The sequence below is a fragment of the Bacillus sp. 22-7 genome (assembly GCF_010628845.1).
Classification (GTDB): Bacteria; Bacillota; Bacilli; order Bacillales; family Cytobacillaceae; genus Cytobacillus; species Cytobacillus firmus_B.
This window is the reverse complement of sequence record NZ_NJQY01000006.1, coordinates 230,687-274,330: the sequence shown is the minus strand read 5'-3', so window position 1 is coordinate 274,330 and position 43,644 is coordinate 230,687. Positions and strand designations below refer to the sequence as shown.

At 43.8% G+C, this 43,644-nt stretch carries 34 protein-coding genes and 1 pseudogene (1 of these 35 running past the window's edge); 30 read left to right on the top strand and 5 right to left on the bottom strand.

The genetic code is table 11. The features are described from left to right. Positions 1–12 precede the first annotated feature (12 nt). Together CE058_RS05165 and CE058_RS05160 are read right to left on the bottom strand one after the other, a co-directional pair. A complete protein-coding gene (locus CE058_RS05165; RefSeq protein ID WP_163140746.1) occupies positions 13–171 on the bottom strand; it encodes a DUF1682 domain-containing protein in 159 nt (52 codons plus the stop codon). Positions 172–281: 110 nt separating this feature from the next. Further along, positions 282–1,073 carry a DeoR/GlpR family DNA-binding transcription regulator gene (locus tag CE058_RS05160; protein WP_163140743.1) on the bottom strand — a complete coding sequence of 264 codons (792 nt, stop codon included), beginning with the start codon at positions 1,071–1,073 and terminating at the stop codon, positions 282–284. A gap of 315 nt (positions 1,074–1,388) precedes the next feature. Here CE058_RS05160 and CE058_RS05155 point away from each other — a divergent pair, with 315 nt between their 5' ends. From CE058_RS05155 to CE058_RS05090, 14 genes and pseudogenes are all read left to right on the top strand, one after another. Continuing rightward, on the top strand, positions 1,389–2,591 hold the full coding sequence (locus CE058_RS05155; RefSeq protein WP_163140740.1) for a metallophosphoesterase: 1,203 nt from the start codon (positions 1,389–1,391) through the stop codon (positions 2,589–2,591). Between the two features lie 63 nt (positions 2,592–2,654). Continuing rightward, positions 2,655–4,058 (top strand): metallophosphoesterase, encoded by a 1,404-nt coding sequence (locus tag CE058_RS05150; RefSeq protein ID WP_163140737.1) that lies wholly within the window; start codon positions 2,655–2,657, stop codon positions 4,056–4,058. 1 nt (position 4,059) lies between these two features. Continuing rightward, positions 4,060–4,233 (top strand): annotated as a pseudogene (locus CE058_RS05145) (phosphonate ABC transporter permease); the annotation flags it as partial. 351 nt (positions 4,234–4,584) lie between these two features. Continuing rightward, the gene (locus CE058_RS05140) at positions 4,585–6,165 is read left to right on the top strand and encodes a glutathione ABC transporter substrate-binding protein (protein ID WP_163140735.1); all 1,581 of its coding nucleotides are present in this window, start codon (positions 4,585–4,587) and stop codon (positions 6,163–6,165) included. Between the two features lie 73 nt (positions 6,166–6,238). After that, positions 6,239–7,162 carry a glutathione ABC transporter permease GsiC gene (gene gsiC, locus CE058_RS05135; RefSeq protein WP_163140733.1) on the top strand — a complete coding sequence of 308 codons (924 nt, stop codon included), beginning with the start codon at positions 6,239–6,241 and terminating at the stop codon, positions 7,160–7,162. 12 nt (positions 7,163–7,174) lie between these two features. Further along, positions 7,175–8,071 carry an ABC transporter permease gene (locus CE058_RS05130; protein ID WP_019382316.1) on the top strand — a complete coding sequence of 299 codons (897 nt, stop codon included), beginning with the start codon at positions 7,175–7,177 and terminating at the stop codon, positions 8,069–8,071. 15 nt (positions 8,072–8,086) lie between these two features. Further along, positions 8,087–9,076, top strand: a complete 990-nt coding sequence (locus CE058_RS05125; RefSeq protein ID WP_048007854.1) for an ABC transporter ATP-binding protein — start codon at positions 8,087–8,089, stop codon at positions 9,074–9,076. Continuing rightward, a complete protein-coding gene (locus tag CE058_RS05120) occupies positions 9,069–10,037 on the top strand; it encodes an ABC transporter ATP-binding protein (protein WP_163140731.1) in 969 nt (322 codons plus the stop codon). The genes CE058_RS05125 and CE058_RS05120 overlap by 8 nt, the downstream gene beginning before the upstream one ends. 192 nt (positions 10,038–10,229) lie before the next feature. Beyond that, the gene (locus tag CE058_RS05115) at positions 10,230–11,138 is read left to right on the top strand and encodes a sugar phosphate isomerase/epimerase family protein (protein ID WP_163140729.1); all 909 of its coding nucleotides are present in this window, start codon (positions 10,230–10,232) and stop codon (positions 11,136–11,138) included. A 5-nt stretch (positions 11,139–11,143) separates the two neighbouring features. After that, positions 11,144–12,205 carry a Gfo/Idh/MocA family protein gene (locus CE058_RS05110; RefSeq protein WP_163140727.1) on the top strand — a complete coding sequence of 354 codons (1,062 nt, stop codon included), beginning with the start codon at positions 11,144–11,146 and terminating at the stop codon, positions 12,203–12,205. 1 nt (position 12,206) lies between these two features. After that, on the top strand, positions 12,207–13,094 hold the full coding sequence (locus tag CE058_RS05105; protein ID WP_163140725.1) for a sugar phosphate isomerase/epimerase family protein: 888 nt from the start codon (positions 12,207–12,209) through the stop codon (positions 13,092–13,094). Between the two features lie 230 nt (positions 13,095–13,324). Further along, a complete protein-coding gene (locus CE058_RS05100; protein WP_163140723.1) occupies positions 13,325–14,479 on the top strand; it encodes an ROK family transcriptional regulator in 1,155 nt (384 codons plus the stop codon). Between the two features lie 28 nt (positions 14,480–14,507). Beyond that, on the top strand, positions 14,508–15,524 hold the full coding sequence (locus CE058_RS05095) for an asparaginase (RefSeq protein ID WP_163140721.1): 1,017 nt from the start codon (positions 14,508–14,510) through the stop codon (positions 15,522–15,524). Between the two features lie 33 nt (positions 15,525–15,557). Continuing rightward, the gene (locus tag CE058_RS05090; protein WP_163140719.1) at positions 15,558–16,244 is read left to right on the top strand and encodes a copper homeostasis protein CutC; all 687 of its coding nucleotides are present in this window, start codon (positions 15,558–15,560) and stop codon (positions 16,242–16,244) included. A gap of 149 nt (positions 16,245–16,393) precedes the next feature. Here the strand turns inward: CE058_RS05090 and CE058_RS05085 are convergent, their stop codons facing one another. Next, entirely contained in the window at positions 16,394–17,182 is a 789-nt protein-coding gene (locus CE058_RS05085) for an HAD family hydrolase (protein ID WP_163140717.1), read from the bottom strand. Positions 17,183–17,505: 323 nt separating this feature from the next. Here CE058_RS05085 and CE058_RS05080 point away from each other — a divergent pair, with 323 nt between their 5' ends. Both CE058_RS05080 and CE058_RS05075 read left to right on the top strand, forming a co-directional pair. Then, complete coding sequence (locus CE058_RS05080; RefSeq protein WP_250800688.1) at positions 17,506–17,679, top strand: hypothetical protein; 174 nt, start codon at positions 17,506–17,508, stop codon at positions 17,677–17,679. A gap of 434 nt (positions 17,680–18,113) precedes the next feature. Further along, the gene (locus CE058_RS05075) at positions 18,114–20,018 is read left to right on the top strand and encodes an endonuclease MutS2 (RefSeq protein ID WP_163140713.1); all 1,905 of its coding nucleotides are present in this window, start codon (positions 18,114–18,116) and stop codon (positions 20,016–20,018) included. A gap of 780 nt (positions 20,019–20,798) precedes the next feature. On the opposite strand, the gene CE058_RS05070 is transcribed toward CE058_RS05075, so the two are convergent. After that, positions 20,799–22,223, bottom strand: a complete 1,425-nt coding sequence (locus CE058_RS05070) for a Na+/H+ antiporter NhaC family protein (RefSeq protein ID WP_163140711.1) — start codon at positions 22,221–22,223, stop codon at positions 20,799–20,801. 293 nt (positions 22,224–22,516) lie between these two features. Here CE058_RS05070 and CE058_RS05065 point away from each other — a divergent pair, with 293 nt between their 5' ends. The 13 genes from CE058_RS05065 to CE058_RS05005 all read left to right on the top strand — a co-directional run bounded on the left by CE058_RS05065 (position 22,517) and on the right by CE058_RS05005 (position 41,095). Continuing rightward, entirely contained in the window at positions 22,517–22,792 is a 276-nt protein-coding gene (locus tag CE058_RS05065; protein ID WP_309486290.1) for a heterocycloanthracin/sonorensin family bacteriocin, read from the top strand. A gap of 147 nt (positions 22,793–22,939) precedes the next feature. Then, a complete protein-coding gene (locus tag CE058_RS05060) occupies positions 22,940–24,874 on the top strand; it encodes a putative thiazole-containing bacteriocin maturation protein (RefSeq protein WP_163140709.1) in 1,935 nt (644 codons plus the stop codon). After that, positions 24,871–26,814, top strand: coding sequence for a TOMM precursor leader peptide-binding protein (locus CE058_RS05055; RefSeq protein WP_163140707.1), 1,944 nt, complete (start codon positions 24,871–24,873; stop codon positions 26,812–26,814). The genes CE058_RS05060 and CE058_RS05055 overlap by 4 nt, the downstream gene beginning before the upstream one ends. A gap of 23 nt (positions 26,815–26,837) precedes the next feature. Next, positions 26,838–28,409: a SagB family peptide dehydrogenase gene (locus CE058_RS05050; protein ID WP_163140705.1), complete on the top strand. Its 1,572-nt coding sequence runs from the start codon at positions 26,838–26,840 to the stop codon at positions 28,407–28,409. 506 nt (positions 28,410–28,915) lie between these two features. Then, positions 28,916–29,932 (top strand): hydroxyectoine utilization dehydratase EutB, encoded by a 1,017-nt coding sequence (gene eutB, locus CE058_RS05045; RefSeq protein ID WP_163140703.1) that lies wholly within the window; start codon positions 28,916–28,918, stop codon positions 29,930–29,932. 181 nt (positions 29,933–30,113) lie between these two features. Further along, positions 30,114–31,826: a PucR family transcriptional regulator gene (locus tag CE058_RS05040; RefSeq protein WP_163140701.1), complete on the top strand. Its 1,713-nt coding sequence runs from the start codon at positions 30,114–30,116 to the stop codon at positions 31,824–31,826. Positions 31,827–32,089: 263 nt separating this feature from the next. After that, positions 32,090–33,277: a M24 family metallopeptidase gene (locus tag CE058_RS05035; RefSeq protein ID WP_163140699.1), complete on the top strand. Its 1,188-nt coding sequence runs from the start codon at positions 32,090–32,092 to the stop codon at positions 33,275–33,277. A gap of 16 nt (positions 33,278–33,293) precedes the next feature. Next, positions 33,294–34,298 carry a cyclodeaminase gene (locus tag CE058_RS05030; RefSeq protein ID WP_163140697.1) on the top strand — a complete coding sequence of 335 codons (1,005 nt, stop codon included), beginning with the start codon at positions 33,294–33,296 and terminating at the stop codon, positions 34,296–34,298. A gap of 14 nt (positions 34,299–34,312) precedes the next feature. Beyond that, positions 34,313–35,515 (top strand): cystathionine gamma-synthase family protein, encoded by a 1,203-nt coding sequence (locus tag CE058_RS05025; protein ID WP_163140695.1) that lies wholly within the window; start codon positions 34,313–34,315, stop codon positions 35,513–35,515. Between the two features lie 29 nt (positions 35,516–35,544). After that, on the top strand, positions 35,545–36,792 hold the full coding sequence (locus CE058_RS05020) for a M20 metallopeptidase family protein (protein ID WP_163140693.1): 1,248 nt from the start codon (positions 35,545–35,547) through the stop codon (positions 36,790–36,792). After that, positions 36,782–37,837: a homoserine dehydrogenase gene (locus CE058_RS05015; protein ID WP_163140691.1), complete on the top strand. Its 1,056-nt coding sequence runs from the start codon at positions 36,782–36,784 to the stop codon at positions 37,835–37,837. The genes CE058_RS05020 and CE058_RS05015 overlap by 11 nt, the downstream gene beginning before the upstream one ends. Positions 37,838–37,858: 21 nt before the next feature. Beyond that, positions 37,859–39,319 carry an aldehyde dehydrogenase family protein gene (locus CE058_RS05010; RefSeq protein WP_163140689.1) on the top strand — a complete coding sequence of 487 codons (1,461 nt, stop codon included), beginning with the start codon at positions 37,859–37,861 and terminating at the stop codon, positions 39,317–39,319. A gap of 231 nt (positions 39,320–39,550) precedes the next feature. Further along, positions 39,551–41,095 (top strand): BCCT family transporter, encoded by a 1,545-nt coding sequence (locus CE058_RS05005; RefSeq protein ID WP_135149393.1) that lies wholly within the window; start codon positions 39,551–39,553, stop codon positions 41,093–41,095. A 131-nt stretch (positions 41,096–41,226) separates the two neighbouring features. Here the strand turns inward: CE058_RS05005 and shc are convergent, their stop codons facing one another. Continuing rightward, positions 41,227–43,089 (bottom strand): squalene--hopene cyclase, encoded by a 1,863-nt coding sequence (shc, locus tag CE058_RS05000; protein WP_163140687.1) that lies wholly within the window; start codon positions 43,087–43,089, stop codon positions 41,227–41,229. 109 nt (positions 43,090–43,198) lie between these two features. Between shc and CE058_RS04995 the strand changes: the two genes are divergently transcribed. Next, positions 43,199–43,644, top strand: the start of a protein-coding gene (locus CE058_RS04995) for a DUF2515 family protein (protein WP_163140685.1). The gene runs 637 nt beyond the window's last position; the window shows 446 of its 1,083 coding nt (coding positions 1–446); it begins with the start codon at positions 43,199–43,201; the stop codon falls past the right edge of the window.

Genomic DNA, 43,644 nt, shown 5'->3' with positions numbered 1-43,644 from the left:
TGAAGTTTCACTTTATCGCTTATTCTGTTCTTTTTCTTTTTCGTACTGCCGCTGAGGAGTCATTTTGGAAATGGCATCATCCACGACTTCCTGGGCTTTCTTCGCTTCGCGGTCCTGTTTTTGTGCTTCCTCCTGAATGCGGTTTACATCCTGTGGGGTATTTTCACTCATATTATTGGCCTCCCTCAATCATATATGTTTTTAATGTTTCCTCTTTAAAAAGAAATAAACAATCCGGATAGAGATAAAGCCAAAATGCAGGCTGATGATAAAGTTTCATTTTATGTATATACCTTCACCCATTTTAGCCCATTGAACTTGATTTCCTCTTCCGGCCAATTCTGCGGCAAATCTGCATCAGTAATAACAAAATCAATAGCTGAAAAAGGACTGATATGGAAAAATGCCATTTGATTCAGTTTTGAGGAATCGGCTGCCACATAAACCTGTTTAGATCTTTTTATCATAATGGACGAGGCAGCAGCTTCATCCATATTATAATCGCATATTCCTTCGCGGCTCATTCCTCCACATGAGATAAAGGCCTTGTCAAAGTAAAAGTGTTCCAGCATCTGGTTAGTTAGTGAACCTGAGGTTGAGCGCTGCAGGGGATTCACAGTCCCGCCAATGAGAATGACCTTGCCATTGAACAGTTTATTTTCCATTCTCGTATTTAATATGTCTGCGGCAGCCAGGGAATTTGTTACGATCGTAACGTTCTCAACATTTTCAATCGAACCGGCAATATGAAGAGTTGTGGAGCCGACATCCAAAACGATTGTTTCTCCATCGGAAATAAAGCTTGCGGCAGCTTCACCAATTTTCTTTTTGATGGGAAGGCCTATACCAATCCGTTTATTTAACTGCTGCTCCTTCTCTAAGCCAAAATAGTATATCGCTCCTCCATGGATTCTTCGCAATTTGTTTCTCTTCTCAAGCCCTCTCAAGTCACTCCGGATTGTCTCAGGCGTTACACTTAATTTTCTGGAGAGATCCGCTACACTCACTTTATTATTTATTTCTAATTCCCTGATAATTCTTTTGTGCCTTTCCGCAACAATCTCTTTATTCATTAATAGCAACCCCCGCTTTCATGTTATGGATAAGTATAGGGATGAAGTTTTAAAAATTGAGGTTAAAAATATTAATTTATTTAAAAGTTTTAAAACAGAAAGGAAAACAAAAGAATACAAAGAGAGGAAAGTCCCGAATTCCATTCTTCCTTCCTAATAATCTCAGATGAAAATAGAAAATAACATTTTTGTTTATCTTTTTGCCTTTGTTTTCTTTACTAAACAATCTATTGATATTAATACTTCTTTAATAGATTTACTCTAGGATTTTAACCGTAGGGAAAAATTATTGAGCAATTCATGGAGGTAAGGCTGATGAAGAAAGAAAATGAAAGCAAAGGAATGGACAGAAGGACATTTATTAAAGCGGGAGGAGCAGGGACTCTGGCTTTAACCATGGCAGCCGCTGGTTTACCAGGAGACTTATTCGAAAGCAGGGTCCAGGCGGAAGAGATAAGTGAAAAGCTGGAAGGGCCGAGACTTTCCTTCAACTCAAATGGGAAATTTAAAATTGTACAATTTAATGATACGCAGGATGATGAACGGATCGACAGACGGACTATACAGCTGATGGAAAAGGTGCTGGATTCCGAGAAGCCTGATTTTGTCGTTTTAAATGGTGACAATATAACAGGCGGGTGTGACACAGAATTAGAAATGATGCAAGCGATGAATAATGTTGTCCAGCCAATGGAACAAAGAAAGATCCGCTGGGCGGCTACGTTTGGAAATCATGATGAGGACTCAACTCCAAAGAGCGGCATGGATGAGAGCGGTATGCTTAAGTTCTATATGAAATACAAGCATAATATGAACACACCTGGACAAAAAGGCCTTACGGGAACAGGTAATATGAATCTATTAATCAAAAAATCCAAAGGGAATAAGGCAGCATTTAATCTCTGGCTTTTAGACAGCGGCAGATATGCCCCTCAAACAATCGCCGGCCAGGATTTCAAGGGCTATCCAACATGGGATTGGCTGCGATTTAATCAGGTCAATTGGTATTATGAAAGATCCAAAGCAATAGAAAAGCGATATGGCAATAAAGTGCCTTCTCTTGTATTCATACATATTCCCCTATGGGAGCACCGTTTTATGTGGTGGGGCAGTGTGGATGGCCGTACACAGGCAGGGCACGATTTAGCTGCTGCAAGGCATCAAATTAATGGAGAGCGGAATGAAGATGAGTGCCCCGGCCCAATCAACAGCGGCTTGTTTACAGCCATGCTCGACAGGGGGGATGTGAAAGGAGTATTCTGCGGCCATGACCATATTAATACATATTGCGGAAACTACTATGGAATTCTGCTTGGATATGCCGGAAATACGGGTTTTGGCACTTACGGTCTTTCAGGCCCCGACAGAAACAGACTTCGTGGAGCGAGAGTATTTAATTTAGATGAAAATCATGATGGTGTTTTGGCCGATACACATATGGTTTTTGCCAAAGACTACGGAATTGATTTAACTGCCAACGACCAGAGCATGGATCCTCTGCCGCTGGAGAAAAAATAGGCTAAACAGAACCTGCAGTGTTTTATAGAAATCTTGAAAAATTGATGAAGGAGCTTATAAATCATGAAAGAAATTCGGAATGCAGACAAAGATGGTAATATTTTTTCAAGAGAAATGGACCGCCGCGCTTTTTTGCAGAAAACGACCTTAGCTGCAAGTGCAACTATCGGAATATCTTTTGCTAACTCTCTTAATGTAATTACAGCAAGCGCAGCCTCTTCTGCTTCGATAATGAATTCTGCTGGTAAACCTGACTTAGTTTTCCCGGTTATCAGTGACATTCATATCCATAACAGCAGCAATAAAACACTTGAAAAGTTTATAACTACCCTGGAGCAATTAAATAAGGCTGTACCGAAGCAGGATGCTTTTGTGGTTGTGGGAGATTTAACAGATTATGGATATGAATCGGAATTCGATAAGTTTATGTCAGCTTATAATGTCCACAAACAGCCAGGTGCCGTTCCGATGTTTGCCATAGGGAACCATGACTATTGGAATGGCTTATCAGTATCTGAAGCACAAAAGCGATTCCTATCAAAAACAGGCATGGAATCTATCCGCTTTCACAAAGTAATTAAAGGCTACCATTTTATCATTCTCGGAACAGAAGATGGATTAACAGAGGGCACCTTTTCCGCTGAACAGATTAATTGGCTGGGAGAGCAGCTGAAGATTGCGCATGAAGATGATTGGAAGAAGCCAATTTTTGTCTTCCATCATCAGCCGATTAAAGGGACGATCTATGGAAGCGAATGGGGCTTTAATCAGAATAGAGATCTTTTTTACAACACTTTAAAGGAATATCCGCAAGTTATCTCATTTTCCGGTCATACCCACTATCCTCTTGATGACCCGAGAATCATTCACCAGAAGGATTTTACTTCAATTGGAACTTCAACCGGCGCCTATTTGTGGCTGGATGCCGGCAGAATTCAAGGGGAAGTGCCTGAGGGTGCAGATGTTCTGAATCAGGCATTAGTTGTAGAGGTGCATAATAATAAGGTGCTGATTAAGCGCCGTGATATTCATCATAATGACTGGACTGGAGATCCGTTTGAAATCAGCTATCCGGCAAATAAGCAGAAATTTGTTTACACAGAAGACAGAGATAAGAAAGCGCCATTTTTTACAAAAGATGCGATGCTATCCATTTATCATGAAATGACATCAGCCACTGGCATGGCCATTATGTTTACGCAAGCCAAGGATGATCTGCTGGTTCATGACTACAGGGTAGTGGTAAGGCATGCAAATACAGAGGCAGTTGTGAAGGAATTTCTTGCTTTCTCGGAATTCTATAAAGATCCTGTGCCAAATCCGTTAACGTTAACCATTGAAGGATTACAGGCCAATACAGCCTATCAAATTGAAGTGCATGCAATGGATGCTTATGGGAATGTATGTAAAAGACCTTTAAGAGCTTTAGCGAAGACGAAAACATTGGCTGCCGCAGAAACCGTTTAATCTAGCCATGGGGGCAGCAGCAGGGGCGGGAGGAATAGGATTTGATATGTTCATGGCAAGCAGCTTTTACCTGGATATGAGGGAAATCGGGGCTATTACTTATTTTATTCTGACCGTTGCGATTATCCTTGAAGTCTTTGCTGCGAAGATAAAGAAAAAGCTGAAAACAGCATAGTGAATCATTATTTGACCAGGTCCTGTTGTGCCTGGTTTTTTATTATTTAAATGTGATTTTTGCAGTTATAACAATTATTCATGTTTTAAAAATGAATAGTTGTAATTAAAGATTAAAATTAAAAATATAAAATTTTCAGAATTTACTATTGAAATTACAAGATTATCAATCTATAATGAATTTAATTATTTTCATCAGTGGAGAAATTAATATGTAAATATCCATAATTAGGCGAAAATACATATCTTTTTTACGTAATTAATAACATGGTGAAAATAATTGTTCTATTCTGACAGATTTCACTTCTGAGAAAAGCAAAAAAACACAAAATTGTTCGAGGGGGAAAGTAATTTGAGAAGGGTAAACGTGTGGAAAATGCTATTTGTTGTTTTTGTTTCCTTGGTGCTGATGGCTGGCTGCTCCAGCAAAGAAAGCGGAACGGATGAGAAGGAAAGCTCCGGAAGCTCTTCAAGCTCGAAAGAAGAGGAACTAGTGATTGCGGTGAATGAAAACTTTATATCCATGGACCCGCATAATACGGGTGATACAAATTCGAATTCCGTCCAGACGGCTATGTTAGAGGGATTGCTGGGATCGGATGAAGAAGGGCAAATCATTCCGCAGCTGGCTGAGGAATACAGTGTCAGTGATAATGCACTGGAATATACTTTCAAGCTTCGTCAGGGTGTTACCTTCCATGATGGGGAACCGTTCAATGCAGAGGCGGTAAAAACCAGCTTTGAAAGGATTATGAAGGATGAAAGCCTCCGTTTAAACAGCCGCGGATTTAATCTTATTACCAGTATTGACGTGATGGATGAGTATCAAATTAAAGTCACTTTAAAAGAACCATATGCAGGGATGCTGACAAGATTTGTTTCCGCTAAGATCCTAAGCCCGAAGCTGATCAATGACTCTTCGAGCGATATCGGCAAAACACCGGTCGGCACCGGTCCATTCAAGTTTGTGGAATGGGTTCAGGGAGACCACTTAACAGTTGAAAGATTTGATGATTATTGGAATAAGGCAGATCGTGTGAAAAAAATTACGTACAAACCTGTTCCGGAAAATGGCTCTCGTGTAGCTATGCTGAAAACAGGCGAAGCACATGTGATTTATCCGGCACCCGTACAAAACTTGAAGGAATTGGAGAGCAATTCAGACGTTGAAATTCATAAAATTCCTTCCACGATTGCCCGGTATGTATCCATCAATACGATGAAAGAACCATATGATGACGTTCGAATTCGCCAGGCCATTAACTATGCTGTGAATAAAGAGGCGTTTATAAGTGTTGTCAATTCCGGCTACGGCTTGCCGCTGGACTCGATTATTCCGAGTAAAACCCAGTTTTACTCCAAACAGGAAGCTTATGATCACAACATTGATAAAGCAAAAGAATTGATGAAAGAGGCTGGATTTGAAAATGGCTTCAAAGCTGAAATATGGGGCAACACCAATTCCGACACATTGAAGGGAATGCAGTTTATCCAGCAGCAATTAAAAGAAATTGGGATTACAGTTGAGATTAAGTCAATGGAAGAAGGCACGTTGTCAGATGAGATATATGGAGCTCAGACACCGGAAGAGGCAAAGGTGCAAATGTGGTATGTCAGCTGGTCTGCGTATCCATCCGACACCACCAATGCAACGAAGCCATTGTTTAGCAGCAGCTCATTCCCGCCGGATGGAGCAAATACGGCATACTACAAAAATGATGATGTAGATAAGTGGATTACAGAGGTGAATCAAACTGCAGATCCTGACAAGCAGGCAGAAATCTACAATAATATTCAGTCTACTATATACAAAGATGCACCTTGGATCTTCCTTGGGGTAGATGAGATTCTTGCAGGTTCAAGATCAAATGTCGAGGGTGTCTTCATTTCTCCAACAGGCGGAATTAATGTGACAGACGCCAATCTTAAGTAAAAGCAAGGCAAGCAGAAGAGGCATAGGCTGACAATAACCAATGCCTCTTCCTTCTAAGAAAGGGGTTTTCATTTTGCTTCAATATATCTTGAAGAGAATCCTGGAAATGATCCCGATCCTATTTATTGTTTCCATATTAATTTTTTTCTTCACTCATTTAATTCCCGGAGATCCTGCCAGATTAGTTGCAGGAAAGGATGCAACTCTTGATGAGGTCAATATTATCAGGGCAGAATTGGGGCTGGATAAACCGATCTGGGATCAATACATTACATACATGAGCAATTTATTTCAAGGCGATTTGGGGACTTCCTTAAAAACAGGCCTTCCGGTTTCAGAGATGTTTGCAGACCGTTTTATGCCCTCCGTCTATTTAACGTTCATGAGTATGGGCTGGGCATTGGTGCTTGGTTTGTTAATAGGAACATTATCAGCGGTATTCAAAAATAAATGGCCTGATTATCTTGGGATGGTCACAGCTGTTTCGGGAATTTCCATGCCGGGATTCTGGCTTGGTTTGATTCTTATTCAGATTTTTTCTGTCCAGCTCGGATGGTTTCCAACAGGTGGAGCAGAGAGCTGGAAAAGCTATATATTGCCTTCTATCACTTTAGGGGCAGGAATCATGTCCATGCTTGCCAGGTTTACCCGGTCATCATTGCTTGAGACGTTAAGAGCCGATTTTATCCGGACGGGAAGAGCGAAAGGATTAAAAGAATCTGTAGTTATTCCAAAGCATGCACTTAGAAACTCTTTAATTCCTGTCGTAACTATTGCCGGGCTGCAGTTTGGCTTCCTGCTGGGCGGATCGGTTGTCGTGGAGACTGTTTTTAGCTTTCCGGGGATGGGACGATTGCTGATCGACTCCATTGCCTTCAGGGACTATCCAGTCATTCAGGCGGAGCTATTGCTTTTTTCCATCGAATTTATTCTTGTTAATTTAATCGTAGATATTATGTACAGTATGCTGAATCCGAAGATACGCTACGTTTCCTAGAGGAGGGGAATCATGGAAATCATAAAAGAAGTTAATGCCTATACCCCAGTGATTCCAAAGAAAAAATACTCACCTGTTAAAGAATTTTTTAAGAATTGGAAAAAGCAAAAAATGGCATTTGGGGCAAGCATTTTTATACTGCTGTTAATTATCATTGCCATCATTGGGCCCTATATTGCACCCTATGATCCGTATGAGCCTGATTATAATACGACGCTGCAGGGTCCAAGCAATGAACATTGGGCAGGCACGGATGAATACGGCCGCGATATTTTCAGCCGCTTGCTCGTCGGTGCAAGAATCTCGCTTGGTGTCAGTTTTCTGGCTGTTTTTTTAGGAGCGGCTGGAGGAATCATTCTTGGGCTAATGAGCGGTTATTTTGGCGGCTGGCTGGATCGGCTTATTATGCGCGGCAGTGATGTTATGTTTGCGTTTCCGGATCTGCTGCTGGCAATCGCCATTGTGGCCATCTTAGGACCGGGATTAACGAATGTGGTGATTGCAGTATCCGTTTTCAGTATTCCATCTTTTGCAAGACTGGTAAGGGGCTCGACATTGGAGGGGAAAGAGACCGTCTTTGTGGAAGCAGCGAAATCAATGGGAGCCTCACACCGAAGAATTATGTTCAAGCACATTTTCCCTGAAACTCTTGGAAGCTTAATCGTTTTTATTACGATGAGAATTGGAACGGCAATCTTAGCGGCATCCAGTTTGAGTTTCCTGGGTCTCGGTGCCAGTCCTGAAACACCGGATTGGGGTGCTATGCTCAGCCTTGGCCGTGATTATTTAGGAACAGCTTCCCATGTTGTCATGATGCCGGGATTAGCGATCTTTTTGACCGTGCTTGCTTTCAATCTTGTCGGAGATGGGCTCCGGGATGTCCTGGATCCTAAAACGAAGAATGAGTAAGGGAGATTGAAAAAAATGGAGAAGCTATTGCAGGTAAACGAGCTGGAGACGCAATTTACAAAGGATAAGGAAAAACTGAAAATTTTGCGGGGGGTCAATTTCCATATCAATAAAGGAGAGGTACTCGGGCTCGTAGGGGAATCCGGCTGCGGCAAAAGTTTAACCTCCCTGTCGATCATGAAATTATTTAAAGGCACAAGCGGAGAAATTTCGGGCGGAACCATTTCCTTCAAAGGCGAGGATCTTACTCATAAATCAGAGAGGGAAATGAGAAAAATCCGGGGAAAGCAAATGGCCATGATCTTCCAGGAGCCGATGACTTCCTTAAATCCCGTCATGAAAATAGGAGAACAGCTGCTGGAGCCCATCCGGCTGCATCTTGATTTAAACGAAAAACAGGCGAAGGAGCATGTGATTTTTATACTAAAGAAAGTAGGGATTCCCAGGGCGGAAGAGATTATTTATGAATTTCCCCATCAGCTTTCTGGAGGGATGCGGCAAAGGATTATGATTGCGATGGCCATGTCCTGCAATCCGCAGCTTCTAATAGCTGATGAGCCGACGACTGCACTGGATGTAACGATTCAGGCGCAGATACTGGAATTGATGAAACAGCTGCAGCGGGAGGAAGGCATGTCGGTTTTATTAATAACCCATGATCTGGGTGTAGTGGCGGAAATGTGTGACCGGGTAGCAGTTATGTATGCAGGCCGGGTAGTCGAGGAAGCGAATGTATTCGATTTATTTGAAACCCCGAAGCATCCTTATACGAAAGGGCTGATAGGTTCTGTTCCAAAGATCGGCCAGAGGAAGGATAAACTGACATCCATTAAAGGAAATGTGCCAGACCCCAGTAATATGCCAAAGGGCTGCAAGTTTGCTCCAAGATGCAATGAAGCCATGGCTATTTGTTTTGAGGAAGAGCCGAGTGCAACTGATTTGGGAGATGGGAGAAAGTGCAGCTGCTGGATGATTGAAGAAGGGAGGAAGAATGTATATGCCTGAGACACTGCTGAAAATAAACGGACTGAAAAAGTCATTCACGCTTCCGGGCGGCATGTTTGCCAAAAAGAGATCATTAAAGGCCGTTCATGATGTGTCGTTTGGCATCGAGCAGGGAACTACCTACAGTCTGGTTGGTGAAAGCGGGTGCGGCAAGTCTACAACAGGACGGCTGATCTCAAGGCTGCTGACTCCCAGTCACGGTGAAATCTGGATAGATGGGGAAGAAATTTCACAAAAGAAAGAATCACAGCTGAAATTGGTGCGAAAAAAGGTGCAGATGATCTTTCAGGACCCCTATGCATCTCTTAATCCAAGAATGAAAGTAAGAGAGATAATTGCCGAACCTCTTGTGATTCATACGAAACTATCAAAAGCTGAAAGGAATAGATTAGTTAGCGAAATGCTGGAAGTCGTTGGACTGACAGAACATCATGCTGACCGATATGCTCATGAATTCAGCGGCGGTCAGCGCCAGCGGATCGGCATAGCCAGGGCGCTGATTATGAAGCCAAAGCTCATTATAGCTGATGAACCCGTATCCGCTCTTGATGTTTCCATTCAATCTCAAATCCTGAACTTATTAAAGGATTTGCAGGCTGAATTTAATCTTACGTATCTATTTATTTCTCATGATTTAAGTGTAGTCGAACACATCAGCGACAGCATCGGAGTCATGTATCTTGGCACCATCGTAGAATCGGGCCCGAAGGATGTCATCTTCTCAAATCCGCAGCATCCTTATACAAAAGCACTGCTATCTTCTGTGCCAGTCCCGGATCCGAGGCTGAGAAGGGAGCGGATTGTCCTGCAGGGAGACTTGCCGAGTCCGGTTAACCCGCCTTCCGGGTGCCGTTTTCATACGAGGTGTCCTGCATGTATGGATATTTGCAGAACAGTGGAACCAGAGGTGAAAAAAGGGCTGGCGGATGATCATTTTGTTGCATGTCATTTAATGGATTAGCCAATCGTGCCGATTCAATGAGATTGTCCTTAAGGATTTTTCGCTCTGCAGGAATTTATCGGTCACTTTGTCCTGTATATCGGTCAGTTTTCACAGATATCGGTCAGAATTTAATATTATAGGTCACATTTTTGATATATCGGCGTTCCTGCAAACTCACTATAAAAATACAAGAAATAGGAGAGGATTTTCATGAAGGTTGGACTTAGCACGTATAGTTTAGTAAGAGAATTAAGAGATGGCAATATGACGGTTTTGGATGTGATTGACTGGATTGCCGAAAATGGCGGGGAGCACATGGAGATCGTTCCTTATGGCTTCTCGGTTGTAGATAATGCGGAGCTGGCACATCAAATTAAGAAGAGAGCAGAAGCAGCCGGGATTGAACTTTCTGCCTATTCCCTGCCGGCCAATTTTGTCCAGCCGACACAGGAAGCATTCGAACAAGAAGTGGAGCGGCTGAAAGAGCATGTGGATATCGTTAATCTCATGGGCATTAAGATTATGCGCCATGATGTAACAGCATTTCAGCTGAAGCCGGAAGAAATGACGATTCACTACTTTGAAGAGCATTTTGATAAGTTAGTAGAAGGAAGCCGTCAAATTGCAGATTACGCAGCACAATACGGCATTACAACTACCATTGAAAACCACGGATTCAACGTCCAATCGAGCGACCGCGTTCAGCGGGTCATTCATGAGGTGGACCGTCCTAACTTCAAAACAACTCTCGATGTCGGCAACTTCCTTTGCATAGATGAGGATCCGCTCGTTGGAGTAAAAAAGAATCTAAAATACGCAGCAACGGTCCATTTAAAAGATTTCTATATTCGCCCATATTTTGAGAATCCGGGTGATGGAGTCTGGTTCAGAACTGTAAATGAAAACTATCTCCGCGGAGCAATCGTCGGCCACGGAGATTTAAATATACGGGAGATTATTAGATTGATAAAGGGCTCCGGTTATGACGGTTATTTGACAGTGGAATTTGAAGGTATGGAAGATTGCAGAACTGGTTCTAAAATTGGCATGGATAATGTAAGAAGATTATGGAATGAAGTGCAGGCAGTGAATGAATCTAAGCCGATTTTGAAAGGGTGAAGAAAGTGGAGCCATTAAGAGTCTGTATTATAGGAGCCGGATCTATATCTGATATGCACTTCAAGTCCTTTGCCGGCAATTCTGATGCTGTCCTTTACGGGGTGTTTGATTATTCTGCGGAAAGAGCGGAAGCGAAAGCGCTGGAGTATGGAATCAGCCGTGTATATGGGAATATTGAAGAAGTGTACAGTGACCCGAATGTTGATGCAGTAAGCATTTGCACCTGGAATAACAGCCATGCGGAAATTTCTGTTGGAGCACTAAAAGCTGGAAAACATGTTCTGGTAGAAAAGCCTTTGGCCATGAATGTGGAAGAAGCGTTAAAAGTGGAAGAAGCTGTAAGGAAAAGCGGTAAAATCCTGCAGGTAGGTTTCGTCCGGAGGTTTGCTACAAATACAAAAGTGCTGAAGGCTTTTGTTGACAACGGAACTTTAGGCGACATTTACTATGCAAAAGCATCATGCCTGCGCCGTCTGGGAAATCCGGGGGGCTGGTTTGCAGACAAAGACCGCTCAGGGGGAGGTCCGTTAATTGACCTGGGTGTCCATGTCATCGATGTGTGCTGGTACCTGATGGGCCGCCCTAAAGTGAAGTCGATTTCCGGGAATGTGTACAGCAAGCTGGGGAACAGAGGGAATGTTGAGTATTTACGCTTTTATAAAGCGGCAGATTATCAAAAAGACAGTAACACAGTAGAGGATTTGGCGAATGCCCTGATTACGTTTGAAAACGGCGCATCTTTATTTGTCGATGTATCTTATACACTTCATGCTAAACAAGATGAAATCGGCGTCAAATTATATGGCGAAAAAGGCGGAGCAGAACTGGAGCCTGAATTGGCCATTGTAAGTGAAGAAAATAACACCATTTTAAATATTCACCCGCAGATGGATCACTTAACATTTGATTTTGCCAATGCCTTTCAGAATCAGATCGATTCCTTTGTTTCGAGCTGCATAACAGGAACAAATCCTTTGGCGCCCGTTGAAGATGGTGTGGAAATAATGAAGATCCTCGCTGGCATTTATGAAGCGGCAGATAAGAGAAGTGAGGTGACCTTTGTTTAAAATGGAGACTGTAAAACTCTCAAATAAAATTGGTGTGATGGTGGATAGCCTCAGGCTGCCATTGTATGAAGGACTTAAAGTCTGCAAAGATATGGGAGCTGATGGTGTACAAATATATGCGGTTGAAGGAGAAATGGCTCCTGAAAATATGGATCAGAACTCCCGGAAACAACTTAAGAGCTATTTGGAATCCATTGGTCTTGAAATATCGGCACTTTGCGGTGACCTTGGAGGACATGGGTTTCAGGATATTGAACAAAATCCTGTTAAGATTGAAAAATCAAAACGCATTTTGGATCTCGCTGCAGAATTGGGAACAAATATTGTGACGACGCATATTGGCATTATCCCTGAGGAGCAGAACAGCCCCATCTATGAAGCCATGCAGGCAGCTTGTGAGGAATTGGCTCTTTATGCAAGAAGCATGAATGCCTACTTTGCCATTGAGACAGGACCTGAACCATCCGCCAGGCTCAAAAATTTTCTGGATACGCTGAGCACTAATGGGGTATCAGTAAATTTTGATCCTGCGAATATGGTGATGGTGACAGGAGATGACCCGGCAAATGGTGTCAGGCTTCTAAAAGATTATATTGTCCATACACATGTGAAGGATGGAATGAGGCTTAAGTCAGCTGATCCCCGTGATGTATACGGGTTCCTTGGATATGGAGGCGGCACAAACCATGAGAAGATTGCTGAAATGGTTGCCTCAGGTGAATATTTTAGGGAGATGCCGCTAGGAAAAGGATCCGTTGATTTCGAGGCTTACTTCAATGCTTTGAACGAAATTGATTATCAGGGGTACTTAACGATTGAAAGAGAAGTGGACCGAAATCCTATACGTGATATTGCGGAAGCGGTAGGATTCATTAAAAGCTTTAGGTAAATGGATTCATGCTTTGAACAAAGTGTATAATGAGATGGGGATTTCCAATGGAAGCTTCCAAAATGGAATGGGCATTTCTCTTTTGGAAGCTTTACCGGACTTGCACAGAAATGTGATCAAGTTTAAAGGATGTTGTTGGATTTTTCTATGAAGGCGAGAGTCAACACGATTCTTTAAATGCACCTTCAGAGTTGGAAGTCTAAATCTGCAGTCATAAAGAAGGTAGGATAATGGAGAAACAAGATCAGCTTTTAATGAAAAGACAAAATAAAAATCTTGTTCTTGATATTTTAAAGACTAAGTCTCCTATATCAAGGATTGATATTGCGAAAATAACGGGGATGAGTCCGACTTCTATAACACGAATTGTCAATGAACTTCAGCTGCAGGGCTACCTGAGGGAAACAGAGGCAGTTGCGTCTGGAGTCGGGAGAAAAGCGACCTTGCTGGAGGTTCGCGGCGATGTGCTTTATACAGTTGGTATTGAAATTGATAAATCCCTTCTTAAGGTTGGGATTGTCAATTATATTGGAGAAATGGTTTCATTGCTTAAGAGTAAAAGAAATGAATCAGAGAGTTATATGGAAACGCTCCATAAAATAAATATGATCATTCAAAAGATCATGGATGAAAACGAAATTCCGGCTGCTAAAATAGTGGGACTCGCTGTCGGTTTACCTGGATATATTGATTATAAAAACGGGATTGTAAAGGTATCGGATCAGTTAAAGTGGAAAGATGCAAACTTGGCTGAAGATCTGCAAAAGCTTACCTCTTTTAATGTGATAGTTGATAATGAATTAAAAATGAAGATTGTCGCAGAGAGCTTTACAGGGAAAGCAATGAATTCACAGAATTCCATATTAATAGGCATTGGATCAGGAATTGGTTCTTCAATCATGCTTAATGGAGACATTTACAGAGGGGAAACCAATAATGCCGGGGAAATCGGGCATACAGTAATTGACCCTACAGGCAATGTCTGCAATTGCGGCAAAATAGGCTGTCTCGCCACTTATATTTCTGAAGGAGCGATCCTTGCAGACAGCAGGAAAGTGAAGGATATTTCTTCTATAGAAGATGTCTTCCAATCCTACCGGGACCGTGAGCCCTGGGCATTAAATATTATGGATAGAGCCTCCACTTATATTGCTTTGGCAATCAGTAATCTCCTCTGCCTTTATAATCCTGAAGTCATTATTTTGAGCGGTAATACGATTGAGAAACTGCCTGAAATGAAGGATGCCATTGAGCAAAAATGCGAGTTGTATATTTGGGAGCCATTGAAGCAATCGGTGAGAATCGTCTATTCGGAATTAAGTGATAACGGAGTTGTTCTTGGGGCGGCCATACAGGCCCAAAATCTTATGCTGGAACTTGAGTAGCTAAGCCAATTTTAAGGAGAGAACTGAAGTGAAATATACTGCATTAGTAGAGGAAGTCAGGGGAGGACTGGTTGAGAATATTCATACAGGTATCATTTGTGGAGTGGATGATCAATTAGAATCTTTTTATCAGGTTGGTGATGAAGAGCATTACACATACTTTCGCTCCGCATCTAAGCCAATCCAGGCCCTGCCGGTCTTTCTGACTGACATAATTGAGAAATACGGTTTAACAGAGCAGGAAGCAGCATTGTTTACAGCTTCCCATCGGGGAGAACCCTACCATATTAAGGCTCTGGAATCCATGCTGGCAAAACTTCCTGTAAAGGAAGAAGAGCTTTATTGCCCTCCTTCTTATCCTTTAAATATACAGCCAAGAGAAGAGATGATCAGACAAGGGGTTCAGAAAAGAAAGCTTTATCACAATTGTGCAGGCAAACATATGGGATTTATTACCGTATGCCGTGAATGGGGATTTCCGGTGGAGGGATACTGGAAAGAAGACCATCCTCTGCAAAAGCATATATTGGAAATTCTTTCTCATTTATCAGGCATCCCGGTCTCTGCAATTCATATTGGTATTGATGGCTGCGGAGCTCCTGTTTTTGCCATACCCTTAAAAAAGATGTCCGAGGTATACCTTAAGCTGGCTTGTCCCGATTTGATTCAAGATCTCCAGCTGCAGCAGGCAGTCATTAACATGACCGCCACTATGAATAACCAGTTCAATATGGTTGCCTCACAGCATTTTATCTGTTCGATTTTATTGGAAGACAAGAATATTGTTGCTAAAGGCGGAGCCCAGGGTGTGTATTGCTTCGGACTTAAAAAAGAACGTGCTGGATTTGCCCTCAAAGTGTTAAATGGATCTGAGGATGTCTGGCCAAACATTGTAGCATCTATTCTTGAACAAATACACTACAGCAATCATGACACCATAAATAAGCTGAGAAGCCTGAGACCTTCCGTTATTCGAAATAATGCTGGAATGGAAGTGGGATCTATAAAGGAAATCTTCCAGTCAGAGAAATTGCCATTAAATTAAGTAAATTCCAGCACTATTAAAGGAGATACATAAATGTTAATAGAAGTGATCGCAGATACACTAAGTGATGCGCTAATTGCCCAGGAAGCCGGCGCAGGCAGAATTGAACTGGTAACCGGGCTCGCAGAGGGGGGGCTGACACCAGGCTGTGGCGTCATTGAAAGAGTGTGCAGGGAATTAAGGATTCCCGTGAATGTGATGATACGTCCGCACAGCCGCGGGTTTTGCTATTCGGAAGAAGACATTGAAATTATGATTCAGGATATTAAAATGTGCAATAAATCAGGAGCGGCAGGTGTAGTGTTTGGCGTACTTACACCTGACCATCAAGTACATAACGATCATTTAAAGCGGTTAATCGATGCAGCAGGTGGTTTGGATATAACTTTCCACAGGGCATTTGATGAGGCTGATGATCAATTTTCAGCTTTGGAAAGTCTAAAGCAGTATCCGCAAATTTCGAGAATTCTTACATCCGGAGGCCGGAGAAGTGCTGCAGATGCAGCAGAAAGACTAAAAAGCCTGCATGATCTTACAGCAAATAGTCATTTAAAGATCATGGCTGGCGCGGGACTTTCAATTGAAAATATCCGTGCATTTTTGGATGAGGTGCCAGTCTCTGAAGTCCATTTTGGTACAGGAGTCCGCTTCCAATCAAGCTACGATCACCAGATTGATCCTGAGAAAGTGCGAAAGATAATAAAAATAATCGGTGCCTAATGTGAAATGGGCTTTAGCGGAATGCAACCTGCTGAGTAATATGGTATTACTTGTAACCCTTACTATACTAAAAATATTGCTATTAAAAAATGACAGGTACTCATTACACCTGTCTTTTTGTTATTACGAAAAGTCACTATTAAATTACTTTAAATCGCATAAGATTTAAGAAGATAACGTTCTATATACTCAGCTAATCCATCATTTTCGTGGTGTCCCGTAACAAAATCAGCTGCGGCTTTAACCTTGTCGCCAGCGTTCCCCATTGCTACACCAGTACCGGCGTGACGAAGCATTTCTATATCATTGGGTCCGTCTCCAATGGCTGTAACCTCATTTGGGCTGATCCCAAGTTCGTTAAGTAAGCTTTTGATAGCAGCCCATTTGGAAACATCAGGAGCAACCAGCTCAAACCCGTCATTCCAATCGATGACCACTGCTTCCGTTTTAAACAAAGCGGATAATTCGGGACTTGGTGAACCTGTTCGAACACTATATTTAAGAACATCCTGATAAGTTGCCAGTCTTAAATCACCAATATACTGCGGCGGAATTTGCCCAACCTGAGTCCAATAATCGATTTCTTCATTTGTTTCCTTACAATATAGCCCAGCTGCTGTATGGATCATTACATTACATGGACTTTCTGCGGTCAGATGGTGAAAGCGTTCCTCATTCAATCGTACGGTTTTTATTTGTGTAGCTCTTCCTGTCTCTGCCTCATGAATAGCGGCACCATTCAAACAGATCATCGGAGTTTGCAGTCCAATTTCTTTATGGTAGGGAGCGGTTACTTCATAATGCCGGCCAGTGGCTAGAAACACCATTACTCCCTGGTCAATAAGCCGATAAATGGCTTCCATATTTCGGCGGGAAATGTTATTTGAGGCCTTCAGGAGTGTACCATCCATATCAATAAATACTGCACGCATATTCATTTATTTTGCCTCCTCATTCGTTGATAAACCAATCATATCCTCTGAATATTAAGGTCAGGTAAACTCAGTGTATAGATTACGTGATTTTTTTGAAGCAGAAGAGCTTTTGCAATTACTAAGGATAACTTAGATCATGAATTCGAATCTATTAATTTGTGAAGGGCTTTTAGTCCCGGTGTTTGAAAAAGCTATGTTTTATTTTCATGAACTTTCTTAAAAGAAGGTTAATGTATGTAAAATAATGGATTATTACCTTCTATTTCCGTTCGGATTCTTCTATGATTACTACTGTAACAAATATAGCAGCCAAGGAGGAAATGAAAATGAAAAAATGGGTTTTAGCTTTGATGGCAGCTTTAATGATTACAGGTGTGGCGACAGGCTGCAGCAATGAGGAAGACACCGACGAGACGAACACAGAAGAAACTGAAGATACGGGAACAGAAGAAGGCACTGAAGAAGACAGCGAAGATGGAACTGAAGAAGAAACTGAGTAAACACTATATCAAAAGAAAGTGCACCTGCTGCAGTTAGGTGTGCTTTTCTTTTGCCATTAATTCAAATTTTCAGAATGAAGATTGACTGGACTGGCAGTTCCGTGCTACATTAATTTCATATTATTAAAAGGTGTGGTGAAGTATGTCGATTGCAGGTGTCAACTAATTGTTTAGTTGAATAAGGTGCTAATTTTCTGGTTATCGCCAGTTTATTAAGAATGCCTTTTTTCAAACATGACTTGTTTGAATACCTGCTATCAGACTGCTTCCATTTCTATATTTTCGTGTAGTTTTAGACACTAAGCCTGCCTTTAGGGTTTAGTTTGTTTATGCCTGTTCGAAATAGGAGACGCCCGCGGAAGCTTTCTGCCCAATTAACATTGGGGTGGGGAAAGGCTTTTGCGGGCTATTTTATTTGGAATGAGGCAGAGAGAATGAATGAAATGACCTTTGATAAATTACAATACCACGAATTGAAAAATAAAGTGAAACAGCATTGCGTCAGCAGTTTAGGTAAAGCGCTAATTCATAAGCTGGAGCCGAGCTCAAATATAAAAGCCGTCCGCAATCGCTTAAATGAAACAAGCGAGGCGAGAAGGCTGCTGGACGCCGAAAAGCACCTGCCATTAACCGGCATTTCCAATATCACAGGCATTATTGAAAAAGTGGAAAAAGGAATCATTTTAACTCCTTCAGAATTAAACGCTGTTTCCGATTTTCTAAGAGGCTGCCGGAAAATCAAAAAGTTTATGGCAGATAAAGAATTTTTTGCGCCAGTTCTCTACACGTATGCATTATCTATGACGGAATTCAGAAATATCGAAGAAGAGATTTTATATGCAATCAAAGGAAATATGGTTGACTCAGGTGCCAGCAAAGAGCTGAAACGGATTAGAAACCATATTGCCAAAACCGAAGAGAAAATTGAAGAACGATTGAATAAGTTCTTGCGGAGCAGTGCTCATAAGGAATACATTCAAGAATTTTATATAAGTAAGAAGGATGACCGCTTTGCAATTCCCATTAAAGCTTCCTTTAAAAATCAGGTAGCAGGGACAGTAATCGAAACATCTTCAAAAGGGTCGACTGTTTTTATGGAGCCTGATGCCGTTTCAAAGCTTAATGTGGAATTGGCCATGCTGAAATCGGAGGAATCGGTGGAGGAATATCAAATACTGGCCACACTTTCAGGCGCAATTCTCGAAGCCATACATGAGATCCGCATCAATATTGAGTGCATCAGTCAGTATGATATGATTTTCGCAAAAGCGAAGTACAGCAAAAGTACTGACGGCATTGAACCGGCGATTAATAATCATGGGTATATCAAATTAGTAAACAGTAAACATCCTTTATTAGAAGGAAACGTTGTCCCGCTGGATTTTGAAATCGGGAAGGATTATAGAAGCTTAGTCATAACAGGCCCCAATGCGGGCGGGAAAACCGTTGTCTTAAAGACAATCGGAATCCTTACACTGGCTGTCATGTCCGGATTTCATATTATGGCGAAGCCGGGAAGTGAAATCGCCATATTTGACAATGTCTTTGTAGATATAGGCGATAATCAGAGCATAGAGAACGCGCTAAGCACGTTTTCTTCCCATATGAAAAATATTTCCGAAATCCTGAGTGCTTCCACTAATAATACGCTGCTTTTATTCGATGAAATTGGCAGCGGAACAGAGCCGAATGAAGGAGCTGCATTGGCCATTGCCATTCTGGAAGAGTTTTATCATATGGGATGCATCACGATTGCCACTACTCACTATGGTGAGATTAAACGATATTCTGAAATGCATGATGATTTTATGAATGCTGCCATGTTATTCGATAATGCCGAATTGAGGCCGATGTATAAGCTTTTGATAGGTGAATCAGGAGAGAGCAATGCGCTTTGGATTTCCAGAAAAATGAATATCCGCGAACATGTCCTGAAACGCGCGCAAAAGTATATTGAAAACAAGGATTATAATCTGGAAGCAGTACGGGAGAACAAAATAAAGAAGCCAATGGTTGAAGTGAAGCAGAACATTGAGGAATATCCGTATGAAATCGGTGACAGGGTTAAATGGATCAGCCAGGATGATTACGCTATTGTTTATGAGCCATTAGATAAATTTAATAACATTAAGCTGTTCTATAAAAATGAAATAGTGGAAGTGAACAGCAAGCGGATTGAATTGGACATTAAAGCAAGCGAGCTATATCCGGAAGGGTATGACAGGAATACCTTATTTACCAGTTACCATGAACGGAAGCTGCAGCATGACATGGAGAGAGGGTCGAAAAAGGCGCTGCGAAAGGTTGAAAAGGAGATTAGGAATAGGAAGCAGGAATAAAATGAGGCGATCCTCCGCGTGGGGGTTCGCCTATTTGCTGTTTGCCTCTGAGGTAGCATGGGGGTTCGGACAATGAGCTAGGGTTTCCAGCTTTTTGTGTCAGAAGATGGCCCGGGTTCGGACTGAGAATCAGGGTTACCAGCCTTTTGTGTCAGAAGATGGCCCGGGTTCGGACTTAGAACAAGGGTTACCAGCCTTTTGTGTCCGAAGTTGGCTAGGGTTCGGACTTAAAATCAGGGTTACCAGCGTTTTGAGTCCGAAGTAGGCCCGGGTTCGGACTCAGAATCAGGATTTCCAGCCTTTTGAGTCCGAAGTTGGCCCAGGTTCGGACTAAGAATCAGGGTTACCAGCGTTTGGTGTCCGAAGTTGGCTCGGGTTCGGACTAAGAATCAGGGTTACCAGCGTTTTGTGTCCGAAGTAGGCCCGGGTTCGGACTTAGAATCAGGATTTCCAGCCTTTTGAGTCCGAAGTTGGCCTAGGTTCGGACTTAGAATCAGGGATTCCAGCGTTTTGTGTCCGAAGATGGCCCAGGTTCGGACTTAGAATCAGGGATTCCAGCTTTTTGTGTCCGAAGTTGGCTCGTGTTCGGACTCAGAATCAGGATTTCCAGCCATTTGTGTCCGAAGTTGGCTCGGGTTCGGACTCACTTAGAATCAGGGTTACAAGCCTATTGAGTCCGAAGTTTCGGACTTAGAACCAGCTTTCCCAGCTTTTTGTGTTCAAAGTTGCTCCCTATCAAACTCATTCTCACGGATTCCAAATGAGCCCGGAACAGACTGTCTATGAAATCAGAAGCCCTGATGCAATAAATAGTGCGGCAGCAATCACAACCCCAATGGCTGAAACCTTCAATTTATATCGTGCATAGTCCACGAGGTCCATATCCAGGATCGAAGCTGTGGTAATGGTCGTATCTCCAAGCGGTGAGGTCAGCGCTCCGAAGGCCCCGCTTGCGAACACGGCTCCAACGGTAAGCGGAATGGAGGCGCCGGTTGAAACCGCGAGGGTAATTCCGAGCGGCATGAATAATCCCCACGTTCCCCAGGAGCTTCCAATAAAGTAGCCGACCACTGATCCTAGCACAAAGATGGCCGCCGGTGTCAAAAAGGCTGGCAGAAAGCTTCCGAGTGAGCTCCCGATAAAGTCGGAGAAACCAAGATCCTCCGCGGCTAGGGTGAGCGCCCAAATCAGGATGAGCAGGCTGATAGCCTCCATCATCTGATTGCCTCCATCGTAAAAATGATAAAGAATTTCGTTCATTTTCTCCCGTCTGATTATGTAGAAAATAAAGGTTAAGACGAGGGTGATAAAAACAGCCAGCAGCATGACAAATGTAGCGTCGGCCATGGAAAAGGCCTCGAATACCGTATCTGCACCCTGCGACATTCCATCCTGCCATAAGAGGAACAGAGAAAAGGCAAGTAATAAAACTACAGGGAAAATCAAATGCCATGGCTGGGCTTTTACAAGCGATAATTCCTTCTTAATTCCCATCCGGTGGAATTCATGCTCTTTTTCCTCCAAATCGGTATGAGTTTCAGCCTTTTGCTCTCCTGTCTTTTTCCGACGCCAAAACGTCTGCAAAATCCCGATCAGCAGCATAATGATTGCGTAAAAATTAAACAGAATACTTAATAAAAAAATCTCATATGCGGACATATTCAGATCCAGCCCGCTGATTCCTCCTTCAACAAGGGATACCATGAAGCCCACAAAAGCTGTCGCAACCGGAAGCAGCACAATCACTGATTCGGTTGAAATATCGAGAGTCATGCCGACTTTCTGTTTGGACAGATTCATTTTTTTAATCAATGATTTGATAATGGGCCCGATCATCATGATTCGAAACATCGGCATCATGAAGGTGAACGGGAGCGTGATCCAGATGAACACAAGAAGACCGCGTTCAGAGCGGATCCGTCTGCCGGCCCATTCGGAAAACCCCTTAATGCCGCCCGCAATATTCATCATCCCAACAAGCCCGCCGAACAGATATAAAAATCCGACTATTTTAATATTCGTTTCATCAGACAAGGTGGTGACTATATAAGCGACCGACTGTTCCGTGCCAGAAAGCAGGTCTGCTGAAACGATAATGGAGCCAACAAGGATGCCCGTCACCAATCCTGGAAGAATATTCTTCAGCCAGATGGACATGCCGATCACGATTATAAATGGTATGAGCGATAGCCAGGTGTTATTCAAGTTTATGCCCTCCAATGAAAATGCCGTCACTTATTTAGTATGGCCGGGGAATGGAGGTAAATTCCCTGACTTCATACATAAATACATCATTTTTTGTGGACTGCTGGCTATTAGAAGGTACAACCCTTTTGTACATAAGCCCATTGAATATGGGTGTTTGATTCAGTAACAATCCCCCATCGGGACACATATTTTGTGAAGAGAGTATCCGAAGAACTGACAGTTTCATAATTGATTTTGGATGTTCTTCATTATGCCCATTGTTGCTGCTGTCTTAATAAAAATATGGAGGTATGAACATGAATGATTTCCAAAACGAACTGCAAATGCTGAATGTCGGTGAATTCCATGCGAACGAGGCGGTTCCATGGGATCAAAATCAGGTCTATAGTGATCAGTCACGGTTATGCGCTGGTTTTGGTATTGGCTTTGGCTTTAGCTGCTTTTTCTTTAACTGCTTTAATTGCTTTAACTGTTTTAATTGTTTCCGATGCTCTAACTGTTTTAGATGCGGAGGCCGCTGTGGCGGACGCTGCGGAGGCCGTTGCGGAGGCCGTTGCGGCGGATAATAGGCTTATCGATATGAGAAAAGGGAAGCCCCTCGCTATGCAGGGGCTTTTCATCTGGGATCAGACATATGAGACAAATCCCAATACATAAAATGAGAGAGAGTAAGTTTCATAAAAAGGCATAGTTTACAGGTAAGGAGGAGCGAAATGAAAAATTTGACCCCTTCTGTGCGGCTGAAGGTAAAAAGGGACACGTTTTTTATCCCTGATCCGGCTAAAGGTGTGTATTTTCGGAATAATGTAAGCTCCTTCCGCATGGAAGGCAGTATGATCGATCAGTGGATTCAAAAGCTGATGCCGATGTTTAATGGTGAGTATTCGCTGGGGGAATTGACAGCAGGCTTGCCGGGCCCGCATAAAGATCGGGTGTTTGAAATTGCGGAGGTGCTGTACCGTAACGGCTTTGTGCGGGATGTAAGCGGGGATCATCCACATCAATTGGAAGCGCATGTTCTTAAAAAGTATTCCTCCCAGATCGAATTTTTGGAAAGCTTCGGTGATTCGGGTGCATACCGTTTCCAGGCCTACCGGCAGGCAAAAGTGCTGGCAGCAGGTTCAGGCCCTTTTTTCGTTTCGCTGGTTTCTTCGCTGATTGAGTCCGGATTGCCTAAGGTTCATATGGTCATTACGGACCCTGAATCGACTAACTCAAAGCGGCTGAAGGAGATTGTCGCTCATGCCCGGCAAACAGACCCCGAAGTTTCTGCAGAGGAGGTAACACGAGAGAGTGAGGAAGATTGTTCCTGGGAGGAATTGATCCAGCCGTATGATTCAATTCTATATATATCGGAAGCAGGGAATGTAGAGGAACTGCAGGTTATACACGATGCTTGCCGGAAAGAGAAGAAGATATTTCTTCCTGCTATGATTTACAAACAGGCTGGTATGGCAGGTCCTCTCGTGCATCCCGAATCAGAAGGATGCTGGGAGACTGCATGGCACCGCGTACATCGATCAGCGTTTTGCAAAGACAATCAATTGCACACCACCTCCTCCACGGCAGGAGCCATGCTCGCTAATTTGATCGTGTTTGAATTGTTTAAAGAGATTACTGGATTGACCAGTTCGGAACAGAGAAATCAGTTTTTCCTCCTTAATCTGGAGACGCTTGAAGGAAATTGGCATTCCTTTTTGCCCCATCCAAACCTGACCGGAAATACAGCTGTGGAATGGATTCAAGATGTTGATCAGAGGATCGGACAGAGTTTAGGGAAAAGTAAGTCTGACAGTTTGTTTCTGTTTTTCAGCCAATTGACTTCCAAAGAGTCTGGAATTTTTCATAAGTGGGAGGAAGGGGATTTAAAGCAGCTTCCGCTGGCACAATGTGAAGTGCAGGCAGCAGACCCGCTGTCAAAGGGGCCGGCCGAGCTCCTGCCAGCTATAATCTGTTCAGATTTGAGGCATGACGAGGCGCGCCGGGAAGCAGGTTTGACCGGGATTGAAGCGTATGTGTCGCGGATGGCTAAACAGTTCGCAGCAGATCAGCCTGCACATAGCGAATTTGTTGGTGTGGGAGCAGGAGAAACATTTGCAGAAGGGGTATTACGCGGTCTGGATAGGTGTTTGGAAGAGAAGCTGCTGGCTAAAAGTCAAGCAGACCAGAGAACAGTTTCACCTTTGCATTTGAATGCAGTAGAAGATGAACGGTGCAGGTTTTATTTAGACGCGTTGACAACGATGAAGGGAGCACCAAAAATCTGCCAGGGTGAAGGAGTGTCCGGATTCCCTGTGGTCTGGGTCGGCACGGACGATCGCTGGTTTGGCAGTGTTGGCTTAAATAGAACATTAGCTCTGAGGAAAGCGCTGCAGCATGCAATTGCACAGGCGCAAAACCAAAAGGGGAGACATAAAGCAACTGCAGTGGAGGCATCATCTGTGCTTCTGGAGGAAAGGGAGCCTCAGCGTCTGGTCATTCAACCTTGTAATGAGAAGGAGCAATCCCAGCTATTACAGTCTGCCAGACAGGTTCTGGAAGAGAACAACAAGCAGCTCTTAGTATGTGAATTTTCATTCGAGCCATTTTTGAAAGAGAGTCTGGCAGGGGTGTATGGGGTGTTCATACGAGAGGAGGGATCTGAGTGAGTGCTGTCGTGGTAGTTGTCGGAGAGGGACTGCTGGCGGACAGCGTATGCAAAGAACTGCCTGCCGATTATAAGGTAGTCCGACATTTGAATTTTAAGCCTGAACTGCCGGATGGGACAAAGTTGATTCTGGTGCTGCACGATACCTGGATGCCTTCAGTTCATAAAAAGGCGGAAGAGGTATCCCGATTATCAGGTATTCCCTGGCTGCGGGGGTTTGTATCATTTGGAGAGGGTGTGATCGGCCCAATCGTCCACCCGTCCAAGCCGAGATGCTCACAATGTGCGGACACGCGGAAACTCCTGGCAGGGCGTGACCGGGAAGAGATGTGGAAACTGCAGCAGAAATTCGAAGGGAACAGCGGATTAGAAAGTGACGCCTGGGCATCACGCACAGGGCTTTTACAGATGTCACACCTGCTTGCATCAGAGGTGCGTAGGGTCCTGGAGGGCAGCCTGGCGGACCTGGAAGGACGAATGTATCTGGTCAGTCTGAAAACATTGAAAACCTCTCGCCACCTCATTTTGCCGGATTCATTATGCCCTGTGTGCAGCTCCCTCCCTGAAGATTCACAGGCAGCTGCAAGAATAACCCTTAACCCAAGCTTGAAAGTTAGCGCAGACAGTTACCGCTGCCGTTCATTGGAGGATTTAAATCAAACGCTCATCAGAAATTATCTGGATCAGCGGACTGGTTTATTGAATGGGAAAATGTATGATTTCACACCGCCTTTTGCGGATGTAGTCGTAAACCTGCCATTGTTTGGAGGGGACGAAGGCGTGGCAGGCCGCACTCATTCTTATCAGGTGAGCGAGCTGACAGCCATTCTGGAGGGGCTTGAGCGTTCCTGCGGCATATCGCCCCGTGGAAAGAGGACAGCAGTCTATGACAGTTACCGCAACCTGGAAGACCGGGCTCTTAATCCTCTAAAAGCAGGTGTGCATGCAGAAGAACAGTATACACAGCCGAACTTTCCTTTTAATAAATTTAATCCTGATATCCCGATGAATTGGGTATGGGGTTATTCGTTCTTGCAGGAGCGCCCGATTCTGGTTCCTGAGCTGCTTGCTTATTACAGCCTGGGCTGCGGGAATGGATTTGTCTATGAAACGTCCAACGGATGCGCACTGGGCGGCAGCCTGGAAGAAGCGGTTTTCTACGGTATTTTAGAGGTGGTGGAGCGTGATTCATTCCTGATGGCCTGGTACGGACAGCTGGCCCTTCCGCGTCTTGACCCTTATTCCGCTAATGACGAGGAATTGCAGCTGATGATTGATCGGGTGAGGATAGTGGCGGGATATGATCTGCATCTGTATAACGCGACAATGGAGCACGGGATACCAAGTGTTTGGGCGATGGCGAAGAACAGGAAGAAAAAAGGGCTGAATCTCATTTGTGCGGCCGGAGCCCATCCTGATCCGATCCGGGCGGTAAAAAGCGCAGTTCATGAGTTAGCTGGAATGATGGGGACAATGGACGATGATTTTGAAGCGAACAAGACGAAATTACGGCAAATGCTGCAGGATTCTTCCCTCGTCGGCAAAATGGATGACCATGGGATGCTTTACGGTTTGCCGGAAGCGGAGGAGAGGCTCGCGTTTTTGCTGGATGAAAACCGTCCGCTCCGAACGTTTTCGGAGGAGTTCAAGCGGGGAAGAAGACATGCAGACCTGACAGATGATTTGCAGGACCTTCTTAAAGCCTTGAACAGGCAAAATCTTGATGTGATAGTGGTGGATCAGACGACACCGGAAATACAGAGGAGCGGATTGCATTGTGTCAAAGTACTGATTCCGGGGATGCTGCCCATGACATTTGGTCACCACCTGACACGTGTAACAGGGCTTAGGAGAGTACTGGAGGTTCCCATGAAACTCGGATATGCAAAGGAGCTGCTTACAGTTGAACAGCTGAATCCACATCCCCATCCATTTCCATAAGCCCTTGCTGGGAGGTGAAAAAGATGAATCCAGATCCATTTCTGCATAATTTGCATTTTGATATTGATAAAATCACCCCGCCTGATTGGGAAGTGGATTGGGAAGATGCTCCGCTTGCCTATAAGCTTTACCGGGGCTTGCCAGTTTTCCCACTGTCACTGGAGGTTCCCCTTTCTCTTGAGGAATGGGAGGCACCGGCAAAGCCTGATCTTAGGAGAATCGGGGATTTTCTCTGGTACACATTCGGCCTGAATCAATTTTCCCAGTCTGTCTCTCCAATGGGTTCGGATGAGCAAGGGGATTTTATGCAGTCGTTTCGGCGGTCTGTGCCTTCTGGCGGAGCGCTGTATCCTAACGAACTATACATGTTTCTGAAATTGGAAGATTTGCCGGAGGGGATTTACCACTATGATGTGCTGCACCACCGCCTGGTTCTGCTGCGAGAGGGTAATTTCGATTCCTATATAACCCGTGCTCTTGGCAATCGGTGTGATGTGTCAACTTGTTTTGGGACTGTGTTCGTGACAACCATGTTCTGGAAAAATTACTATAAATACAATAACTTCGCATATCGACTGCAGGGCTTGGATGCAGGGGGAGTGATTGGTCAGTTATTGGAGGTTACAAAGAGATTTGGTTTTGCAGCGGGAGTTTACTTCCAATTTCTTGATCGTGCCCTCAACCATCTCCTTGGACTGTCTGAAGAGGAGGAGAGCGTATATGCTGTGATCCCGCTCTCTGTGGAAACAACCAGCTGGGCTTCCAACAGAAGCAGCAGGGACGGAATGGCCTCTGCCTTCGATTTGTGCGAGGATATAACCCCGATTCAGACTAATAACTGGATCAGATCTAACAAAGTAAAAGAATTTCCGATGTTAACCAGCGTTAATAAAGCGTCCATGCAGGAATCCACTAATTCGTTTCGTCAAATCATTTCTCAAGAGACCCACTGTGAGGGCCGGCCTGTGCCTCTTCTTCATGTAAACAGGATAGCGTATGATTTGGCGTCGGTCTGCAGGGAGCGTTTTTCACCGGACATCGATTTCACTTTAGGAAAAGTGAGCCAGGAGCAGCTTGCTGCCCTGCTTCAGGAGGCGACTGAATCCTGCCTGTATCGAAACGATTTAGACATGGCACTTGAAAAGCGCGCGTCACGCGTAACTCTATATGTGTGTTTGAATAATATCGAAGGGATTCCGGATGGTGCCTATTATTATGACAGCGATGCTCATTTACTAAGGGAGATCAATCCCGGAGACCATCGGCTTGCGCTTCAATCCGGAATGCCTGCAGGCAATGTGAATCTGTTTCAAGTCCCTCTCTGCTTTCATATAGCAGGGGATAGAGCTTACCATAAAACAGAATTGAACTATAGAGGCTATCGCATTCAGCAAATGGAAGCCGGGATGCTTATGCAGCGATTACTTATTGCAGCGACAGCGCTTGGAATGGGCGGACATCCGCTCCTCGGGTTTGATGCGAAGATGAGTGATGAAATCTACAGGATGGAAGCACAGGGAAAAACCAGCCTCATCCAAATCCCGATTGGCTTCTACCGGGCACGTCCATGGCTGAGGGGGAATTTAATTAGCTAGATCAGGAGATGCATATGTTTGAATTTACGTTTTCGGGCGCTTAATGATAAATAGCATAAAGAATGACGTGTGAATTGGCACACGTCATTTTCCTTGTTTGTTAAATCTCTTAGCTCTATTATCGTTTTTGTCATTGCAATTGACATAATATTTTAATAAGAATTGTGCCGAATAGTTGTCAATTTCAATGCTACTTGGATTGTTCTTCCACTGAAAAACAGGTGATATTGTATAACGGAGGAAATTTATTTTTAGATAGAAATAACTCAAGGTGGTTAAAAAATCCATCTCATAATAATAAAGAATAGAGAAAACTCGTCTTTTAGGGCGAGTTTTTTACCTTTTATATGTCATGTGAGGCTTAATTGATAAGTATACCATCAAAAGTATTTAAAAAAGTTGTATGAAAAAATCTCCCCTTTTATTAGCACTTTGGACAATTGAATTTTCTGAAATATCCAACTATTATTAGGGCAAGGGAATTCTTTTTTTTGGAGGGTAACATAATGCATTTAAGATCTGTAAAGGAAAGAATAGATATTTCCATCCGCGATATTTGGGAAGCAAAGAAACGAATTTCTTCCCTCGTAGATAAGACTCCATTGATTCAATCGGCTATCCTGTCTGAGAAATTGGGACGGAGGGTTTTTTTGAAACTGGAGAATGTTCATGAAATCGGCGCCTTTAAAGTCAGAGGGGCAGCGAATAAAATTTTGAGTTTAAGTCCTGAAGCGAGAGAACGGGGAGTTGCCACCTATTCTACAGGGAACCATGGCATGGCTGTTGCCTATGTGGCGAAAAAGTTTGGAATCGAGGCAGTTGTTTGCATATCCAACCGTGTCCCAAAAGCTAAGGTAGATTCTTTAAAAAGGCTGGGAACTAAAATAGAAATCTACGGTGACAGCCAGGATGCCGCCGGGGAGCGATGTTATGAGCTGGAGAGGACGGAAGGGCTGACTGTGATTCAGCCGTTCGATGATCCTCACGTGATTTCAGGACAGGGAACGATTGGTTTGGAAATTTTGGAGGATCTTCCGAATGTAACAGATGTGATTGTTCCTCTTTCAGGCGGTGGGCTTCTTTCAGGGGTTGGGCTCGCCGTAAAATCAAATGACAGAGGGATAAGGGTTTCAGGTGTATGTATGGAAAAATCTGCTGTAATGTATGAGAGTTTAAAGGCAGGGAAACCGGTAGAGCTTGAAGAGAGTGAGACTCTGGCTGACAGCTTGCTGGGCGGAATCGGTCTGGATAACTGCTACACACTTCGTATGGTTCAGGAATACATGGATAACGCCTATCTGATTCCCGAAGAGGAGATTGCATACAGCATGGCTTTTATGATGGATAAGCACAGAATGATTATGGAGGGAGCAGCAGCTACTGGAGTTGCAGCGATTTTAGGGGGGAAGATTCCCCGGCAGGAGGGGGATGTTGCTGTAATCATCAGCGGACATAATGTGGATCTTTCTGTCATACATCGGATCATTCAGGATTATGTCATCTGTAATGGTGTGAGTAAATAAGTGGCTGAAATTAAGGCTATGGCTATTACCGGATATATTGAAAAATACTGAATTTATTATATTAATAAAATATAAGCTGGCATTGTGGGAAATTTATAGTAGACGTTCCTATCTGAATATGGTTTCCTATAATAAAAGTCTTCTATTATTTTAATCTTAAGGTGTTCAGAGGGGAGCCAACATGAGATTAACAGTTAAAAATGTCCTAAAATACAAGATTCTCAATAATGCCAAGATTGTTACCGGAAAGGAATATGCTGAAAAACGGCATATCCAATGGATTTCGGCCATAGAAATGCCAGTGGAAAACTTTGTCCGAAAAAATGAAGCGGTATTAACGACAGGGATAGGCTGCGGGCAGGATCCTGAAACTTTCAAAAGGTTTGTTCAGGATGTGATCGACTCTGACGCTTCGGCCCTGATGGTTGCTTTGGGAAGATACATTTTTGATATTCCGACTGAGGTCATAGAACTGGCTGAAATGAATAATTTTATTATTATTGAACTTCCATGGGAAATCCGTTTTTCTAGTATTATTGAATTGGTAATGAAAGAGATTAATGACATCGAATATAAAGAGCGTCAAAAATCAGAAAAGGTTCAGCAGGAACTTCTTAATCTCATTCTAAAAGACACCGATCTGAGGGGTATCTCAAAATTCGTTGAAAAGCATATCGGGCATCCGCTCGTCATTACAGACCGATCAGGCACCCTTCATGAAAAAAGCATCCATACACAATCCTTTATAAAGGAGTGGAAAAAATATGTCCTGCAAGGAATTCTTCCATCAAGGGCGGAAAGCACTCTATTAAAAGGAGATCCTATGTTTCAGAAGTTCCAAATGATTAAAATAGAAAACCGGATTGTTTTTCAAATTCCGGTGCTCCAGGTAGCCGACAATCCACAAGGCTATATTTTTGTATTGGTTCCCAGTTCCGAATCAATCGAATCCTTTCTCACTCTCTTTCGGGTTAACGTGTTAGAGCACGCTGCAACTACGATTGCTCTTTGGCTTTCAAGGAGAAATGCCATTGAAGAGACAAAAATGCGCCTTCGCAGCGATTTTGTCCATGAGCTTTCTAAGGGCGAATTCCTATCACTTGAACAAGCCGATACAAGGGCAAAATTGCTTGGATATAATCTTAAACTCCCATATGTGTGTATTGTCGGGTATCCGGAAAATATGAAAAATTTATTCCAAAAGCGCAAGCAGGACTACGATTCCTACGAACATTGGCTTGAAAGCATGATTCAATATATCGAAGAAGAAGTCTACTATGCCGCCCAGTCTCTTAAAAAGGACATACTGATGACCTATCAGGGTGAACAGCTTGTCATTTTCCTGGAAACACCAGGGGTTAAGGGAAATGAAAACGCTACAAATTTCCTTGATCTTGTCGAACGGCGCCTGGGAAATTTGCTTCCTGAAGTTGTCATATCGTGGGGCATCGGCAATGCGTTTGAAGGCATTTCAGGATTTGGAGAAAGCTTCCGTCATGCTGGCGCTGCTTTAAGCATTGGCCGACGGAAAAAGGGTTTTGGGCAGCGGATGATGTATGAGCAAACTAGAGTGGACAGGGTGCTGTTAAATTTGGCTGGCAATAAAGAGATGGAAGATATCATTATGTCAACTATTGAGCCTCTTGTACAATATGATGAGCAGCGGCACATGGATTTGATTGGAACTTTCATCGCTTATAATCAATGTCATGGGAATGTAAGTCAGACAGCGAGATCGCTAAATCTCCACCGGCAGTCACTGCTATACCGGCTAAGGAAGATTGAATCCTTGACTGGCTTGTCCCTTATCGATCCGGATGATTTATTTCTTTTGGATCTGAGCATAAAGATTTGGAAAATAGGAGAACATGCCGTAATGGCAGGTCAACATTAATAATATTAAAAAAATGCGGAAAAAACCTTTATGGTTTTTTCCGCATTTTTTTTGCTTCCAACCAATCACCCAACTTGTCTATTAATCTTTTTGCAGGAAAATTTACTTATAAATATTTTAAAAATTTAAAACCTTCCGATAGTTTGACTAAAATAAAATTTTAATTTTCATACAAATTTGCGGATGATAGTTTTTTTACCCTGACACTATAATAAACCTACAAACTTAATAAAATATCCGGTTTTGCAGGAGGGAGAGCCACCATGTCATTTGGAACAGCAGAGTTTAAAATGAGAATCTTGAAAACAAAAGAAAGAATGGCAGCAGAAGGGATTGAAGTATTGCTTATTACCGATCCCGCTAATATGAATTATTTATCGGGTTATGATGGATGGTCCTTCTACGTGCATCAAATGCTTGTCATCATCATTGATGAGGAACAGCCGATCTGGATTGGCAGGGGGCAGGATGCAAATGGAGCCAAGGTCACGACATGGCTATATCATGAAAATATTATTCCCTACCCTGACGATTATGTACAATCTGAAACCAAACATCCAATGGATTTTGTAGCAGAAATTTTAAAGCAAATCGGACAGCAGAATCGTTTCATTGGTGTTGAGATGGATAATTATTATTTCACGGCAAAGTGCTATGAGCAGCTGAAGAAGGGAATTCCAAATGCAAGTTTCCGGGATGCATCCCTGCTGGTAAACTGGGTCCGCATTATAAAGTCCGATACAGAAATCGAGTATATGAAGAAAGCAGCCAAAATTGTGGAGAAAACAATGGCAGCAGGAATTGAGCTGGTGAATGAAGGTGTACGTGAATGTGATGTGGCAGCGAAAATCTTTCATACACAAATAACAGGCACGGAAGAATTCGGAGGGGACTACCCGGCAATCATGCCGCTTCTTCCATCCGGGGAAAGAACTTCAACTCCGCACTTAACCTGGACGGACCAGCGTTATAAATCAGGCGAGCTTGTGATCCTGGAACTGGCCGGATGCTATAAGCGTTACCATTCCCCTCTTGCCAGAACCGTCCATATTGGCCAGCCCTCCGAAAAAATCATGTCACTTTCGGAAGTGGTTGTCGAGGGATTGAACGCTTGTCTGGACATGATTAAGCCCGGGATTGCCTGTGAAGAAATTGAGGAAGCATGGAAAAAATCGATTGAAAAGAGCGGAATTATAAAGGAATCGCGTCTTGGATATTCCATGGGTCTGAACTATCCGCCAGATTGGGGTGAGCATACGGCGAGCATCCGCAAAGGAGATAAAACCATCCTTCAGCCCAATATGACATTCCATTTGATCCCGGGTATCTGGCTTGATCAATACGGTTTCGAAGCAAGTGAATCATTCAGGGTAACCGAGAATGGATGCGAAACATTTGCAGAACTCCCTAGGCACTTATTTATAAAAGAAGCATCACTTTCAAAAATCTAGGAGGTGAAGCAGAGAGATGCTAATTTTTACAGAACAGGAACTTAAGCAGTATGTGCAGCTGAACAAAGAAGCGATTGCAATTGTGGAAGCAGGATTTACGAAGCTTGCAGAAGATGAAGCCGTCATGCCGCCGATTATGCGAGTGGACCTGCACGATCAAAATGGGGAAGTGGATGTCAAAACCGCTTATGTAAAAGGGGAAGACATGTTTGCGATCAAAGTATCTTCCGGGTTTTTCAATAATGATAAGCTGGGGCTTCCAAGCGGAAATGGCCTGATGCTATTGATCTGCACTCAAACAGGCCTCCCGCAGGCCATCCTGCTGGATAACGGCTATTTGACCGAGGTGCGGACAGCCGCAGCGGGAGCGATTGCTGCAAACTACCTTTCCAGAAAAAACATTGAAACAGTAGGCGTGATAGGAGCTGGAAGCCAGGCGAGGTACCAGGCAAGGGCGCTCAAACTCGTACGGGACTTTAAAAAAATCCTGGTCTATTCCAGGTCAGAGGATCGTTCGAGAAAGTATGCCTTGGATATGTCGGCCGAATTAGGGGTTGAGGTCCAAGTGGCTGAGAGTGCTGAAGACTTAGTCCGTAATAGTGATACCGTCATTACGACGACTCCGGCAAAAGAACCGGTGATCAAAGCGGAATGGCTTCATTCCGGACTTCATATTACGGCTATGGGCTCAGATGCTGAGCATAAGCAGGAGCTTGAAGCAGAAGTCCTTGCCCGGGCGGATAAGCTTATATGCGATACAAAAGCACAGTGTGCCAGGCTTGGAGAATTGCATCACGCACTTGACAAAGGAGTAGTAACGAATGAATCGCAGGTTATTGAATTGGGTCAATTAACATCCGGAAAGCAAAGCGGTCGGATAAATGACGAGGAGATTACGGTTTGTGATTTAACTGGAACAGGAGTCCAGGATACTGCCATCGCCCTGTATGCATACAGTGAATTGGCCAGGCGGAAAATCGGGTTGAAAGTTGAGAACGAAAAACTAGCATTAAAAAACTGAGAAGGAGTGATCGTATGGTAAAAGAAAATGTTCAGGCAGGTACAAAAGCGGTATGGGCTGGAGAAAAGGATTATTTGGTGCATGGAGCGACACAGGTGCCGGTCGTACTCAGTGTGGCATATGGCTATGATGATATGGATGAGTGGTATGATGTAGCGATTGGAAAGAGAAAGGGCCATATTTACGGAAGAAATACAAACCCGACTGTTCAGTCATTTGAAGATAAAGTAAAAATCCTTGAAGGCGCCGAATCAGCAACAAGCTTCTCAACTGGCATGGCTGCAATCAGCAATACATTATCGACGTTCCTGGTTCCGGGAGACCGCATTGTATCCATGAAGGATACGTATGGCGGAACGAACAAGATTTTCACGGAATTCCTGCCGCGCCAGCAAATAGATGTGGCTCTTTGTGAAACGGGGAATCACGAGCAAATAGAAGCAGAGGTCGCAAAAGGGTGTAAAATCCTTTACCTGGAAACACCGACCAATCCAACTGTCAAGATCACTGATATCGAACGCATGGCAAAAGCAGGACACGATGCCGGGGCGATTGTCATTGTCGATAATACGTTTGCAACGCCAATGAATCAGAACCCTATTAAACTGGGTGTGGATCTGGTTATCCATAGTGCTACGAAATTCCTCGGCGGGCATGCGGATGCGCTGGGCGGAGTCGTTTGCGGTCCGCACGATCTTGTGGAGAAAATCTATCATTATCGTGAAATCAACGGTGCCACAATGGATCCGATGGCAGCTTATCTGATGATCCGTGGTATGAAAACGCTTCACCTTCGTGTCCGCCAGCAATGTAAAAATGCAATGGCGCTTGCCAATTACCTGCAGACAAAGGATATGGTGGAATCTGTTTACTATCCAGGGCTTGAAACACATCCAAACCATCATATTGCCAAAAGGCAAATGAAGGATTTTGGGGGGATGCTCAGCTTTGCTGTCAAAGGCGGAGTGGAAACAGTCCGTGACTTGCTGCCGAAATTACAATTTGCCAACCGCGCTGCAAATCTGGGAGCTGTCGAAACTACAGTAGGGCCGGCCCGAACAACAAGCCATGTCGAGTGTACGCCTGAGGAGCGTGCAGCTGTTGGCATTCCGGAAGGGTTAATCCGTGTCTCCTGCGGAATTGAAGAAATTGAGGACCTCATTGCAGATTTTGAACAGGCATTTAGCCATGCAGAAAGTGTTTTGCAAGTAAAGTAGATTACTAGTTCTGATCGAGGTGAGAGATGATGTTAAATAATCATCCTATCGTTGAGCAAGCGAATAAGTTGGCTGGCCGTCTGGTTGAATGGCGCCGTCATCTTCATGAGCATCCCGAGCTTAGCTTCCAGGAGTTCGGGACCTCCCGTTTTGTTGCGAATTTGTTAAAGGAAATAGACGGTATTGAAGTAGAAACAGGAGTGGGTCTTGAAACAGGAGTATTAGGCACTTTGACCTCTGGGGATGGACCAGTCATTGCACTGAGGGCTGATATGGATGCCTTGCCGATTACGGAGGAAAATCGAACAGTCTATTCGTCCAGAACTGAAGGTGTGATGCATGCTTGCGGCCATGATGCACACACCTCCATTCTCCTGGGGGCAGCTTCCCTCCTCTCGGACCAATTTAAAAAGGGCGAATTAAAAGGGACGGTTAAATTTATTTTCCAGCCTGCAGAGGAGAGTACCGACGCTAACGGACTTTCAGGTTCACCGTACATGGTCCGTGCAGGGGCTTATGACCAGGCCGAAGTTGCCCTTGCACTTCATGTCTGTCCATGGCTTCCGGTAGGGAAAGTGCAAATCAGCGATGGTTACAGTATGGCTAATGTGGATGTTTTTGAAGTGAAAATACATGGCTCAGGCGGACATGGAGCTTATCCGGAGCTTGGCACTGATCCTATTTGGATGCTTGGCCCCGTCATGCAGGCACTGTATGGAATTACAGCCAGGAGGGTTTCCGCGCTTGAAGCTGCCGTTATCAGCATTGGGCAAATCCATGCAGGTACAGCAAGCAACATCATTCCGACTGAGGCAGTAATTCAGGGTACCATTCGAAGCTATACACCGGAGATACGTGATTTTTTGGCATCAGAAATAAAGAAAGCGCTTTCTATTGTTGAGCATTTGGGCGGGTCCTTTTCATTGAGTATCCAAAGAGGGGAGCCGGCTTTAAAAAATCATCCTGCCGTCAATGAATGGATTACGGACGCCATTGCTCAGACATATCCAGGCATGGGGATCATCAGGCGCCCATTTGGCCTTGGCGGAGAAGACTTCGGCTATGTCACTGAAAAAATACCGGGATCCATGTTTTTCCTTGGATGTGCACCAATGGAGGGGGAACAGCGTGATTTGCATACCCCGATTTTTGATTTGGATGAAGCCTGTTTGCCGATCGGAACAGCCATTTTGGCACAAACGGCGGGCACATTTTTAAAAAAGAAACAGAAAGTACAAATAAATCAAAATATGGAGGTGGAAATGCTTGGCACATAAATTGGCGTTTATAGGATTTGGGGTTGTTGGCCAGGGATTGGCGGAAATTCTGCGTGATAAGAAACAGGCGCTGAAACAGAACGAAGGATTCGAAGCAGAAATTGTTGCCATTTCCGATTTGAAGAAAGGGGCAATCTACCATCCGGGCGGACTAGATATCGAGAAAGTTTTGCAAGTATTGCAGGAAACAGGGAGCTTGGAGAATTATCCGGAAACCCCGGGGCTAATCAGGGGATGGGACAGTATCAGAACAATCAGGGACACTAATGCCGATACGGTTATCGAGGTTTCGTATACAGATGTCAAAACCGGTCAGCCCGCCATAGACCACTGTAAGGCTGCATTTGAAAAAGGAAAAAATGTGGTGATGACCAATAAAGGCCCTGTTGCACTCGCTTACGAGAAACTATCTGAAATGGCCAAAAAGCATGGTGTCTACTGGGGATTTGAGGGTACCGTCATGAGCGGTACACCAGCATTACGAATGCCGGCCGCTGCCTTGGCCGGTAATGACATTACGGAAATCCGCGGCATATTGAATGGGACAACCAACTATATTCTGACCAAAATGGCACAGGAGGGGGTTTCTTATGAAGCGGCTCTAAAAGAGGCTCAAAAACTCGGCTATGCAGAAGCGGATCCTGCCAGCGATGTAGAAGGCTATGATGCAAGATATAAAATTGTCATTCTCGCAAACCATGTCATGAATGCTCCTTTATCAGTCGAGCAAGTGGAATGCAAGGGCATTACAGGCATCACGCTGAATGATATTGAAAAGGCTAAGGCGGAAGGGAAGACCTGGAAGCTGATTGCAAAAGCCAAAAAGGAAAACGGCAGGGTCATTGCCTCGATAACTCCTGAAAAATTGGATGCTGAAGATCCTTTGTCTTTCATTAAAGGCGCTGTCAATGCCGTTACGTATCAATGCGATCTTTTGGGCACAGTCACATTAAGCGGCGCAGGAGCAGGGAAAATAGAGACAGGATTCTCCCTTTTGATTGACTTAATTTCCATTAATCGACAAAGGCAGCTTGTTTCAATCTAAAACGGAAAGGCGGTAATTAGCATGACCACTCAACTAACCGGACAAAGAATGTTTCTAGCAGGCGAATGGGCGGCAGGAGAAAGATTAATTGAAGTTCGCGATCCGCAGGATAACAGCATGATTGATACTGTACCAGCAGCTTCGAAGGAAGATATGCTGAATTGTATTGAAGAAGCGAAAGAGGGGGCGAAAATTGCTGCTTCCCTTCCTGTCCATCAGCGAATGGCGATTATTAATCGGGCTGCAGACTATATTGAAGCCAATAAAGATAAATATGCCAAAACGATCGCAAGGGAAGGAAGCAAAACCATCCGGGAAGCCTCTAAAGAAGTGGAAAGAGCCATACAGACCTTCCGGATCAGTGCAGAAGAAGCAAGAAGGATTCATGGAGAAACCATACCGTTTGACCAGATGCCCGGGAGTGAAAACCGCCTGGGATACTACCGCCGTTTCCCTATTGGAATTATTGGCGCCATTACACCCTTTAACGATCCATTAAATCTTGTAGCACATAAGGTGGGTCCAGCCATCGCTTCCGGGAATGCCATTATCGTGAAACCTGCAACAGTGACTCCTCTCAGCGCGCTTTTAATCGCCGAAGCCTTTGAACAAGCCGGATTGCCGCCTAAACTGTTATCGGTCATCACTGGGTATGGAAGCGATATTGGGGATGTTCTTGTCACCCATCCTGCTGTGCGAATGATTACTTTTACTGGAGGATTGGACGCCGGGGAACAAATTACCCGGAAAGCAGGATTGAAAAAAATAAGTATGGAGCTGGGGTCCAACTCTCCTGTCATTGTGCTAGAGGATGCTGATTTGGAAGAGGCTGTTGAATCAACGGTTTCAGGGGCATTTTGGGCAGCAGGGCAAAATTGCCTTGGTGTTCAAAGAGTGTACATCCAGAATTCTGTTTATGAGGCATTTCAACAGGCTTTCGTTGCCAGGACAAATCAATACTGCGTAGGGGATAAGCAATCAGAACTGACGGATATGGGGCCGCTTATTACGGAAAAAGAGGCTGTCCGGGTTGAAAAGATGGTTAATGAAGCGAAACAAAAAGGAGCAGCCGTGTTAACAGGCGGGAAGAGGAATGGGGCATTTTACTCACCTACCGTTCTCGAAAATGTTCCAGAGGACTGTACCATTGCGAGAGAAGAAATTTTTGGTCCCGTTGTACTCTTGTACAATGTATCTTGCCTTGACGAAGCAATCAGTAAATCGAATGACATAAATTATGGCTTGCAGGCCGGAATATTTACCAAGGATATCGAAAAAGCCCATAAAGCCATCGACAAATTGGATGTAGGCGGAATTATGGTTAATGACAGCAGTGACTACCGGATTGATGCCATGCCATTTGGCGGCGTGAAAAATTCAGGATTAGGCAGGGAAGGCATCAAATTCTCCATCCAGGAGATGACAGAACCGAAAGTAGTCTGCTTTAAATTAGCGAACTATAGCAGTCTATTAAATTTATAATATCAGACAGCCGACAAGCTGCCTGAATATCGTGTGAGGAAGAACGATCCGGCTTCGGATGGTCTTCCTTTCCTTTTAAATAGCTGAAGTTATAATTTATGTCATTCAACATCCTTCATAACCCTTTGAAAAGAGACAGGCTTTATAATTCTATCAAACTTGAATTACAGTTTTCCGGAAAAGCAAACAAATACGATAGCCGAACAAAAGACTAATAAGGAGGATTTTATTTTGAAGAAAAACGGGAACCGAGCTTCATATAACAATCCAGTCTTTAAGATCTCAGCCATAATTGTTGGACTTTTTACCATTTGGGGAGCCTTTTCACCTGATAGTCTTGCCAGAAATGCCTCTATTGTTTTTAACTTTACCAGTAAATCATTTGGATGGCTTTATTTAGTCAGTGTGGCTCTTTTTGTATTCTTTTGTTTATATCTTGCTTTTAGTAAATATGGAAACATAAAGCTCGGGCCGGATGGAGAAAAAGCCGAGTATTCCTTATTTGCCTGGATCAGTATGCTGTTCAGCGCGGGTTTTGGGGTAGGAATTGTCTTCTGGGGTGTAGCGGAACCGCTGTCTCACTTTACTTCTCCACCGCTACCTGGTGTAGAGCCTCAATCAGCAGAAGCCGCACGGGTAGCCATGCGATATTCCTTTTTTAACTGGGGCATTCATCAATGGTCAGTCTTTGCCATTGTCGGACTGGCTCTTGCTTATTATCAATACCGTCATAAAAGGAAGGCTCTTGTAGGTGAAGTATTAAGCGCAAAGCACCCCGAAAAAAGAAAAAGGCTAAAGTCAGCAGTTAATATACTAGCGGTCATTGCTACAGTAACAGGAATTGCCACCTCGATGGGAATGGGTGTATTGCAAATTAATGGCGGCTTGAACTATGTCTTCTCAGTACCCAACAATCCTTGGATGCAGATCGGCATTGTTGGCATCATGCTTGTCCTTTATCTTGTTTCAGCGACGACCGGTATTGATAAAGGGATTAAGATTTTGAGTAATACAAACATGATCTTGGTTCTTGCTTTAATGGTGATCTTCCTGATCAGTGGCCCCACCGTATTCATATTTGAAAGCTTCGTTCTTGCCATTGGGGATTATATCCAGCATTTCATGGAAATGAGCTTCTATTTGACCCCATACACAGGTGAAGCGTGGGTTCAGGATTGGACAGTTTTTTATTGGGCATGGGTGATTGCCTGGTCTCCTTTCGTCGGTTCCTTCGTTGCAAGGATATCAAAGGGGAGAACGATCAGGGAATTTATTATAGGTGTAATGATTGTCCCTCCAGCCATTGGGTTTGTATGGATGGCCATTTTCGGAGGAACAGGATTATACATGGATTTATTCCAGGGTACCGCCATTTCCGAAGCGGTTTCGCAAGATGTGACAACAGCCATTTTCGTTCTGTTAAAGGAGTTTCCATTATATACATTGTTATCAGTAATCATGCTGGTCCTAATCGTCATATTCCTTGTCACTTCGGCGGATTCTGCTGTTTTCGTTCTGGGCATGATGACATCAGATGGAGATTTAAATCCATCCAACATGGTAAAAGTGATCTGGGGAGTATTAATGGCCGGGATTACTGCCGTGTTAATTGCCAGCAGCGGATTAAAAGGGCTGCAAACCGCATCCTTGGTTTCTGCTCTCCCTTTTACCATCATATTGGGCATTATTAGCATCTCGCTCTATAATTCATTGTCCAGGGAGAGAAAAGAAGCAAAAGGACAAACCGAGTCTGTTCCCCTTAAGAAAGCACAGTAATAATTTCAAAAGATTATGCGGTGAACTATCCTTGCCCCATTAACAGTAAAAACGCTATTCTTTTGATAGGGATAGCGTTTTTACTGTTTAAGGATTCTCAATAGACGGCATGGTGATTTCTATGCGGTATATTACTGACCAAACTTCCCCCGATAATGAGCCAAAGCCATAAGAGGGAAGATATAACGGTAGCTATGATAATGAATATAAAAGCTTCCGGCCAGGGCCTGCCCTTTTGGATAGACAGTCGTCCAATCCTCTTTATCAATTGAGTTCAACAGGTACTGAATTCCTTTTTGGATCTGTTCAGTTGGCGGGTCTTCCTCTGCAATAAGAGCATCAACCGCCCACGCTGTGTCTGTAAGGGTACTTGCGTTCAAGGGAACATAAGATTTTTGACTGTCGCTCAGGCAGGATTCTCCCCAGCCGCCATCCTCGTTTTGGATTTTCTTCAGCCAGTCACAAGCCTTCCTAACAGAAGGATGGTTGGAATGGCCCGCCGCAACAAGCCCTGTTACTGCGGCCCATGTCCCGTAAATATAGCAAATGCCCCATCTTCCATACCAGGAACCATCTTTTTCCTGGTTATCCAACAGCCAGTTAACCCCGTTTTTTATTAAAGGATCAGTAGCCGGGAGATTCGTATAGTTCCCCAAAAACTCCAGTGTTCTTCCGGTCAGGTCGGCTGAGGTTGGGTCTCCAAACATATATTCACCCTTTTCAATCGGAAGGAAGGCAAGCCAGGAATTTTCGGTATTTCTTTCAAAGGAGGGCCATCCTCCATCATCATTCTGCATGGAGACCAGCCACTGAATGCCGCGATCCCAGGCATCCTGATATTCTGAACTGCCCTCGACACTTCTGGCGATCGCCCGTAATGAAGCAGTGGTATCATCGACATCCGGGTTGAGGGTGTTGATATCAGAGAATCCCCATCCTCCCGGCTTTGCATTGGGGTTATGGATTGCCCAGTCCCCCAGCTGATCATGCTGGCGCTTCAGCAAATAGGTGTTTGCTTTCTTTACTGCAGGGTCATTCGAAGAAACACCCGCTAATTGGAGGGCTGTGTTTATGAGAGAAGTATTCCATATACTGGCGTTTGCGTATTGTATATGAGGGAGGCCGTCTATATCTGTCCGGAGCGATTTAAGCCCCTCAACCGCATTCTTTATAACGGGCTCATCCTTGGAATAGCCAAGAGACAGGAGCGCAAAAATCATTAAAAAGGTTGAGCTGAAATAACTATAGAAGGTCCCATCCGGCTCAATCCGTTCCAGCATATAATCCTTCGCCCGGTCCATTGCCGTTGAGTGAAGCTGTTCTGGCAGACCCAAAAGCTCTTCAACACCTTCTTTGAGGGATGACAATAATGATCGGTATTCAGGCTGTATTTCCCACCGAGTTCTTGTAGTTAGCAAGTCAGAAAGGTCAGGGCTGTTTTTTGTTTTGATGCTGAACTTTTTTTCTGAAAGAATTAGAATCGGAGACAGATTCACACGCCCATACACCGAAAACTGATAAAAGTTGAAAGGGAAGGACAGGGGCAGAAGCATAATCTCAACGGGAATCGGAAAGGATTCCGGCCATGGATATTGTCCTGTAGAAGCTAACATAATTTTGGTGAAAACATTTGCGTTCTCCATTCCGCCATGCTCCAGTATAAATTTTCTCGCAGCTTTCATCCTGGCGTCTTCCTTCTCAATATAGCCCGAATAAAGAAGTCCATAATAGGCCTCCAGTGTGGCATTTGCATTTCCATCCGGTTCATCCGGGAAAAGCTTCCAGGCTCCATTTTCTTCCTGCTTGCTTAGGATTCTTGCGGCCAGTCCCTTAATTAATTTTTCATCATGTATCTCCAGTGTCCTTAATAAAATGATCATATAAGCGTCTGTTGAAATGCCGGTTTCAAAAGGATAATTCCATGAACCATCAGGGGATTGGTCTTTTCTTAATACGGCAATGAGACGTTTCATGCCAGCAGCGGTTTTGGTCATGTCATGCACATTCCTCTCCGGTTAAATTGCTCCTATAAATACATATTCATATCACAGAGAGAGAATTCATGGAGGAGGTCTGCTTATCTTTTTTCAAAAGAAACACCCAATGAACTGGTTAAAAGAAGAATTAAAGAAAAGAGTTCAAAAGCAGATAAACCTTTCAGATGAAGAAAAGAGGATTCTGAGCCAGGTTAAAAGGGAGACAACTGAATGGAATCTAAATAATGTCACCCGGACACAAGCCTATCTTGACTTCTACCGGCAGCATCCCGAAATCCATTGGGCCTTTTTGGGTCATATGGTTTCCCGCAATGGCGGCTGGAATATGACCGATTTAAAAGGGGAGCTACTGTCCCGATTATTATCACATCGCGAAAAGCAATCCTTCTTTTCTTTTCTGGAAAGAGGGAACTGGCTCATTTTTCAGGATGCGTATCCGCAATTTTTGATATATAGAGAAAGCTTGAAGCGAAACAAGCCCTTATTTTACCTTTTCCCGTCCCTTAATATCTCGGTTTTTATGGAAACAGTCTGGAGCAGTTTTTGGAGGAA

Excerpts from the sequence above, each read along its gene's own strand:
- CE058_RS05165 (WP_163140746.1), bottom strand. The coding sequence starts at position 171 with ATGAGTGAAAATACCCCACAGGATGTAAACCGCATTCAGGAGGAAGCA.
- CE058_RS05160 (WP_163140743.1), bottom strand. The coding sequence starts at position 1,073 with ATGAATAAAGAGATTGTTGCGGAAAGGCACAAAAGAATTATCAGGGAA.
- CE058_RS05155 (WP_163140740.1), top strand. The coding sequence starts at position 1,389 with ATGAAGAAAGAAAATGAAAGCAAAGGAATGGACAGAAGGACATTTATT.
- CE058_RS05150 (WP_163140737.1), top strand. The coding sequence starts at position 2,655 with ATGAAAGAAATTCGGAATGCAGACAAAGATGGTAATATTTTTTCAAGA.
- CE058_RS05130 (WP_019382316.1), top strand. The coding sequence starts at position 7,175 with ATGGAAATCATAAAAGAAGTTAATGCCTATACCCCAGTGATTCCAAAG.
- CE058_RS05125 (WP_048007854.1), top strand. The coding sequence starts at position 8,087 with ATGGAGAAGCTATTGCAGGTAAACGAGCTGGAGACGCAATTTACAAAG.
- CE058_RS05120 (WP_163140731.1), top strand. The coding sequence starts at position 9,069 with ATGCCTGAGACACTGCTGAAAATAAACGGACTGAAAAAGTCATTCACG.
- CE058_RS05115 (WP_163140729.1), top strand. The coding sequence starts at position 10,230 with ATGAAGGTTGGACTTAGCACGTATAGTTTAGTAAGAGAATTAAGAGAT.
- CE058_RS05105 (WP_163140725.1), top strand. The coding sequence starts at position 12,207 with ATGGAGACTGTAAAACTCTCAAATAAAATTGGTGTGATGGTGGATAGC.
- CE058_RS05100 (WP_163140723.1), top strand. The coding sequence starts at position 13,325 with ATGGAGAAACAAGATCAGCTTTTAATGAAAAGACAAAATAAAAATCTT.
- CE058_RS05090 (WP_163140719.1), top strand. The coding sequence starts at position 15,558 with ATGTTAATAGAAGTGATCGCAGATACACTAAGTGATGCGCTAATTGCC.
- CE058_RS05085 (WP_163140717.1), bottom strand. The coding sequence starts at position 17,182 with ATGAATATGCGTGCAGTATTTATTGATATGGATGGTACACTCCTGAAG.
- CE058_RS05080 (WP_250800688.1), top strand. The coding sequence starts at position 17,506 with ATGAAAAAATGGGTTTTAGCTTTGATGGCAGCTTTAATGATTACAGGT.
- CE058_RS05075 (WP_163140713.1), top strand. The coding sequence starts at position 18,114 with ATGAATGAAATGACCTTTGATAAATTACAATACCACGAATTGAAAAAT.
- CE058_RS05065 (WP_309486290.1), top strand. The coding sequence starts at position 22,517 with ATGAACATGAATGATTTCCAAAACGAACTGCAAATGCTGAATGTCGGT.
- CE058_RS05060 (WP_163140709.1), top strand. The coding sequence starts at position 22,940 with ATGAAAAATTTGACCCCTTCTGTGCGGCTGAAGGTAAAAAGGGACACG.
- CE058_RS05050 (WP_163140705.1), top strand. The coding sequence starts at position 26,838 with ATGAATCCAGATCCATTTCTGCATAATTTGCATTTTGATATTGATAAA.
- eutB (WP_163140703.1), top strand. The coding sequence starts at position 28,916 with ATGCATTTAAGATCTGTAAAGGAAAGAATAGATATTTCCATCCGCGAT.
- CE058_RS05040 (WP_163140701.1), top strand. The coding sequence starts at position 30,114 with ATGAGATTAACAGTTAAAAATGTCCTAAAATACAAGATTCTCAATAAT.
- CE058_RS05035 (WP_163140699.1), top strand. The coding sequence starts at position 32,090 with ATGTCATTTGGAACAGCAGAGTTTAAAATGAGAATCTTGAAAACAAAA.
- CE058_RS05030 (WP_163140697.1), top strand. The coding sequence starts at position 33,294 with ATGCTAATTTTTACAGAACAGGAACTTAAGCAGTATGTGCAGCTGAAC.
- CE058_RS05025 (WP_163140695.1), top strand. The coding sequence starts at position 34,313 with ATGGTAAAAGAAAATGTTCAGGCAGGTACAAAAGCGGTATGGGCTGGA.
- CE058_RS05020 (WP_163140693.1), top strand. The coding sequence starts at position 35,545 with ATGTTAAATAATCATCCTATCGTTGAGCAAGCGAATAAGTTGGCTGGC.
- CE058_RS05010 (WP_163140689.1), top strand. The coding sequence starts at position 37,859 with ATGACCACTCAACTAACCGGACAAAGAATGTTTCTAGCAGGCGAATGG.
- shc (WP_163140687.1), bottom strand. The coding sequence starts at position 43,089 with ATGACCAAAACCGCTGCTGGCATGAAACGTCTCATTGCCGTATTAAGA.